Annotated in this window: 59 protein-coding genes (2 of these 59 cut by a window edge); 43 read left to right on the top strand and 16 right to left on the bottom strand. The window is 33.2% G+C overall.

Features of this window, described 5'->3' with window-relative positions; all coding sequences use genetic code 11:
• On the top strand, nt 1-34 hold the final stretch of the coding sequence (locus LAU42_RS05335; protein ID WP_224184644.1) for a hypothetical protein. It extends 380 nt beyond the left edge of the window; the window shows 34 of its 414 coding nt (coding positions 381-414); its start codon lies off the left edge, out of view; it ends in the stop codon at nt 32-34.
• A 9-nt stretch (nt 35-43) separates the two neighbouring features.
• Nucleotides 44-424 (top strand): VOC family protein, encoded by a 381-nt coding sequence (locus LAU42_RS05340; RefSeq protein ID WP_224184645.1) that lies wholly within the window; start codon nt 44-46, stop codon nt 422-424.
• A 303-nt stretch (nt 425-727) separates the two neighbouring features.
• On the opposite strand, the gene LAU42_RS05345 is transcribed toward LAU42_RS05340, so the two are convergent.
• The gene (locus tag LAU42_RS05345; RefSeq protein WP_224184646.1) at nt 728-1,468 is read right to left on the bottom strand and encodes a metal-binding protein ZinT; all 741 of its coding nucleotides are present in this window, start codon (nt 1,466-1,468) and stop codon (nt 728-730) included.
• Between the two features lie 449 nt (nt 1,469-1,917).
• Nucleotides 1,918-2,538, bottom strand: coding sequence for a transcriptional repressor LexA (gene lexA / locus LAU42_RS05350; protein ID WP_224184647.1), 621 nt, complete (start codon nt 2,536-2,538; stop codon nt 1,918-1,920).
• Nucleotides 2,539-2,685: 147 nt separating this feature from the next.
• Here lexA and LAU42_RS05355 point away from each other — a divergent pair, with 147 nt between their 5' ends.
• From LAU42_RS05355 to LAU42_RS05370, 4 genes are all read left to right on the top strand, one after another.
• A complete protein-coding gene (locus LAU42_RS05355; RefSeq protein WP_224184648.1) occupies nt 2,686-2,907 on the top strand; it encodes a hypothetical protein in 222 nt (73 codons plus the stop codon).
• 84 nt (nt 2,908-2,991) lie between these two features.
• Nucleotides 2,992-3,225: a DUF896 domain-containing protein gene (locus tag LAU42_RS05360; protein WP_224184745.1), complete on the top strand. Its 234-nt coding sequence runs from the start codon at nt 2,992-2,994 to the stop codon at nt 3,223-3,225.
• A 21-nt stretch (nt 3,226-3,246) separates the two neighbouring features.
• Nucleotides 3,247-5,226, top strand: a complete 1,980-nt coding sequence (gene tkt / locus LAU42_RS05365; RefSeq protein ID WP_224184649.1) for a transketolase — start codon at nt 3,247-3,249, stop codon at nt 5,224-5,226.
• Between the two features lie 128 nt (nt 5,227-5,354).
• The gene (locus LAU42_RS05370; RefSeq protein ID WP_224184650.1) at nt 5,355-5,585 is read left to right on the top strand and encodes a YneF family protein; all 231 of its coding nucleotides are present in this window, start codon (nt 5,355-5,357) and stop codon (nt 5,583-5,585) included.
• A gap of 69 nt (nt 5,586-5,654) precedes the next feature.
• On the opposite strand, the gene LAU42_RS05375 is transcribed toward LAU42_RS05370, so the two are convergent.
• Complete coding sequence (locus LAU42_RS05375; RefSeq protein ID WP_224184651.1) at nt 5,655-6,152, bottom strand: hypothetical protein; 498 nt, start codon at nt 6,150-6,152, stop codon at nt 5,655-5,657.
• Between the two features lie 147 nt (nt 6,153-6,299).
• Here LAU42_RS05375 and LAU42_RS05380 point away from each other — a divergent pair, with 147 nt between their 5' ends.
• A complete protein-coding gene (locus LAU42_RS05380; RefSeq protein WP_277602383.1) occupies nt 6,300-6,977 on the top strand; it encodes a cytochrome c biogenesis CcdA family protein in 678 nt (225 codons plus the stop codon).
• Between the two features lie 13 nt (nt 6,978-6,990).
• Nucleotides 6,991-7,461 (top strand): CcdC family protein, encoded by a 471-nt coding sequence (locus tag LAU42_RS05385; RefSeq protein ID WP_224184653.1) that lies wholly within the window; start codon nt 6,991-6,993, stop codon nt 7,459-7,461.
• 5 nt (nt 7,462-7,466) lie between these two features.
• Here LAU42_RS05385 and LAU42_RS05390 read toward each other — a convergent pair whose 3' ends face one another.
• Nucleotides 7,467-7,964 carry a DUF2621 domain-containing protein gene (locus LAU42_RS05390; protein WP_224184654.1) on the bottom strand — a complete coding sequence of 166 codons (498 nt, stop codon included), beginning with the start codon at nt 7,962-7,964 and terminating at the stop codon, nt 7,467-7,469.
• Between the two features lie 93 nt (nt 7,965-8,057).
• On the opposite strand from LAU42_RS05390, the gene LAU42_RS05395 reads away from it, so the two are divergent.
• From LAU42_RS05395 to LAU42_RS05415, 5 genes are all read left to right on the top strand, one after another.
• The gene (locus LAU42_RS05395; protein WP_224184655.1) at nt 8,058-8,258 is read left to right on the top strand and encodes a DUF1659 domain-containing protein; all 201 of its coding nucleotides are present in this window, start codon (nt 8,058-8,060) and stop codon (nt 8,256-8,258) included.
• A gap of 15 nt (nt 8,259-8,273) precedes the next feature.
• Nucleotides 8,274-8,492 (top strand): DUF2922 domain-containing protein, encoded by a 219-nt coding sequence (locus tag LAU42_RS05400; protein ID WP_224184656.1) that lies wholly within the window; start codon nt 8,274-8,276, stop codon nt 8,490-8,492.
• A gap of 75 nt (nt 8,493-8,567) precedes the next feature.
• Nucleotides 8,568-9,686, top strand: coding sequence for a metallophosphoesterase family protein (locus LAU42_RS05405; RefSeq protein ID WP_224184657.1), 1,119 nt, complete (start codon nt 8,568-8,570; stop codon nt 9,684-9,686).
• Nucleotides 9,670-12,702 carry an AAA family ATPase gene (locus LAU42_RS05410; protein ID WP_224184658.1) on the top strand — a complete coding sequence of 1,011 codons (3,033 nt, stop codon included), beginning with the start codon at nt 9,670-9,672 and terminating at the stop codon, nt 12,700-12,702. The genes LAU42_RS05405 and LAU42_RS05410 overlap by 17 nt, the downstream gene beginning before the upstream one ends.
• A gap of 94 nt (nt 12,703-12,796) precedes the next feature.
• Nucleotides 12,797-13,420: an SCO family protein gene (locus LAU42_RS05415; protein WP_224184659.1), complete on the top strand. Its 624-nt coding sequence runs from the start codon at nt 12,797-12,799 to the stop codon at nt 13,418-13,420.
• Nucleotides 13,421-13,451: 31 nt separating this feature from the next.
• On the opposite strand, the gene mscL is transcribed toward LAU42_RS05415, so the two are convergent.
• Nucleotides 13,452-13,820 (bottom strand): large conductance mechanosensitive channel protein MscL, encoded by a 369-nt coding sequence (mscL, locus tag LAU42_RS05420; protein WP_224184660.1) that lies wholly within the window; start codon nt 13,818-13,820, stop codon nt 13,452-13,454.
• Between the two features lie 192 nt (nt 13,821-14,012).
• Here mscL and LAU42_RS05425 point away from each other — a divergent pair, with 192 nt between their 5' ends.
• The 3 genes from LAU42_RS05425 (at nt 14,013) to LAU42_RS05435 (ending at nt 18,968) form a co-directional block, all read left to right on the top strand.
• Nucleotides 14,013-15,566 (top strand): glycine betaine uptake BCCT transporter, encoded by a 1,554-nt coding sequence (locus tag LAU42_RS05425; RefSeq protein ID WP_224184661.1) that lies wholly within the window; start codon nt 14,013-14,015, stop codon nt 15,564-15,566.
• Nucleotides 15,567-15,741: 175 nt separating this feature from the next.
• Entirely contained in the window at nt 15,742-18,450 is a 2,709-nt protein-coding gene (gene acnA, locus LAU42_RS05430) for an aconitate hydratase AcnA (RefSeq protein ID WP_224184662.1), read from the top strand.
• A 98-nt stretch (nt 18,451-18,548) separates the two neighbouring features.
• Nucleotides 18,549-18,968: an acyl-CoA thioesterase gene (locus tag LAU42_RS05435; protein WP_224184663.1), complete on the top strand. Its 420-nt coding sequence runs from the start codon at nt 18,549-18,551 to the stop codon at nt 18,966-18,968.
• 53 nt (nt 18,969-19,021) lie between these two features.
• Here the strand turns inward: LAU42_RS05435 and plsY are convergent, their stop codons facing one another.
• Nucleotides 19,022-19,609: a glycerol-3-phosphate 1-O-acyltransferase PlsY gene (gene plsY / locus LAU42_RS05440; RefSeq protein WP_224184746.1), complete on the bottom strand. Its 588-nt coding sequence runs from the start codon at nt 19,607-19,609 to the stop codon at nt 19,022-19,024.
• 201 nt (nt 19,610-19,810) lie between these two features.
• On the opposite strand from plsY, the gene parE reads away from it, so the two are divergent.
• From parE to alsT, 3 genes are all read left to right on the top strand, one after another.
• The gene (gene parE / locus LAU42_RS05445) at nt 19,811-21,847 is read left to right on the top strand and encodes a DNA topoisomerase IV subunit B (protein WP_224184747.1); all 2,037 of its coding nucleotides are present in this window, start codon (nt 19,811-19,813) and stop codon (nt 21,845-21,847) included.
• Nucleotides 21,840-24,251: a DNA topoisomerase IV subunit A gene (parC, locus tag LAU42_RS05450; protein WP_224184664.1), complete on the top strand. Its 2,412-nt coding sequence runs from the start codon at nt 21,840-21,842 to the stop codon at nt 24,249-24,251. The genes parE and parC overlap by 8 nt, the downstream gene beginning before the upstream one ends.
• A 128-nt stretch (nt 24,252-24,379) precedes the next feature.
• On the top strand, nt 24,380-25,801 hold the full coding sequence (gene alsT, locus LAU42_RS05455; RefSeq protein WP_224184748.1) for a glutamine transporter AlsT: 1,422 nt from the start codon (nt 24,380-24,382) through the stop codon (nt 25,799-25,801).
• Here alsT and LAU42_RS05460 read toward each other — a convergent pair.
• A complete protein-coding gene (locus tag LAU42_RS05460) occupies nt 25,751-26,761 on the bottom strand; it encodes a DUF1002 domain-containing protein (protein ID WP_224184665.1) in 1,011 nt (336 codons plus the stop codon). The genes alsT and LAU42_RS05460 overlap by 51 nt on opposite strands.
• Nucleotides 26,762-26,848: 87 nt before the next feature.
• On the opposite strand from LAU42_RS05460, the gene glcT reads away from it, so the two are divergent.
• From glcT to mprF, 4 genes are all read left to right on the top strand, one after another.
• Nucleotides 26,849-27,700, top strand: coding sequence for a glucose PTS transporter transcription antiterminator GlcT (glcT, locus tag LAU42_RS05465; RefSeq protein WP_224184666.1), 852 nt, complete (start codon nt 26,849-26,851; stop codon nt 27,698-27,700).
• Between the two features lie 114 nt (nt 27,701-27,814).
• Complete coding sequence (gene ptsG / locus LAU42_RS05470; protein ID WP_224184667.1) at nt 27,815-29,851, top strand: glucose-specific PTS transporter subunit IIBC; 2,037 nt, start codon at nt 27,815-27,817, stop codon at nt 29,849-29,851.
• A 160-nt stretch (nt 29,852-30,011) separates the two neighbouring features.
• Nucleotides 30,012-31,148, top strand: coding sequence for an AI-2E family transporter (locus LAU42_RS05475; protein WP_224184668.1), 1,137 nt, complete (start codon nt 30,012-30,014; stop codon nt 31,146-31,148).
• A gap of 105 nt (nt 31,149-31,253) precedes the next feature.
• Complete coding sequence (gene mprF / locus LAU42_RS05480; RefSeq protein ID WP_224184669.1) at nt 31,254-33,788, top strand: bifunctional lysylphosphatidylglycerol flippase/synthetase MprF; 2,535 nt, start codon at nt 31,254-31,256, stop codon at nt 33,786-33,788.
• On the opposite strand, the gene msrA is transcribed toward mprF, so the two are convergent.
• Nucleotides 33,785-34,285 carry a peptide-methionine (S)-S-oxide reductase MsrA gene (gene msrA, locus LAU42_RS05485; protein WP_224184670.1) on the bottom strand — a complete coding sequence of 167 codons (501 nt, stop codon included), beginning with the start codon at nt 34,283-34,285 and terminating at the stop codon, nt 33,785-33,787. The two genes, mprF and msrA, sit on opposite strands and share 4 nt — an antisense overlap.
• Before the next feature lie 122 nt (nt 34,286-34,407).
• Between msrA and LAU42_RS05490 the strand changes: the two genes are divergently transcribed.
• Entirely contained in the window at nt 34,408-35,349 is a 942-nt protein-coding gene (locus LAU42_RS05490) for an LCP family protein (protein ID WP_224184671.1), read from the top strand.
• 28 nt (nt 35,350-35,377) lie between these two features.
• Here the strand turns inward: LAU42_RS05490 and LAU42_RS05495 are convergent, their stop codons facing one another.
• Together LAU42_RS05495 and LAU42_RS05500 are read right to left on the bottom strand one after the other, a co-directional pair.
• On the bottom strand, nt 35,378-35,563 hold the full coding sequence (locus LAU42_RS05495; RefSeq protein ID WP_224184672.1) for a 2-hydroxymuconate tautomerase: 186 nt from the start codon (nt 35,561-35,563) through the stop codon (nt 35,378-35,380).
• Between the two features lie 24 nt (nt 35,564-35,587).
• A complete protein-coding gene (locus tag LAU42_RS05500; RefSeq protein ID WP_224184673.1) occupies nt 35,588-36,592 on the bottom strand; it encodes a cation diffusion facilitator family transporter in 1,005 nt (334 codons plus the stop codon).
• 135 nt (nt 36,593-36,727) lie between these two features.
• Here LAU42_RS05500 and LAU42_RS05505 point away from each other — a divergent pair, with 135 nt between their 5' ends.
• The 5 genes from LAU42_RS05505 to LAU42_RS05525 all read left to right on the top strand — a co-directional run bounded on the left by LAU42_RS05505 (nt 36,728) and on the right by LAU42_RS05525 (nt 38,935).
• Complete coding sequence (locus tag LAU42_RS05505; RefSeq protein WP_224184674.1) at nt 36,728-37,198, top strand: GNAT family N-acetyltransferase; 471 nt, start codon at nt 36,728-36,730, stop codon at nt 37,196-37,198.
• A gap of 88 nt (nt 37,199-37,286) precedes the next feature.
• Nucleotides 37,287-37,673 (top strand): sporulation protein, encoded by a 387-nt coding sequence (locus tag LAU42_RS05510; RefSeq protein ID WP_224184675.1) that lies wholly within the window; start codon nt 37,287-37,289, stop codon nt 37,671-37,673.
• Nucleotides 37,674-37,873: 200 nt separating this feature from the next.
• Entirely contained in the window at nt 37,874-38,332 is a 459-nt protein-coding gene (locus LAU42_RS05515; RefSeq protein WP_224184676.1) for an NUDIX hydrolase, read from the top strand.
• A 91-nt stretch (nt 38,333-38,423) separates the two neighbouring features.
• Nucleotides 38,424-38,675, top strand: a complete 252-nt coding sequence (locus tag LAU42_RS05520; protein WP_086042489.1) for a type II toxin-antitoxin system Phd/YefM family antitoxin — start codon at nt 38,424-38,426, stop codon at nt 38,673-38,675.
• Nucleotides 38,675-38,935: a Txe/YoeB family addiction module toxin gene (locus LAU42_RS05525; RefSeq protein ID WP_133418826.1), complete on the top strand. Its 261-nt coding sequence runs from the start codon at nt 38,675-38,677 to the stop codon at nt 38,933-38,935. Before LAU42_RS05520 ends, LAU42_RS05525 begins: the two co-directional genes overlap by 1 nt.
• Here LAU42_RS05525 and LAU42_RS05530 read toward each other — a convergent pair whose 3' ends face one another.
• Entirely contained in the window at nt 38,936-39,424 is a 489-nt protein-coding gene (locus LAU42_RS05530; protein WP_224184677.1) for a GNAT family N-acetyltransferase, read from the bottom strand.
• Nucleotides 39,425-39,467: 43 nt separating this feature from the next.
• Between LAU42_RS05530 and LAU42_RS05535 the strand changes: the two genes are divergently transcribed.
• From LAU42_RS05535 to LAU42_RS05550, 4 genes are all read left to right on the top strand, one after another.
• Entirely contained in the window at nt 39,468-40,208 is a 741-nt protein-coding gene (locus LAU42_RS05535) for a hypothetical protein (protein ID WP_224184678.1), read from the top strand.
• 9 nt (nt 40,209-40,217) lie between these two features.
• The gene (locus tag LAU42_RS05540; protein WP_224184679.1) at nt 40,218-41,108 is read left to right on the top strand and encodes an aminoglycoside phosphotransferase family protein; all 891 of its coding nucleotides are present in this window, start codon (nt 40,218-40,220) and stop codon (nt 41,106-41,108) included.
• A gap of 123 nt (nt 41,109-41,231) precedes the next feature.
• Nucleotides 41,232-41,717: an NUDIX hydrolase gene (locus tag LAU42_RS05545; protein WP_224184680.1), complete on the top strand. Its 486-nt coding sequence runs from the start codon at nt 41,232-41,234 to the stop codon at nt 41,715-41,717.
• A 5-nt stretch (nt 41,718-41,722) separates the two neighbouring features.
• Nucleotides 41,723-42,484, top strand: a complete 762-nt coding sequence (locus LAU42_RS05550; RefSeq protein ID WP_224184681.1) for a hypothetical protein — start codon at nt 41,723-41,725, stop codon at nt 42,482-42,484.
• Between the two features lie 22 nt (nt 42,485-42,506).
• Here the strand turns inward: LAU42_RS05550 and LAU42_RS05555 are convergent, their stop codons facing one another.
• Both LAU42_RS05555 and LAU42_RS05560 read right to left on the bottom strand, forming a co-directional pair.
• Nucleotides 42,507-42,779, bottom strand: coding sequence for a Txe/YoeB family addiction module toxin (locus LAU42_RS05555; protein WP_224184682.1), 273 nt, complete (start codon nt 42,777-42,779; stop codon nt 42,507-42,509).
• The gene (locus LAU42_RS05560; RefSeq protein WP_224184683.1) at nt 42,772-43,029 is read right to left on the bottom strand and encodes a type II toxin-antitoxin system Phd/YefM family antitoxin; all 258 of its coding nucleotides are present in this window, start codon (nt 43,027-43,029) and stop codon (nt 42,772-42,774) included. Before LAU42_RS05560 ends, LAU42_RS05555 begins: the two co-directional genes overlap by 8 nt.
• 271 nt (nt 43,030-43,300) lie before the next feature.
• Here LAU42_RS05560 and LAU42_RS05565 point away from each other — a divergent pair, with 271 nt between their 5' ends.
• The 6 genes from LAU42_RS05565 (at nt 43,301) to LAU42_RS05590 (ending at nt 49,388) form a co-directional block, all read left to right on the top strand.
• Nucleotides 43,301-43,831, top strand: a complete 531-nt coding sequence (locus LAU42_RS05565; protein WP_224184684.1) for a GrpB family protein — start codon at nt 43,301-43,303, stop codon at nt 43,829-43,831.
• 496 nt (nt 43,832-44,327) lie between these two features.
• Entirely contained in the window at nt 44,328-45,590 is a 1,263-nt protein-coding gene (locus tag LAU42_RS05570) for a Y-family DNA polymerase (RefSeq protein ID WP_224184685.1), read from the top strand.
• 33 nt (nt 45,591-45,623) lie between these two features.
• Nucleotides 45,624-45,728, top strand: coding sequence for a DUF4298 domain-containing protein (locus LAU42_RS05575; protein ID WP_224184686.1), 105 nt, complete (start codon nt 45,624-45,626; stop codon nt 45,726-45,728).
• A 206-nt stretch (nt 45,729-45,934) separates the two neighbouring features.
• The gene (abc-f, locus tag LAU42_RS05580) at nt 45,935-47,455 is read left to right on the top strand and encodes a ribosomal protection-like ABC-F family protein (protein WP_224184687.1); all 1,521 of its coding nucleotides are present in this window, start codon (nt 45,935-45,937) and stop codon (nt 47,453-47,455) included.
• 166 nt (nt 47,456-47,621) lie between these two features.
• Nucleotides 47,622-48,662, top strand: a complete 1,041-nt coding sequence (locus tag LAU42_RS05585; protein ID WP_224184688.1) for a M42 family metallopeptidase — start codon at nt 47,622-47,624, stop codon at nt 48,660-48,662.
• A gap of 69 nt (nt 48,663-48,731) precedes the next feature.
• Nucleotides 48,732-49,388: a type 1 glutamine amidotransferase domain-containing protein gene (locus LAU42_RS05590; RefSeq protein WP_224184689.1), complete on the top strand. Its 657-nt coding sequence runs from the start codon at nt 48,732-48,734 to the stop codon at nt 49,386-49,388.
• A 388-nt stretch (nt 49,389-49,776) separates the two neighbouring features.
• On the opposite strand, the gene LAU42_RS05595 is transcribed toward LAU42_RS05590, so the two are convergent.
• Complete coding sequence (locus LAU42_RS05595) at nt 49,777-50,448, bottom strand: hypothetical protein (protein ID WP_224184690.1); 672 nt, start codon at nt 50,446-50,448, stop codon at nt 49,777-49,779.
• 203 nt (nt 50,449-50,651) lie between these two features.
• Between LAU42_RS05595 and LAU42_RS05600 the strand changes: the two genes are divergently transcribed.
• Both LAU42_RS05600 and LAU42_RS05605 read left to right on the top strand, forming a co-directional pair.
• A complete protein-coding gene (locus tag LAU42_RS05600) occupies nt 50,652-51,893 on the top strand; it encodes an aminoacyltransferase (protein ID WP_224184691.1) in 1,242 nt (413 codons plus the stop codon).
• Nucleotides 51,894-51,917: 24 nt separating this feature from the next.
• Entirely contained in the window at nt 51,918-53,192 is a 1,275-nt protein-coding gene (locus LAU42_RS05605; RefSeq protein ID WP_224184692.1) for an aminoacyltransferase, read from the top strand.
• A gap of 111 nt (nt 53,193-53,303) precedes the next feature.
• On the opposite strand, the gene LAU42_RS05610 is transcribed toward LAU42_RS05605, so the two are convergent.
• Both LAU42_RS05610 and LAU42_RS05615 read right to left on the bottom strand, forming a co-directional pair.
• Complete coding sequence (locus LAU42_RS05610) at nt 53,304-54,902, bottom strand: choice-of-anchor I family protein (RefSeq protein WP_224184693.1); 1,599 nt, start codon at nt 54,900-54,902, stop codon at nt 53,304-53,306.
• A gap of 116 nt (nt 54,903-55,018) precedes the next feature.
• A complete protein-coding gene (locus tag LAU42_RS05615; RefSeq protein ID WP_224184694.1) occupies nt 55,019-55,396 on the bottom strand; it encodes a hypothetical protein in 378 nt (125 codons plus the stop codon).
• A 152-nt stretch (nt 55,397-55,548) separates the two neighbouring features.
• On the opposite strand from LAU42_RS05615, the gene pepF reads away from it, so the two are divergent.
• Together pepF and LAU42_RS05625 are read left to right on the top strand one after the other, a co-directional pair.
• Nucleotides 55,549-57,351 (top strand): oligoendopeptidase F, encoded by a 1,803-nt coding sequence (pepF, locus tag LAU42_RS05620; protein WP_224184695.1) that lies wholly within the window; start codon nt 55,549-55,551, stop codon nt 57,349-57,351.
• 13 nt (nt 57,352-57,364) lie between these two features.
• Nucleotides 57,365-57,671, top strand: partial view of an SDR family oxidoreductase gene (locus tag LAU42_RS05625; protein ID WP_224184696.1) — the 5' portion only. The gene runs 395 nt beyond the window's last position; the window shows 307 of its 702 coding nt (coding positions 1-307); it begins with the start codon at nt 57,365-57,367; its stop codon lies off the right edge, out of view.

Here is a 57,671-nt window from a genome sequence, read left to right on the forward strand (position 1 = left end):
TAAATCAAGTGTTCCATTAATAAATATACATTAGGAGAGCGTTATGAGTAATTACTGGCTGAATTTACCTGTGCGTAATGTAGCACAAGCACTTAATTTTTACCGAGCAATCGGTTTTGAAATTATTGAAGAACGAAGTAACAATGAAACGATTGGAGCATTTAAAATCGGTGATCAGACAATTTGTGTCTTTCGAAATGATATACTTGAAGGTTTTATAGGCACTGAAGTAAAAAGTATTTCTGATAAGCCGGAAATGATCGTTTCATTTAATTTTTCTAATAATGAGTCAGTAGATGTATTAAATCATTCTGTGAAAACTGCAGGGGGAAGTGTACTTGCTGAACCATCGATGAAAAATGGTTATTATGGCATGATGTTCACTGACTTAGATGGACATTATTTTAATGTGATTGTGATGTGAAGATAGAAATGTATAAAAGAATCTTATTTGTAATTTTTGTCTTATGTCTTATTTTGCTTTATTTTATACCATCTATTAATGGGAGAGGGCAGATTAATCTTTATGTAAAACTACTGCTATATGCGTTAACATTGCTTGGTTTATATATGAGCATGCTAATAGGTCATGTGAAATCACGTAAAGTCTATACGAGTTTATTTGTAGTCTTGACTGCAGTAATACTATTAATGCATACATTTAATGTTTGGTTATAATTATATACGAACAACCCCGAATTCATATGAATTCGGGGTTGTTTTATTATTAATGCGCTAACATTTCTTCCTTAACTTCATTTGCACTTAAATCATCTGGATAATATGTTGGCCAGTTTTCAAGTTCTTTGAGTAGTTCTGCTCTGTCATCACCCATGTAAATGTGGAAGTGAAGTGCTCTTTCTGGTGCAATAATATGATCGCTGAACTGAATAAATTTAGGTGCTTTATCATCGCCTGATACACGCTTAAATATATAACGTACGCCACGATTTCCTTTTTCATATGTCAGAATCTCTTTACCATCGTATTCGTATTCACCTTTATGCTTTTCACCATTTTGTGTAAATGTTATTTCTTTTTCACCAATTTTAATATGTGATACATCTGTTTTATAACCAGTTGTATAATAAGATTTTACATCTTCAGCAGACTTTTTCTGATCTTCTGCTTTATGCTCAAAAACTTCATCAAGTGTACCATCTTTTAAAAATGGATAAACAGATTGCCAGCTACCTTCCCAATCTGTTAATTTTCTATCTTTAACTGCTGAATCATCGAAGTATCCTTCATAAACTTTTTTATCAGCATCACTCATGTGATGGCCATGGTCATGTTCATGCTTATGATCGTGTTTGTGGTCATGTTCATGTACGCTGTTTTCATCTTTTTTATGTTCGTGTTGCTCTGTTTGAGTTTTCTTTGCTTCATTTTTATCTTTGTCCTGGTTACAGCCTGAAAGTAGAACTGATAAAGTAATTGCTGAACCGATTATAAAAGGCTTTTTCATATTTTTAATCTCCAATCGTAATTATTACGATTTAAATAATACTTTAATTTATTTTATTCGTCAATGAAATATTTATGGTAATATGAATAAATGAGGTGGAGTAAACATGAAATTAACATTAGTTTTTAGTTATGTATTGATTTTATTCATTTTGAGATATGGTGTTGAACTTATAAATGACCAAGTAACGTTATTTTTACTTATAGCAGGGTTGGCAATTTTCGGATTTTCGAATAGAAAGAAATGAGAAATACAAGGTTTCAATGATTACTGTTATACATTATCGGGTATTGAGAGGTATAGAACAGTAAGGGGATAGTAAGATGAAAGAAACTAAGAAAAAAGATCATAAAGATATATTAGAGCAAGTAAAAATTATATTAGGTAAATGAAAAAGTCACCAGAATGTCTGGTGACTTTTTTGATTATTCATATTGACTCGTTACAATCTAAAACTCTCTAAAGAGGCCGACAACTTTTCCTAAAACAGTAACAGCATCTAAGTAAATTGGATCCATAGATGGGTTTTCAGGTTGTAGTCTGTATCTGTTATTTTCTTTAAAGAATCGCTTCACTGTAGCTTCATCATCTTCAGTCATGGCAACGATAATATCACCATTTTCGGCAATTGATTGACGTCTGACGATGACTTTATCACCATCTAATATACCAGCTTCTATCATACTTTCACCAACGACTTCTAAAATAAAAATATCGCTATTATGACTTGAAGTAAAATGGGCAGGGAGCGGGAAATATTCTTCTACATTTTCAATAGCGGTGATTGGAATACCAGCTGTTACTTTACCGATAACTGGTACGTGTATCGTCGCTTCAGAAAAATTTTCAGTAGCATCTGTTGAAACAATCTCAATTGCACGAGGCTTCGTAGGGTCACGTTTAATATATCCTTTTTCTTCAAGTCTGGATAAATGACCATGAACAGTTGAGCTCGACGCTAAACCAACTGCTTCACCAATTTCTCTAACGCTAGGGGGATAGCCTTTAGTTGATACAATATGTTTTAAATATTCATATATTTCTTCTTGTCTTTTTGTAAGTTCTCTCATTATATTAAACACTCCTTATATGTGGTGTTAATTGTATTATAGCATATACGTTCGTATGTAACAAACATTTGTTCGTGTTTTTGTTGACATAGAACAAGTGTTCTGTTAAAGTGTAAATACAAACAAATGTTCTAGGAGGAATTTAATATGACAATTAGAATTTCTAAGGAATTTATGCTATGTTTCGTATTATTTTTGATGATCTCAGTCTTTACTATATTATATATCGAACAATCAAAAGCAATTTATTATAACGATGCACCGGGATTTACAGAACAAATAGGGGAACAGGATCAAACGAAGCTACCCCATTCGGACGTGTATCACGATCCAGTATCAAATGGTGAAGTATTAGGTGTTGTAAATTAACTCTATTTTATATTGGATTACGAGTGAAGCCAGTTGGTTTCACTCGTTTTTTTTGGTATCTTTATAATGAAAGGAATGAATTCAATGTTAGATGAAAAAAAAATAAAACGTATCAATGAATTAGCAAATAAAAAGAAAACAGTAGGATTAACAGAAGAAGAAGGTAAAGAACAAACAAAGTTAAGAAAAGAATATTTACAGTCATTCCGTCATTCCTTCAAGAAGACAATTGAAAATACTACAGTAATTGACCCGGAAGGTAATGATGTAACACCTGAAAAATTAAAAAATATTCAGAAACAAAATAAATTAAAATAATCAATAGATAGGAGAATTTTTATGTTTAACGAAAAAGATCAATTAGCAGTAGATACTATTCGTGCTTTAAGTATTGACCAAATTGAAGCGGCGAATTCTGGGCATCCAGGTTTACCGATGGGTGCAGCACCAATGGCTTATACATTATGGACGCGCCATTTAAACTTTAATCCCGCTTCACACGATTTCTTTGACAGGGATAGATTTGTACTGTCTGCTGGACATGGATCTGCATTATTATATGCACTTTTACATGTATCAGGTGGACTGGAAATCGAAGAGTTAAAACAGTTCAGACAGTGGGATTCAAAAACGCCTGGACATCCTGAATATCGCCATACGAAAGGTGTAGAAATTACAACAGGTCCTCTTGGGCAAGGTTTTGCGATGAGTGTTGGTATGGCGATGGCTGAAAAACATCTTGCTGCAACGTACAATGATACACTCGTTGATCACTATACGTATGCACTCGTTTCAGATGGTGATCTGATGGAAGGTATCTCTCATGAAGCAGCGAGTTTAGCGGGGCACCTTAAATTAAATAAACTTATCGCACTATATGATTCAAACGATATTTCACTGGATGGTGAATTAAATAAATCGTTTTCGGAAGATATTAAAGGAAGATTTGAAAGTTACGGCTGGCAGCACATTCTCGTTAAAGACGGAAATGACCTGGAAGCAATTGATAAAGCAATTGTAAAAGCAAAAGAGAGTGACTTACCAACAATTATCGAAGTGAAAACGATTATCGGATATGGTTCACCAAACAAGCAAGGTACAAATGGAGTACATGGATCACCTTTAGGCGCTGATGAGCGTAAATTAGTGTTTGAAGCATATGCTTTAGATGCTGATAAAAAATTCCACGTCGATCCATCTGTGTATGAAATATTCCAGGAAACGATGTTAAAACGTGCAAATGAAAAAGAAAATAACTGGAACGAAGCGTTCAAACAGTTTGAAACAGACAATAAATCATTAGCGACGCAATTTAAAAATGATATTGCTGGTGAGTTACATACAAACTATGCTGAGCAGTTCCCTACTTATGAAGTTAATTCAAGCGCGGCTACACGTGCTACGAGTGGAGATATGATTCAGGCGATTGCAAAAACAGTACCGTCATTCTTCGGGGGATCTGCAGACCTTGCTTCTTCAAATAAATCAAACGTAAAAGGAACTGGTGACTTCTCAGCCGAGACACCAGAAGGTAAGAATATTTGGTTTGGTGTGAGAGAGTTTGCAATGGGAGCAGCATTAAATGGTATGGCAGCCCATGGTGGACTTAAAGTTTATGGTGCAACATTCTTTGTTTTCAGTGACTATTTAAAACCTGCAGTTCGTTTATCTGCACTTATGGGATTACCAGTAACTTATGTATTTACGCATGATTCAATCGCAGTTGGTGAAGATGGACCTACGCATGAGCCAATCGAACAACTTGCGGGATTAAGAGCGATACCGAATTTAAATGTTATTCGACCTGCTGATGGTAATGAAACACGTGTTGCATGGAAGATAGCATTAGAATCTAAAGAAACGCCAACTGCTTTAGTATTAACAAGACAAAATCTAGATGTTATTGATATTAATCAGGATAAATTAGAAGAAGGTGTCAGACGTGGTGGATATATCGCATATCAATCTGAAAAACCTGAAATTTTAATTATAGCAACAGGTTCTGAAGTTAACTTAGCTATTGAAGCAGCTAAAACTTTAGAACAGCAAGGAAAAGGAGTTCAAGTCGTATCAATGCCAAATACGAAGCAATTTGATGCACAGGATGAATCATATAAAACAACAGTACTGCCTCCTTCAATTACAAAAAGAATCGCGATAGAGATGGCAGCAACTGACAGTTGGTATAAATATGTTGGATTAGGTGGCAAAGTTATTGGTATTGATACATTTGGTGCGAGTGCGCCTGGAGAGCTTGTAATGGAGAAATATGGATTTACTTCTGAAAACGTTGTAAATGAAATCTTAAATATGAAATAATAATTAAATATCAATATTTACGGAGTGAGTATAATATCGACTTGCTCCGTATTATATTATTAAAAACTTATTGAAATATATGATGCTTTTTAGTAAAATTTTATAGGAATGAGAAAGTGGGTGAACAAATGACTACTGGAATTTGGATATTTATTGTAATACTTGCACTTATAGCAGGTGCAGCGGGTGGTTTCTTCTTAGCGAGAAAATATATGATGGATTACTTAAAGAAAAATCCACCTATTAATGAAGAGATGTTACGTATGATGATGATGCAAATGGGTCAAAAGCCATCTCAAAAGAAAATTAATCAAATGATGCAGATGATGAACCGTAATATGAATCAAAACCTTAAATAGAAATTACTGATGACTTTGTTCATATAGAATGAATACCGTGATGTTGAAGATATCAACATCACGGTATTTTTATTGTACTTGATCTGTTGTTGGAGCAGGTGCTTCTATAGTTGTTTCTGTAACACTCTCGTCTTGCACTTCCTGATTTATTGAAGGTTGTTCGATAGTGTTTTCACCTTCAGTAGGTAAAGGACTTTGTTGTATATTTGGGTCCTGAGCGTTTTGATCAGGCGCCTGTTCAATTATTTCCGGTTGTTGATTTTCTACTTGAGGTAAAGATTCAACTGGTACTTCGGTTGATGGAATTTCTGTCGTAGGTGCTTCAGTAGTTGGTGTTTCTGTTGAAGGTGTGTCAATTAACGATTTACCTCTTTCTTTAGCCGCCTTTATTTTCTTTTCGGCTTTATCGGATAGTTTCTTATCTGGCTTTACTTCATGCTTTTTAATGACATTACTCTGTTGTTCCTTCGATGTTGTTGCTTTAATTTCTGGTTCACTTTCTTTATTACATGCTGTTAATGTTAAAATACATAAAAATACAGTCGTAATCATCATTTTTTTATTCATTTTGTTGCCTCCTCACTATTACTACAAATATATCATAATATAGGATTTGTTGAATATAATAATATTAATAAGAATGTCACATATCTTTCAAAATCATTAAACAATTCAATCGTCACCTTTGATAGAATAGAAAGGAATGGAGGTTATATTGTGGGAGATATTACAATTGCAGTAGCATTTGGTGCGGGGTTACTTAGTTTTGTTTCTCCTTGTGTATTGCCGATTTATCCAGCGTTTTTATCGTATATTACTGGTGTTGGGTATAATGATTTACAAGATTCAAAACTAAACAAAAATGCTATGATACATACAGTTTTCTTTTTATTAGGTTTTTCAGTGGTTTATATTTCATTAGGTGTCGGTATAGGATTTATCTCAGATATTTTAATTTCATATGATAATACGATTCGAATGATTGGTGGTTTGTTATGTATTATATTTGGATTGATTACATTAGGTATATTCAACCCAAAGCTTCTAATGTCCAATCATAAGTTTGAATTTAAAAATAAGCCGGCCGGATTTTTTGGAACATTTTTAGTTGGGATTGCGTTTGCGGCTGGTTGGACACCATGTATGGGTCCGATTATTGGTGTTATATTTTCAATGGCTGCAGTAAATCATTCATTAGCATTAATCTATATGATTATGTATGTACTTGGTTTCTGTATTCCGTTTTTCTTACTGACATTCTTTATTACTAAAATTAATTTCCTTAAAAAGTATAGTCAGTTGTTAACTAAAGTTGGCGGGGTTATAATGATAATCATGGGATTATTATTATTCTTTAATAAATTATCTGTAATTAACCAGTACTTTAGTTAAAGGTGGAAATGGTATGTATTTTGTTTTATCTATGCTTGTCGCCCTTTTTATGGGTATTACTGTTATTATCGTAAGGATGAAAGCACAAAATTATCCAACAAATGCTAAAAAAATTATTTTGCCGCCATTTTTTATGGCAACAGGCGCTTTGATGTACATATTTCCTTATTTTAGATTAACACCTATGGAAATATTAGAAGCGGTTGTTGTAGGAATGTTTTTTTCATTATTTTTAATCTTCACTTCTAATTTTGAAGTGAAAAATAATCAAATATATATGAAACGTTCTAAACTATTTCCTTTAATTCTGATTTCATTATTAGTGATCAGAACAGTAATGAAATTCTTTTTAAGTAGTACGATTCATGCAGGTGAATTAGGGGGCATGTTCTTCCTGCTTGCTTTCAGTATGATTGTACCATGGAGAATTGCAATGTATATGAAATTCAAAAAAATTGAACATTCATTAAAAAAACAGTCGTAATAAAATTACGACTGTTTTTCTTTATTAACGATTTCAGAATGTTCGAATATTGAGAATTTCCTTTTTTCATCATCTGCATATTTAAAGTAATCTTCGTATGGTGCATAGTCAATATTCATCTGGTTCAATTTTTTCTTCATGAAAGGATGGTCACGTTTAGGCGTAGCGATAATATAACCCCTTAATATGTGATCTAGTGTTATTGTTTTTGCATTTTCATCAAGGGCAATTTTTGAAATTCTCCCTGCGATACGTTCTTTCGCAACTTGTCTGAAGAGTTCAGGAACCGGACTTACGAGTTCATTTAGTAAATGCTTTGCCTCATCGTTCCATAATGGGAGCGCTTTTTTAATATAATACTCCTGCCAATCCAACTCACTTTTTCCATCTTGTTTAGGCATTCTTTTCAGAAATTTACGGAACATAAAAAATCCACCAATAGTTAATAGGCCCATAAATAATACCGACCATAAAAAAATTAACGTAATAAACCAGTCGTTCACGTCATCACCTCATTACATATTATATAGAACTAAAAATGATGTGTCCATGTTATTCAGTTCATTCGATATATATTGTGCAAAGGAGGTGAGAACATGATAAAAGATATTATTTTAGAACTTACTTTTGTTCAATCTGTAACAGATGAAGGTAAATCTATTTTAAAGTCACGAAGATTTAATCAAGTGAAATTGCAAATTTCTGATGCTGAATCAAAAGCATTCGCACAATTGATTTCAAATTTAACAGGTGAAATGTATATTGCGATTAATAAAATTGAAAAGAAAGAAATTTAATAAGGGGGAATCATAATGAAAACTTTACAAATGAATTTTGGTACAGAATTCGGTAAAACATATGCACTTACAATTACAAATCCAAAAGAAAATATCACAAAAGAAGAAGTTATGCAGGCAATGGAAATGTTCATTAGTGCAGACTACTTAGCAACGAACTCAGGTGCATTAACGTCAATTAAATCGGCAAAGCTTATTGATCGCACAGAACAACTTTTGTTCGAAAATAAATAATTTATAAACTTATCATTATCAGCACATCTCAGCAATGGGATGTGTTTTTTTGTATAATATATTTGAGGTGAGCTTATGAGAATTATGCATTTGGGTGATTTGCATATTGGAAAGACGTTAAACCAGCAAAGTTTGTTAAATGAGCAATCACAATTGCTGGATGAATTAGTAAAGCAAGTTGAAGCATTATCAGTTGATATTATAGTAATTGCCGGAGATATATATGACAGATCTATTCCTTCAAAGGAAGCGATGGGTATATATGAAACATTTATTTATAATTTGAATCAAAAATTACAGAAACCAGTATTAATTATTAGCGGGAATCATGATAGTCCGGAACGACTTGGTCATGGTAAAGCGTGGATGAAGATGCTGAATCTTTATATTAGTACTTCGATTGAAGATGGATTTGATCCTGTATCAATTGATAATATTGATTTTTATCTTGTTCCATATATAGAACCTGCTACAGCACGTCTTTATTTTGAAGATGATACGATTAAGACGCATCATGATACATATAAAGCGATAATAAACAGAATCGAAGAACGTATTAACAATGCCAAACTTAATATTATGGTAAGCCATTTATTTGTTTCAGGTGGTAATACAACAGATTCTGAAAGGGAAATATCAGTAGGCACAATTGAGAATGTACATCTTGATCTATTTAAATCGTTTGACTATGTAATGTTGGGACACTTGCATACACCGGATGCGATTAAAGATGATAAAGTGTTTTATAGTGGTAGTATTATGAAATATTCATTTGATGAAGTGCATCAGAGAAAGGGATTTAGATTATTTGATACTGAGGATAAAAGCGTTCGATTTATCCCATTAAACCCTCCAAGAAATTTAGAGTATGCGGAAGGTACATATGACGATGCTGTTAATAAAAAACTTTGTGTCAGTCAAGATTCTTATTTAAAGTTTGAATTATCAAATATGGAGCATGTTTCAGAACCAATGTTCAAATTAAAGCAAATTTATCCTTATTTATTAGAATTGAAACATAAAACAGAAAAGCTGAATATTGAGTATCAGCAAAAAGAAGTTCAGCTACTTTCTCAAACTGAACTTGTTAAACAATTTTATTTTGATATGACAGATGAACCGCTCAATGATGTGCAACAAGAATTAATTGATTTGCTAATTAATGAAAGTAGGATGAATGATGAGACCGATTGAAATTGAAATAAACAATTTTGGACCATTTAAAAAAGAAATTATTGACTTCAGACAATTAAAACATCATGCTTTATTTTTAATTACTGGTAAGACTGGCGCTGGTAAAACTACTATATTCGATGCGATGATGTTTGCATTATATGGCACAGCGTCTACGCAATCCAGAAACTTTAAAGCGCTTAGAAATCAGCACGCGCAAGATCATGAAGAATCATACATACGGTTTTTATTTGCCATACAGAATAAACAGTATGAGGTAATCAGAAACTTACCACACGTAAAAGAAGGAAAAAAAACTCCGATACAGTCAAGATTAGAGTTTTATGAATGTAATGATAAAATCAAAGAAAAAATAAGTACACATAAAAAGTCAGAAACGAATGAATTAATAAAATCTATCGTTAAGTTAAATGCAGATCAGTTCAGACAAATTCTTATTTTACCACAAGGGGAATTCAAAAAGTTTCTCGTGTCTGATAGTGAAAGTAAAAATGATATATTGAGAACGCTATTTAATACGAAGTATTTAGAAGAAATGGTTAAGAAATTAAAAGAAAAAGTTGACGATAAAATTGAAATAAAAAAGCGATATGAACATTCAATTGAATTAATGATACGCCATCTTGATATTGAACTTCCGAACGAAATGATTGATTACGGTAAACAAATTGATACATTACTTCAATATTATGATGCCGAATTAATGTTACATAGAAATGATGTTGAACGATTAAAAGATTTAGAATCTAAACTCAATAAAAAATTAGAAGCACTACAAAGCGGTGAAAAATTAAATGAACAATATAATAAACTTGAGCAATATAGAGATTCGTATAATAAATTAAAAAAGCAGCAATCATCGATAGATTCGAAGAGAGCATTAATTGAACAGTTAACACAACTTGATGCTTACTATAAAATTAAAAAAGAAATTGAGGAACTAGAAATAAAGATTGCTGAAATCAATCAAACCATTCAAACAGAGAAGGATAATCTTCAGAAAAATAATGTGAAACGTCAGGAACTTGAAGCGGAATATGAAGAAAGATTATTACGCGATAATGAAATGGAGCAATTAAATCATTATTTAATTTCAAATAAAAGGTTTTTAAATGTGCAGTATAAATCAATCGCAGACGAAATTAAGCAATTGGAATTACGATTAACAACGCTTGATAAATATAAGAAAGAGAAAATACAACTTCAGAATCAGTATGAAATGATTAAGGGTGAAATTAAAGTAAATGAAAAATTATATTTGGAACAATTAGAAAACAATATAAAAATTAATGAAGTTATTTCTCAGGAACAGCAAAAATCTGAATTACTAAATGAATACAGACTTCAAAAATTAAAGATAATTGAACGTCAAAATCAGATGTCAGCATTACAAGAGAATTATCAAGTTATTCAAAAAGAGATCGATACTTTTAATTTTGGTAATGTAGAATTTGATATGCATTCAATAGATGTTATTAAAAGTCAATTGAAAGAAGGTCAAAACTGTCCTGTGTGCAATAATAAGGTACTTACAATCAATGATATTTCACATGACAAATACCACCAACTAGTGACTGAACAAAAATTAAATGAAAGTGAAATGAATAATTTAGCGAATAAGATTAAATGGGAAAATGAACAATGTGATAAATTTGAAGAAAAACTTGCATCAATAGAATTTTCATCAGTCAATCAAATGCAATTGAAAGAATTAGAAGAAATTATTCAAAAAACTGATAAAACAATTGAAGAAAATAAAAAAATAAAAGAAAAAAACGACCGAGATGTTAAAGTATTAAAAGTTATATATAATGAAAAGCAGACTGAAAGTGAGAAATTTGAGAAAAAAATAAAATCAATTTCATCTGACATTGAGAAATTAAACGTTGATCTCGCAATGTTACCTGTTATGAAAGCGAAATATGAATCGTTTATAAGTGAAACAACATTTGAAAGCTATGAGTCATTCGAGCAGTATTATATTCATAAAAAGAAAGAATACCAGAAATATATCGACGAAGTAAATCAATTAAAAATCTCGATTGATAATACGTCTAAAGCTATAACTAACAGCAATAAGACGATTGAACATCAATCGGATATGCTTATGATTAATCATAAACTATTAGAAGAAAGAAAGAGCACAAAACGAAATTATGATATACCTGATGATATTTCAGTTCAATATGAGAGTGAAAATATAGAGAGTATTCTTAATGAACTCAATCACATAGTAAAAACGTTTGAAAATGATTTTAAACAATTTGAAGTATTAAAAAATGAATATGAAACGGTGCTAGAAGGTAAAACACGTCCAGATATTATTAAATTACAGCAAGATTATGAACAGCAAAAAGAAGAAAAAAATGCAGTGTTTGAAAAAGTAAATGGAGATAAAAATAATTTACAAATCATGCTTAAGGCAATTAATCAATTAGAAAACGAATATAGTGAATATAACAACCATATGCGAGATATCGTTTCAGAAATGAAGTTGTATGAAGTTCTAAATGGTAAAAATGAGCTTAAGCTTTCTATCGAAAATTACGTGCTCATATATTATTTAGAACAAATATTAAAATTATCAAATGAACGTCTAAAAAAAATGTCACACCATCGATATGAACTCGTACGAAAAGTTGAAGCGGATGCAAGAAAGCGAAGTGGTCTGGAAATAGAAGTATATGATTTTCATGCGAATCGTGTTAGGGATATATCATCTTTATCAGGGGGAGAGACTTTTATTGCTTCGCTTTGTTTAGCACTTGGTTTAAGTGATTATGTTATGCAGCAGTCAGGTGGAATAAATTTAGAATCTGTATTTATTGATGAAGGGTTTGGAACGCTTGATCAGGAGACGTTGGATACTGCTGTAGATGCGCTTATTGAACTCCAGCAAAGTGGTAAGTTGATTGGTATTATCAGTCATGTACAATCTCTCAAAGAAACGATTCCAGCGATGCTGAAAGTTACTACTGATGGATTTGAGAGTAACACGTCCTTCGTTTTTAAGTAATTGTAACAACTATGTCAAAATTTAATATGTAGAGATACTTTTAAATAATATTAATTTTGTTATAGTTATTATTGAGTATGTAAAGGAGGATAATATGAAGAAGTTAAGTGCATTTTTAATTTTGACTGTAGTTATTATCTTGAGTGCATGTAGTAATTCAAGATTAGAACCTAAATCTTTATATGGTAATACAATAAGTGAGTTTTCAGGTACAGATGACAAAGGTAAAGAAATCTCAAATAAGGATCTGAAAGGTAAAGTATGGTTAGTTGATTTTATATTCACGAATTGCGAAACAGTCTGTCCGCCGATGACATATAATATGAGTACTGTTGTAGATCAATTAGAAAAAGATGGTATAAGTTCGAAAGATTATGGGGTTATCAGTTTTAGTGTAGATCCAAAACGTGATACGCCATCTAAAATTCATGAATATATAAACCAGCATAATCCACCAAAAAACGTGTGGAGAGCAGTAACAAACTATGATGAGAAATTTATTAGACAATTTGCTGAGGAAAATTTCAAGACGATTGTTGTTCCTCCAACAGAAGCAAATGATCAGGCAACGCACGGAACTTCTTTCTATCTCGTAGACCAAAATGGAATGATCATTAAAGATTATGCAGGCAAAGATACTGGAGATAAAAAGTTTCCGAAAGCTGAAATCGTTGAAGATGTTAAAACGATGATTAAAGAAGGTCCATATAAAAAATAAAATCACTGCTCATTTGAGCAGTGATTTTATTTTATTTAGAGCGTAATAAATCTCTGATTTCTGTTAATAACACAGTATTTTCTTCCACTGCTTCTTCAACTTCTTCAACTTCACTTTTACGCGTTAATTTGTTGATTAATTTGATGAAGATGAAAATTGCAACTGCAACGATTAAGAAATCGATAATTGATTGAATGAAGACACCATATTTGATTCCTTTGTAAGCCCAGTTTGAAGCAAAGTCCGTGTCTCCAAAAATAAGACCGATAATAGGCATAATAACATCTGCTACTAAAGATGATACAATTTTACCAAATGCAGCACCAATTACTACTGCTACAGCTAAATCTAATACATTTCCTTTAATCGCAAACTCTTTAAATTCTTTTAATAATGACATGTATAGTCACCTCCTAATAAACATAAGTTTACAATGTTACATTTTAAAAATCAATTTATTTTTAATAAATATTATGTAAATAGTATTTTCCTAAATTGAATTTTGTTAAATTTCAATCATTTGTGAAGTTATATATCGTTTGTTATACTTAAAACTGTTTTACTTATAATTTAATTTTGAAAGGAGAAATGTATGGTAAACGGAAAAAAACTTACTTCTGTATTTTACATTGCATTATTTTTTGTATTAATTACTGTTTTGTTTGGTGTAATATCGCCAGAAGGATTTGAAAGTGTTACTGGTAAAGTTAACGCATTTATTACTCAGTACTTTGGTTGGTACTATGTAATGATTACATCTATATTTGTCTTTGCTTGTCTATTTTTAATTTTAAGTCCAATTGGAAAATTAAAGCTAGGGAAGCCGACAGATAAGCCGGAGTTCAGTACAATGTCATGGTTTGCGATGTTATTTAGTGCTGGTATGGGTATTGGACTCGTCTTCTATGGTGCAGCAGAACCACTTAGCCACTTTATTAATTCACCGACAGGTAGTGGTGAAACAGATGGCGCAATGAAAGACGCTTTCAGATACACATTCTTTCACTGGGGTTTTCATGCATGGGCTACATACGGCATCGTAGCGTTAGGGCTTGCTTATGCACAATTCAGAAAAGGTGAAGCTGGGTTACTATCAAAAACTTTAAGACCGATACTCGGCGATAAAGTAGATGGATTTATCGGAACAATCATTGATGTACTTGCAGTATTTGCTACTGTTGTAGGGGTTGCAGTTTCATTAGGTATGGGTGCTCAGCAGATCAATGGTGGTTTACATTTCTTATTTGATGTACCAAATAATATATCAACAAAGATGATTATTATCGTTGTTGTAACAGTTTTATTCCTTGTAAGTGCATGGAGTGGATTATCTAAAGGGATACAAATATTAAGTAACGTGAATATTGGTCTCGCAACGTTATTATTATTTGCTGTTTTATTTATTGGACCGACAGTTTTAATTATGAACATGTTCTCGACTTCTATCGGGAATCTGCTTCAAAATTTCCTATCAATGAGTTTTGATGCGGCACCGTTAGATAAATCAAAACGTGAATGGATGAATGGCTGGACAATCTATTACTGGGGTTGGTGGATGAGCTGGAGTCCATTCGTTGGAATATTTATCGCACGTGTTTCGAAAGGTCGTACGATTCGTGAGTTTCTGATTGGGGTTCTACTTGTACCGACATTGATCAGTATGCTCTGGTTTAGTGTGTTTGGCGTAAGTGGTATTGAAATCTTCAAGAAATTCCCGAGCATCGGCAAACTTGCAGTAGAAACACAGCTGTTTGCAATCTTTGAACATATGCCAATGGCGATGGGATTATCTTTAATCGCGTTGTTATTAATTTGTACGTTCTTTATTACTTCAGCTGACTCAGCTACGTTTGTACTCGGTATGCAAACGACAAACGGGTCGCTGGAACCTGCAAATTATATTAAAGTAATTTGGGGACTGGCACAAAGTATTATTGCAGCTGTATTATTATATGCAGGTGGACTTGGTGCATTGCAGAGTGCTGCAATCATTGCAGCTTTTCCATTCTCATTTGTATTAATTCTGATGCTTTATGCGTTATATAAAGATGGAAATGCTGAACGTATGAGAATAGGTTTAACATTAAAACCGGATAAGAAATTTCGTAAAACGAATTCATCTGATTTTGAAGTAGATAATCAATAACCAAATAAACTTTGTAACAGACATAAATTTATTATTAAATTTATGTCTGTTTTTATATATAAGTAAAACTTATAATTATATATAGCTTATTTGGAATGTGATAATATTTACTTCTATTTAATAATTGATTAAAATAATATTGTAAAGGCTTTAATAATCAATAGGGGGAACCAGTATGAATTCAAATTTAAAGCAAGCTGCTAAACAGACATTTGACCTGAATGGTAAAAGTTACACATTTTACAGTTTGAAATCACTAGAAGAACTTGGTTTAGGTGAAATTAAGAAGTTACCTTATTCGATTCGAGTATTATTAGAATCTGTATTAAGACAATATGATGGACGTGTAATTAATGAAGAGCATATTAAGCATTTAGTGAAATGGGGTAAAAAGAACGATCCGAATGCAGAAGTACCGTTTAAACCTTCGCGCGTTATTTTACAGGACTTCACTGGTGTTCCAGCTGTAGTTGATCTAGCATCGCTTCGTAAAGCAATGGATGATGTTGGTGGAGATGTTACTAAGATTAATCCAGAAGTACCGGTTGACTTAGTAATTGACCACTCAGTTCAAGTGGATGCTTTCGGTAATGAATCAGCATTGCAACGCAATATGGAGTTAGAATTTGCGCGCAATAAAGAACGTTATCAATTCTTAAACTGGGCAACTAAGGCATTTGATAACTATCGTGCAGTACCTCCTGCAACAGGTATTGTGCATCAAGTAAACTTAGAATATTTAGCTAACGTTGTGCATGTAAGAGAAGTTGAAGGTGAACAAGTTGCTTTCCCGGATACACTCGTAGGTACTGATTCACATACAACTATGATTAACGGTATCGGTGTACTCGGATGGGGTGTAGGTGGTATTGAAGCAGAAGCGGGCATGCTTGGACAACCATCATATTTCCCTGTCCCTGAAGTTATCGGTGTAAAATTAACTGGTGAATTACCTGAAGGTGCAACAGCGACAGACCTAGCATTGCGTGTAACTCAAGAGTTACGTAAAAAAGGTGTCGTAGGTAAATTTGTTGAGTTTTATGGACCGGGTGTAGTGAATTTACCATTAGCAGATAGAGCAACTATTGCGAATATGGCACCTGAATACGGTGCAACTTGTGGTTTCTTCCCAGTTGATGAAGAATCATTAAATTATATGCGTTTGACAGGGCGAGACGAAGCACATATTGAGCTTGTAAAAGAATATTTAGTGAAAAACGATATGTTCTTCACGACAGATAAAGAGGATCCTACTTATACGGATACGCTGAATTTAGATTTATCAACTGTAGAAGCGTCACTTTCTGGTCCGAAACGTCCTCAGGATTTAATCAAATTAAGCGACATGAAAAAAGAATTCGTTAAGTCCGTTACTGCTAAAGCAGGAAATCAAGGTCATGGATTAAATAAATCAGAGTTTGATAAAACTGCAACAGCAACGTTATCAGATGGAAAAACAGTTACAATGAAAACAGGAGATATTGCAATCGCAGCAATTACATCTTGTACGAATACTTCAAACCCTTATGTTATGTTAGGGGCTGGACTTGTTGCTAAAAAAGCAATTGAAAAAGGACTAAAAGTTCCTGCCTATGTTAAAACATCATTAGCTCCGGGATCAAAAGTCGTAACAGGCTACCTTGAAGATTCTGGCTTACAGAAATATTTAGGTGAGCTAGGCTTTAATACTGTAGGATACGGTTGTACGACTTGTATCGGTAACTCAGGACCTTTATTACCTGAAATCGAGGACATGATTTCTAAAGAAGATTTACTTGTAACATCTGTATTATCAGGAAACCGTAACTTTGAAGGTCGTATTCATCCATTAGTTAAAGCGAACTACTTAGCTTCACCACAACTTGTTGTAGCTTATGCCTTAGCAGGAACTGTTGATATCGATTTACAAAACGACCCTATTGGAAAAGGTCATGATGGTAAAGATGTATTCCTGAAAGATATTTGGCCATCAATTGAAGAAGTTAAAAATGAAGTACATTCTGTAGTAACACCTGAACTATTCCGCAAAGAATATGAGAATGTATTTAATTCAAATGAAATGTGGAATAAAATTGAATCTACTGATCGAGCATTATATGACTTCGATCCAAGTTCAACATATATTCAGAACCCGACATTCTTTGAAGGTCTTTCAAAAGAGCCTGGTGCTATTGAGCCTTTAAAAGACTTAAGTGTTATGGGGAAATTCGGTGATTCAGTAACGACTGACCATATTTCACCAGCTGGTGCTATCGGTAAAGATACGCCTGCAGGAAAGTATTTAAGAGAAAATGGTGTAGAAATACGTGACTTTAACTCGTATGGTTCACGTCGTGGTAATCACGAAGTAATGATGCGTGGAACATTTGCCAACATTCGTATTAAAAACCAAATTGCACCTGGAACTGAAGGTGGATTTACGACTTACTGGCCAACAGGTGAAGTAATGCCGATATTTGATGCTTGTATGAAATATCAGGCTGATGGTACTGGATTAGTTGTTCTTGCTGGTAATGATTACGGTATGGGATCTAGTCGTGACTGGGCTGCTAAAGGTACAAATTTATTAGGTGTTAAAACTGTTATCGCTGAGAGCTATGAACGTATTCACCGCTCTAACCTAGTGATGATGGGTGTATTACCATTACAATTCTTAAAAGGTGATTCAGCAGAAAAACTTGGATTAGATGGAAGTGAAAAGTTCTCTGTTGAAATTCATGAAGGCATTAAACCTCGTGATGAAGTAAAAGTTTCAGCTGTAAAAACTGATGGAACAACAGTTGAATTTAATGCATTGGCACGTTTCGATTCAGAAGTGGAAATTGATTACTATCGCCATGGTGGAATTCTTCAAATGGTACTTCGAGGAAAACTTGCTGAATAATATTATTTCTATAAACAGGGGTGATTTAAATATTCACTCCTGTTTTTCTCTGATATTTTTGATATTATTGTTTTGAGCTTACATAAAGGAGAATTAAGATGTATATTACTGAAAAGAAAATCGATGTTCGATATGCAGAAACTGATAAAATGGGTGTTGTTTACCATGCTAATTATTTAGTATGGTTTGAAGTTGGTCGTACAGACTTCATTAAAAAAGCAGGATTTAATTATCAATCTATGGAAGATGAAGGCCTAATTTCACCCGTTCTTGATGTTCAAGTCAAATATAAGCAATCTGTAACGTATCCTGAGTCAGTGATCGTAAAAACGTGGATTGACCAATATAGTAAGCTTAAAACCATATATGCTTATGAAGTAATTAAAGAAGATGGATCTATTGCTGCAACAGGTAAGACGACGCATGTGATTATTAAAAAGGGAAGTGAGAAGCCCGTAAGACTGGATAGATATTATCCAGATTGGCATGAAAAGTATTTGGAACTATCGGAGAAGTAATTTAATATAAAACCCGACTAACTGATATGGCCGGGTTTTATATTGCAATTATATTATTTTTTAAATGATATTTTTGGTTCTGTTCCATTTAAAATTCGTGCAATATTAGATTTATGGCGATAGACGATTAATACCATCAACGCAAATGATATTACTTTTAAGATGATATCATCAAAAAATAAAGTCGTTATAAAGTTAGCAATACTTGTAAAAATACTCGTTAATGACACCATTCTCGTAGTAAATAATAATGTAAAAAAGATAACTGCAATGATTGTGAATACAATAGGATTAACACCTAGAATAACTCCGGCACTTGTTGCTACAGCTTTACCGCCTTTAAATTTTAAATATATAGGGTAAACATGTCCTAATATTGCAGCGAGACCAAACCAAATACCGTGTACGTCTAAATTAAATAATAATGGGAATGTTGCTGGAAGTACGCCTTTTGCAACGTCAAATATGGTAACAAAAATACCTGCATTTTTCCCAAGCACTCTAAATGTATTGGTTGCACCTAAATTTCCACTACCAAATTTTCTAATGTCTTTTTTATACAAAAGCTGGCCAACGATTAAACCAGTAGGAATTGCACCAAGTAAGTACGAAAGAGCTAATAGTAAAGCAATCGTCATAATAAGTCTCCTTTGTGAGTAGGTACTAATAGTAATTATTAACTAAACTTATTATAACGTATAAAAAAATAGTTGTGTATAAAAATTTTAAAAATCCAATAATCATATTATGTAAACTTAAAATGAATAGATGTATATTTGGAAAGACTTGCATTTTTGCTTGATTCATTTAAAATAATTAATGTGTATAAAATTTTCGAACGTATGTTTGTAGGGGGTAAGCAATTGTCAGTAAATCAGTATAATGATGAATCCATTCAAGTGCTGGAAGGTCTTGAAGCAGTTAGAAAAAGACCCGGTATGTATATCGGTTCTACCGATTCAAGAGGGTTACATCACTTAGTATATGAAATATTAGATAATTCAATTGATGAAGCATTAAATGGACATGGAAATGAAATTAATGTCACATTAAATAAAGATCAATCTGTAACCGTGACAGATAATGGCCGTGGGATGCCAACAGGTCTGCACAAAACTGGTAAACCGACACCTGAAGTTATATTTACTGTATTACATGCAGGTGGTAAGTTCGGTCAAGGTGGCTATAAAACGACAGGTGGTTTACATGGTGTCGGGGCCTCAGTTGTTAATGCACTCAGTAGCTGGCTTGAAGTTGTCATTTATAATAACGGCAAAATATTTAAGCAACGTTTTGAAAATGGTGGTGTTCCAGTAACAACGCTTGAAGAGATAGGTACTTCAAAGAAAACAGGTACTAGTGTTACTTTTAAACCGGATCCATCTATATTTAAACAGACAACACATTTTAACTTTGAGACATTAAGTGAGCGATTACGTGAATCTGCATTTTTATTAAATCATTTAAAAATAACAATTACTGATAATCGTAGTGATGAAGGACGTTCAGAAACATACTTTTATGAAGATGGCCTTAAAGATTTCGTGAACTTTGTAAATGAAGGTAAGGAAGTATTACATGAAGTTGCGAAGTTTAGCGGTAAAGCTAACGACATTGAAGCAGAAGTAGCTTTCCAATTTAATGATCAATATTCTGAAACAATCCTTTCATTTGTAAACAATGTACGTACGAAAGACGGCGGTACACATGAAGTAGGGATGAAAACGGCGTTTACACGCGTTTTTAATGAGTATGCCCGAAAAATTGGTGAGTTGAAACAAAAGGATAAAAATTTAGATGGAAATGATATTCGTGAAGGAATGACAGCAATCATATCCGTAAAAATTCCTGAACATCTTCTTCAGTTTGAAGGTCAGACGAAGTCAAAATTAGGCACAAGTGAAGCTAGAAGCGCTGTAGATAGTATTTTAAGTGAACAATTGCCTTTCTATTTTGAAGAAAACGGCGCATTAAGTCAGAAGTTAGTAAAGAAAGCCGTTAAAGCAGCACAAGCAAGAGATGCTGCTCGTAAAGCGAGGGAAGAGGCGCGAAATGGTAAAAAGAATAAACGAAAAGAAACACTTTTATCCGGTAAGCTAACGCCTGCACAAAGTAAGGACACGAGTCGAAATGAACTATATCTCGTCGAAGGTGACTCAGCCGGTGGATCAGCGAAATTAGGGCGTGATCGTAAATTTCAGGCGATATTACCTTTACGCGGAAAAGTTATCAATACTGAAAAAGCAAAACTTGAAGATATTCTTAAAAATGAAGAAATAAGTACGATTATTCATACAATTGGAGTCGGTGTCGGAAATGACTTCGAATTAAAGGATAGTAATTACGATAAAATCATTATCATGACCGATGCTGATACTGACGGTGCGCATATTCAAGTGTTATTATTAACATTCTTCTTTAAATATATGAAACCTTTAATTGATGCCGGTAAAGTTTATATCGCATTACCGCCGCTATATAAAGTTTCAAAAGGTAAAGGGAAGCAGGAAGTTGTCGAATATGCATGGACCGATGATGAGTTAAAAGATGTTCAGAAAAAAGTCGGTAAAGGTTTCACGTTACAGCGCTATAAAGGTCTTGGTGAAATGAATGCGGACCAATTATGGGATACAACGATGAATCCGGAGACAAGAACATTAATTCGTGTTGAAATTGAAGATGAATTAAGAAGCGCCAGACGTGTTTCCACACTGATGGGAGACAAAGTAGAACCGAGACGTGACTGGATTGAACGTCATGTTGAATTTGGTATGCAGGAAGACGTTAGCATACTGGAAAATGATGAAGTAGAATTATTAACAGAAATAGAAGATATTGAAACAATTGAGAATGCTGAAGTAGGTGAAAGTAATGAATGAGCACATACAAAGTTTACCTCTTGAAGACGTCATTGGGGATCGTTTCGGACGATATACTAAATATATTATTCAGGATCGTGCTATACCTGATGTGCGTGATGGTTTAAAACCAGTACAACGCCGTATATTATATGCGATGTTTGCAGAAGGTAATACATTTGATAAAAATTTCCGAAAAAGTGCTAAAACCGTCGGTAATGTAATCGGTAATTATCATCCACATGGTGATTCATCTGTTTATGATGCGATGGTACGTATGAGCCAGGACTGGAAATTGCGTCATGTATTAGTTGAAATGCACGGGAATAACGGTAGTATCGATAACGATCCACCAGCTGCAATGCGTTATACAGAGGCAAAGTTATCTAAACTTGCCAATATTTTATTGCAGAACATTAATAAAGATACAGTAGATTTCGTTCAGAACTTTGATGATACTGCAATGGAACCGATGGTATTACCGGCGAATTATCCGAATTTACTTGTTAATGGTTCTACAGGTATTTCTGCGGGGTATGCAACAGATATTCCACCTCATAATCTTGACGAAGTGATAAATGCAACACTAAAAGTAATTGATAAGCCTGATGTGTCTGTTGATGAAATAATGAAAGTATTACCAGGACCTGATTTTCCGACGGGTGGCATTATTATGGGTAAGGCTGGGATTAAACAGGCGTATGAAACGGGTAAAGGAAAAATACAAGTTCGTGGAAAAGTTGAAATAGAAAAGCTACGCGGTGGTCGTGAAGAAATTATCGTTACTGAAATCCCGTTTGAAGTGAATAAAAGTAATCTCGTAAAACGTATTGATGAATTAAGAGCAGATAAAAAAGTAGACGGCATTATTGAAGTGCGTGATGAAACGGATCGTAATGGTTTAAGAATTGCGATCGAACTTAAAAAAGATGCCAATAGTGAAGGAATTTTAAACTTCCTGTATAAAAATACTGACTTGCAAGTTGCTTATAACTTCAACATGGTCGCAATCAGTGACAGACGACCTAAATTATTAGGTGTAACACAGATGCTGAACAGTTTTATCATGCATCAGAAAGAGGTCGTAACAAGACGTAGTCAATTCGATTATGATCAGGCAGAAAAACGTATGCATATCGTTGAAGGTTTAATTAAAGCATTGTCTATACTCGATGAAGTGATCGAGGTTATCAGAGCCTCAAAAAATAAAGCTGATGCAAAACAAAACTTGATTCAGAAGTTTGATTTTACAGAAGCACAGGCAGAAGCTATTGTAATGCTTCAGTTATATCGTTTAACGAATACTGATATCGTTGCGCTTGAATCTGAGCAGGAGGAATTAAAGGCAACGTTAAATGAATTATCACGTATTCTAAATGATGAAAATTATTTGAAACAAGTTATCAAAAAGGAATTAAAGGCGGTTCAAAAAGCGTTCAAAGAGGAACGTCGTAGTGAGATTGAAGCAAAAATCGCTGAAATTAAAATTTCTAAAGAAATTTTAGTGCCAAATGAAGATACAATTATGAGTATTACGCAGGAAGGTTATATTAAGCGTACTTCTCCAAGAAGTTTTGGTGCGAGTGGTATTGATGAAATTGGTATGAAAGATGAAGATATGTTGTTATCTTATCACGAAAGTAACCTTCAGCATGTTGCTATTGTATTTACAAATAAAGGGCGATATATTTATATTCCTGTCCATCAACTGCCGGATATAAGGTGGAAAGATTTAGGAACACACATTTCTCAAATTGTACCTTTAGATGCACAGGAGCAAGTGATTACCATGATTACTGTTGCGGATTTTAATAATGATACGAAACTAATGATTGCAACAAAACACGGTATGATAAAACTTTCGGCAATGAAAGATTTAGAAGTGACACGTTATTCAAAACCGTTAGTTTATATGAAATTAAAAAATGATGACATCGTACAGACAATACATCTTGTTACTGGAGACGAGCACATTCTTGTAATAACGAAGTTCGGAATGGCATTGCATTATAGTTTGTCTGAAGTTTCTGAAACAGGACTCAAAGCAGCTGGTGTTAAATCTATAAACTTAAAAGAAAATGATGAAGTAATAAACACTGAAATTATTTATCCGGATAGCACTTTACTTATCGCTACACAACGTGGTGCAATGAAAAAAATGGATATTAATTTATTTGAGGAAGGCAAACGTGCACAACGTGGACTTATGGTATTAAAAGAGTTAAAACTTAATCCACACTTTGTTATTGGTGCATATGTATTAACTGCGGATATGCAGTACGTTATTTACAATGAAAATAATAAAAAAGTTGGTTTCACAAAAGATATACGTAAAACCGATCGATATACAAACGGCAGCTTTATTGTTGATGACAAAGTGTTTGGAACAATACACGCATTACGTGTAAATTCAATCGAATCATAAATTTTTATAGACCCTCACATTTTCTGTGGTAAAATAGTTTTAGTTTTATTTTACTTTGAAAGTGGAGGGTTTATATTTTGGATATAACTAAAGTAAATTTTGATGCATTCATTCCGGAATGGTTCAAAATGATAGTTTCAAACGGAAACGATTTAATTTGGTCACAGTTTTTAATTGGATTATTATTACTTGCTGGTTTTTTCTTCAGTTTAAGTTCTAAATTTATCCAGTTACGATGGTTACCAGAAATGTTTAGAGTTATTGGTGAAAAGCCAGAAACTTTAGAAGATGGTCAAAAAGGGATTTCATCATTCCAGGCGTTTACGATTAGTGCAGCAAGTCGTGTCGGTACAGGTAATATTGCCGGGGTTGCCACTGCAATCGTGTTAGGGGGACCTGGTGCAGTATTCTGGATGTGGATTATTGCATTCTTCGGTGCCGCAAGTGCATTTTTTGAAGCAACATTAGCGCAAGTTTATAAAGTTAAAGATGAAAATGGAGGATTCCGTGGGGGTCCTGCTTACTATATGGAACGTGGATTAGGACAAAAGTGGTTAGGTGTTACATTTGCGATCTTAATAACTGTAACTTTTGCATTTGTATTTAATACTGTGCAATCAAACACGATTGCTGAAAGCTTTAAAACGCAATATAATACACCAGCATGGATTACTGGTGTTATTTTAGCGATAATTACTGCAATTGTAATATTCGGTGGAGTTCGCTGGATTGCGAATGTATCTTCTACGATTGTACCTGTTATGGCAATATTTTATATTTTAATTGTTTTATTTGTACTCGTAATGCATATCGGTGATGTTATTCCTATGATCATCAGTATTATTAAAAGTGCTTTCGGTATGGAGCAAGCTTTCGGTGGTGCATTAGGATTTACGATTATGCAGGGGATTAAACGAGGATTATTCTCGAATGAAGCAGGTATGGGTTCTGCGCCGAACGCTGCTGCAACTGCTGCTGTAAGTCACCCTGTAAAACAAGGGTTAATTCAGTCGTTAGGTGTATTTTTCGATACGATGATTGTTTGTACTGCAACTGCGATTATGATTTTATTGTATTCTGGATTAGAATTTGGTGAAAAAGCTCCTCAAGGTGTAGCGGTAACACAGGCAGCATTAAATGCACACGTAGGTAGTTTCGGTGGATTCTTCCTTACAGTAGCTGTATTCTTATTCGCTTATTCATCAGTTATTGGGAACTATTATTATGGTCAGTCTAATATCGAATATTTAACAACGAATAAAGTTGTGATGTTTATCTTCAGATTGTTTGTTGTTCTGATGGTGTTCTTCGGAGCAGTAGTTAAAGTTGAAACAGTTTGGGCAACAGCAGATTTATTTATGGGACTGATGGCAATTTTAAATATAACAGCAATTATTGGGTTAGCACATGTTGTATTTGAAGTTGCTAAAGATTATGGGGAACAACGCAAAAAAGGTTTAAATCCCGTGTTTAAAACAGAAAATATTAAAGCAGATTTATCAGAGGTTGATACGTGGGGAGATAATCCTTATCATTTGAAAGATAAATAATCCTACGATCCAATCGATAATTGACTGGAAGAAGTTTAATATTTTATCCCAGAAGCTTTCGTCTTTTAAAGTATCAGTAATATTGTTACCAAGTTCTTTCGCTTTGTCCGTTGCTTTTTTAAAACCATCTGAGTTTTTAATATCGTCAACATAGTTTTTTGCGCTATTAATTAATTGATCTTTATTTTCACCATTAAATATTCCATTGTTTTGTGCATTTTCAATAAAATTCACGATAATATTAATTTGATTTTCGTTAATAATATTTGTCAGACCATTGTTCTCGATTTTTTGAATGACTATATTTTTAATTTCAGTTGTATTTAAGTTTCCACCTTGTTTAGCAATTTCTGCTTTTGCTTCAGCAATCGCTTTATTTAGCTGTTCCTGAGAATAACCATTTACGCCTGAATTTTGCTCATTTATATTTGCAATTGAGTTTAATTCTTCCTGAGCAACTTGTGTTTTTGCTTGGTCGATAGGTTCACCTTGAGCTTCAAATGCCTTATAAACACCTGCAAGTGCACTTTCACCAGTAACATCTTCTGCCGCGGCAATTGTAACGTCAGCATCTGTTACACCAGCTGTAAGGAGTGCGTTTTTGTATGTATCTTCAGTGATTTTAGTGATTTTACCAGCAGATTGGTTTATATTTAAAGTAAGTCCACTACCTGATGACAGTTTTTTAATACGAATGCTTGATTTTAATACATCATTGCTCGATTGTAAATTTAAGTACTTCCCTAAGTCTTCAGCATATACAAAAGTTGTCTTATCCTGAGATGAACTACCTAATAGTGTGCTCGTTTTATCCTTTAATGTATTATTCTGTTCTAATGCTGCACCATATACGGTTACTGCTTCAGACCATGCTTCCTGTGTTACTGCCTGCGCACGATTCGTAATGAGACATGAAGCTAATAATAATGTAGTCAATAAAAATATAGAAATTCTCTTCATATTGATTCCTCCTGATATTTAACTTACTATCATTATATTATCATGAGTTATTAATATGTACATAGGTCTTTGGAATGAGGTGTTTTGATGAATTATGAAATTATAAAAGTATTAAATAATAATGTTGTGATTGCAACTTCAAATGATGAGGAAACAATTTTAATCGGTAAAGGTATTGGGTTCAGTAAGCGCAATGGAGATTTAATAAAAGATAAGGATCTAGAGAAAATTGAAAAAGTTTTTGAGCTTAAATCAACGTCAGAACAGGAACGTTATAAAACATTGTTATCAATTACAAATGAAGCTGTAATTCAGACAGTAATTGAAGTGATTGAATTTATCAATCTTAAAACTAAAGGAGATATAAACGATAATTTACTTTTATCACTGACAGATCATATTATATTCGCAGTAAAGCGGTTTAAAGATGGTATCATCGTTGCAAATCCATTTTTAAAAGAGACAGAAAGTTTATATAAACAGGAATTTCTTATCGCTGAACAAGTTGTAGCAATGCTAAATGAAAGATTACAAGTAAACTTTCCTAAATCTGAAGTGGGTTTTATTGCGCTTCATATTCACTCATCGGTCAATAATCATTCGTTACGTGATATGCGGTTAATGACAGAAATTGTACAGAACGCGATTCAGATTATCGAACAAGATTTAAAGATACGCGTTGACAGAGATTCAATTAATTATTCACGCTTTTTGAGACATATTACATTTGCAGTGCAGCGTGTGATGAGTAATGGGCGAATGCCGCAGCAAAAAAGTTTAGAATCGGTATTGAAAGCGCAATATCCTTTATGTTACAATACGTCTGTAAAGATCGTGAAGATGATGCAGACGTACTTAAACAAACCGGTTTATGATTCGGAATTAGTATATCTTACGATGCATATTCAAGCTTTTAATACTGAAGTCGATAACGTGTAACTGATAATGCAGGCATGAGTTATGACTGGTACTATGGGACCAGTATATACTCATGCCTTTTTTGTTTGATGCTGTCGTTCATTTTTACGAAAAAATATTTAGGAGGAATATATTATGTGGAAAACGTTTTTTGGTCAATTACAACGTATTGGTAAAGCATTAATGTTACCAGTAGCGATTTTACCAGCAGCTGGTTTACTGCTTGGTATAGGCGCTGCATTGCAAACTGATTCACTAGTTGATTTTTTCCCTTTCTTAGCAAATGATGTAATTGTGAAAGTTGCTTCTATGCTGCAGGCAGCTGGCGGAGTAATTTTTGATAACTTACCATTACTATTTGCTTTAGGGGTAGCAGTAGGTCTTGCTGGTGGAGATGGTGTTGCGGCAATTGCTGCATTTGTAGGTTATCTAGTGTTAAATGTCACTATGGGGCAAATCGGTGGTATTACAGCTGATAATGTTGGTAAAAGTCCTGGATTTGCAACTGTTTTAGGAATTCCAACGCTTCAAACTGGAGTTTTTGGTGGTATTATTATTGGTATTTTAGCATCTTGGGCCTATAACAAATTTTATAACATCTCTCTTCCACCATTTCTAGGATTTTTTGCTGGTAAGCGCTTTGTACCAATTGTAACGGCATTTAGCTCATTTATTCTTGGTATCTTGATGTACTTTATATGGCCAGCAATCCAAAGTGGTATGAATGGTTTATCATTATTTTTAATGGAAGAGAATAAGGCACTTGCTGTGTTTTTCTTTGGAATGATAAAACGTCTATTAATACCTTTTGGATTACATCACATTTTCCATGCACCGTTTTGGTTTGAATTTGGTAATTATACGAATGCAGCTGGTAAAATAGTTCATGGAGATTTAAATATTTTTATGGCACAGATACAAGATAAAGCTACACTAACTGCTGGAGCATTTATGCAAGGAGAGTACCCGGTAATGATGTTTGGCTTACCGGCAGCAGCATTAGCAATTTATCATACTGCTCGTCCTGAAAAGAAGAAATTTGTTGGCGGTTTAATGGCCTCAGCAGCATTGACTTCATTTTTAACAGGTATTACTGAGCCATTAGAATTCTCATTCTTATTTGTAGCACCAATTTTATTTTTCGTACATGCAGTTTTAGATGGTCTCTCATTCCTAATCTTATATCTTATGGATTTACATCTTGGATATACTTTCTCAGGTGGATTCATTGATTTCTTTACTTTTGGTATATTACAAGGTAGAACGGCTTGGTGGTTAGTTATACCAGTAGGATTAGTTTATGCAGCGATTTACTATTTCGTTTTCAGATTCTGTATTACAAAATTTAATTTAAAAACTCCTGGTCGTGAGGAAGAAGAAGTACAAGTTAAGGTGACATCAACGAATGAACTTCCATTCCATGTTCTAGATGCCATGGGTGGTAAAGAAAACATTAAACATCTAGATGCTTGTATTACACGTTTACGTGTTGAAGTTAATGATAAATCTAAAGTTGATGTAGCTGAGTTAAAGGCTTTAGGTGCTGCTGGTGTGCTTGAAGTGGGTAATAATATGCAGGCGATTTTTGGTCCGAAATCTGATCAGATTAAACACGATATGGCGCGTATTATTTCTGGAGAAATTACACGTCCTGAACAAACGACAGTTACTGACGAAGTTGAAACTGTCAAACCTGAAACTCAAGTAGAAAATGTGGTTGGCAATGCAAATCAAATTTTCGCACCAATTACTGGTGAGGTTGTAGACTTAGCTTCTGTTCCAGACCAAGTATTCAGTCAGAAGTTAATGGGTGATGGTGTTGCGATCATCCCTTCAGTTGGTGAAGTTGTTGCACCATTTGATGGCGTTGTAAAGATGGACTTCCCAACGAAACATGCAATCGGACTTGAAAATGAAAATGGATTAGAAGTATTAATTCACTTCGGTTTAGAAACGGTTGGTTTAAAAGGTGAAGGATTCGAAATGCTTGTTAAACCTGGTGATACGATTCATAAAGGTCAGCCTTTATTAAAAGTAGACTTAGATTATATTCGTGCACATGCTGAAAGTGATATTACACCAATCATTTTCACAAATTTAAACAATCAGATGATTCATGACGTTAAATTTGGTCAAGTGAATGCAGGGGACGCTTTATTAACAGTTAAATAATAATTATCATCAAGAGGTTTGAAGTAATGATACTTCAGGCCTCTTGATTTTATATTATATTTATGGTTAAATTTGTTTATTATATTGTATTTATAAAATAATTATATTATGTAAACTAAAAGCTTTTAATAAAAATTAACATTACATAAGGAGGAATTGTATGTCTGATCAAAATTTCTTTCAATTTTTTGGAGGAAAAAAATTATTATTTACATTAACAACGATTATCTTAATTGGAATTGCACTATTTGTTTTCAGCCTTGTTTCATTTATTTTCGAGCCTTTTTTCGTTATTTTTAATACAGTAATAGGTCCAATTATATTGGCATTTGTACTATATTACTTATTAAATCCAATAGTAAATTTAATGGAGCGCTATCGTATTAAACGATTATGGGGGATTATTATTTTAATCGGGTTAATCATTACAGTTTTCGGCTTATTAATTACGTGGTTAATTCCAATTATCGAATTTCAGATTACGAGTTTAGTTCAAAATGCACCAGGCTACTTAAACCATTTGCTAAGAGATTTCAATCAAATTTCAAATGACTCTAAGTTTGCACCTTATTTGCAGCATGTACAGGAATGGGTGAATACGAATTTAAGCGATTTACCAAAGAAAGTAGGGGAATATTTAGGTAATTTCTCTACGAAATTAAGATCGGTCGTTGATACGATTGCAAGTGTTGCAATTGTTATTATGACTTTTCCGTTTGTGCTTTTCTTTTTACTTAAAGACGGAAAGCAATTTAAAGATTATGTTTTAAAGTTGACACCACCAAAATTTCGTCATGATTTACATGAAATTCTTGATAAGATGAATGTTCAGGTAGGTTCTTATATTCAAGGCCAGATGATTGTTGCTTTTTGTATCGGTGTGCTTTTATTTATCGGTTATAATATTATCGGTCTGGAGTACGCACTTATTCTTGCATGTATTGCAGCTGTTACAAGCGTTGTACCATATCTTGGACCAATGATAGCGATTAGTCCGGCAATCATTCTTGCACTTGTTGATTCTCCGGTAATGTTATTAAAACTTGCAGTCGTCTGGATGGCTGTACAATTTTTAGAAGGTCACTTTATTTCACCGAATATAATGGGTAAAACAATGCAGATCCATCCGCTTACGATTATATTTGTGCTTCTTTGTGCCGGTAATCTGCTTGGATTAATCGGTGTTATTCTCGGTATTCCTCTCTATGCTATTTTAAAAGTGCTAACTCAGTACTTATTTAATAAATTAAAACAAAGATATAATTTATATATTGCTAAAGACGGTGAACGATATTAAATGATAGTTTTCTAAAACTATCATTTTTTACCAATTATGTTTGGTTTTTATACAATATTTATGTAGAATAGTTTTATATTAAATATTTTTATAAGTAGGGATAACATGAATAACGTATTAAAGAAATATAGTAATCTGCTAAAATTCCTATTCATGGCGATATTATTGAGTTTTGTTATTTATCGGTTAGTAGGGGAGTTAGCTTCAATTGATTTTAATGCAACGCTTGCTGCTTTTAAACGATTAGGTACTTTTGAACTTGCGCTCATTATATTATCAGGGTTATTTGCAGTTAGTGTGCTTTCACTATATGACTTCGTTCTAGTCAAAAGGCTGAACATGAATATCAGTCGTCTGAAACTCTTCAATATTAGTTTTATTTCTAATGCTTTAAATGCGGTACTTGGCTTCGGTGGTATGATTGGAGCGGGACTCCGCTTGATTATATATCGCAATCATACAGATGATGAGAAATCATTAATTAAAGTTATTTCTTTAATGCTTTTATCTATGATTTCTGGTATGAGTATTTTAAGTTTTGGCATCATATTAAATATTTTTCCGAATACGCACGCTTTCGATCATTTTAAATGGTACAATATCGGGCTCGTTTTAATTACTTTGTATTTACCTTTATTTATCGCTTATACAGTTATAAAACCTGTAAATCATGATAGATTATTAGGAATTGTTTTTACGCTCGTTTCAAGTGCAGAGTGGCTAGCAGCGAGTGGCGTATTTTATTTGATCTTTAAGTTTATTCATATTGATGTTCAGTATAGTGTGATCGTCAGTATATTTGTAGTTGCGGCTTTAGCAGGATTACTTTCACTTGTACCTGGTGGGTTTGGTGCTTTCGATCTGATGATTATACTTGGTTTTAAAAGTATTGGTATTGTTGAAGAGAAAGTATTGCTTGCTTTATTAATCTATCGTGTTGCGTATTACTTCGTTCCATTTCTTGTCGCATTAGTGTTATCAACTTTCGAGTTTAAGGGAGTGGCAAGGAAGCAATTCGAAGAACGTTTTGAAGACAATCGTTACTTTGCTCCAGCAATAGAAACGAGTTCTTTATTTTTAAGTATTTTAAAAGATTCAATTGTATATATTCCGGCAATTGCTCTAGGTTGCCTGTCCTTTATTACAGGTTTTATATTCCTCATGCTAAATGGCATACTGATTAACGATGCAATTTTTGATGTACAGCATAATCTATATACATTTTTAGCAGCTTTATATTCTGCTGCATGTTTGCTGTTAATGATTAATGCAAAAGGTGTAATGCATGATACACGTCGTGCACACATCATAAGTATTGTATCTTCATCAGTTCTTTTAATCATTCTTGCATTAACATATGGTAACTGGCTTGTGTATATATGGCTTTCTGTATTAATCGCATTATTAATAATCGGTAATTTAAACATTAAAATGATTAAACGACCGATTACATTATTACGTGGCGTCATGACATTAATATTTGCTGTTAGTTTGCTAAGTTTAAATAGCTGGATTCTTAAAATGCAGCTAAGTGACTTACTAACTCAGGAAAATATAGATTTTGATGGCAATCTCATGCGAAACTTCTTTATATTTTTGATTATTGCAGCGATAATTCTTACAGGGGTCATTACTTATTTCTTCAATAAGAAGTATTTAACTTGTCTTGAGATGCATCTTACAGAAGAAGAGAGAACACGTATTATCGAAACGTATGGCGGAAATTTTGTAAGTCACCTTAACTATACAGGCGATAAATCATTTTTTACTAATGATGAAAAAGATGCGTTTATTATGTTTAATACGCATTATGACACGATATTTGTGCTTGGAGATCCTGTTGGTAATCGAGATGCTTTCAGGGACTTATTGTTTAATTTTTATGAACAGGCGAACTATTTCGGTTATGAAATTATTTTCTATCAGGTTAAACCTGACTACTTACCGTTATATCATGATTTTGGAAATATATTTTTCAAGCTTGGTGAGGAAGCAGTTATTCCGCTATCGGATTTTTCGATCAGTGGGAAGAAAAAACGCGCATTCAGAGCGACTGTTAACAAATTTGAAACGAATGGATATTATTTTGAAGTTGTTAATCCACCGTTTGATGCAGCGTTTATTGACGAATTAAAGATGATTTCTGATGAATGGCTCGGCAGTCGCAATGAAATGCATTTTTCAGTCGGAAACTTTAACACAACATATTTAAATAAAGCGCCGATTGGCATTATTAGAAATGAAAATGAAATAATTGGATTCGTATCATTTATGCCTACACACTATAATAATTCTGTATCAGTTGACCTCATTCGATGGAAGCACAATGATTTACAGATGATGGATGGATTATATTTGAATACTATGTTATTTGCTAAAGAACAATATGATTATTTTAATATGGGTATGGCACCACTTTCAAATGTCGGAAGTCATAAATATGCATTTTACAGAGAGCGTTTTGCTGGAAAGATTTTTGAAACGATATCTCATCTTTATAGTTTTAAAGGGTTACGTAACTATAAGGAAAAATATAATCCCGAATGGCAGCCGAGATATTTGGTGTATAAGAAAGGGAATAGTTTATTAACTTCGTTGCTCCGTGTTAGCTATATCATTAATAAAAAGACAAGAAATTAATTCTTGTCTTTTATTTTTTGTCTTATTTGCTGTTCTGTTGCGTAACGTTCAGGGTCTTTTTTGTAGAAATCCTGATGATATTCTTCAGCTTTATAAAATGGTGTTGCATATCTTACTTCTGTTACGATAGGTTTATCAAAGTGACGTTGGATTTTCTCTAAATAATCCATTGCGAGGCTTTGCTGATCTTCATCTGTATAAAAAATTGCTGTTCTATACTGACTCCCTCTATCCTGATACTGTCCTCCGTTGTCGGTAGGATCTATAATTTTGAAAAATATTTCTAGTATCTTCTCAGTAGAAAACTGTGTTTCGTTATATGTGATTTCTACGACTTCTAAATGGTCTGTTTCACCAGTTTTTACTTGTTCATAAGTTGGGTTTTCCACGATTCCACCCATATACCCACTAATTACTGATTCAACACCCTCATATGTATCGAATGGTTTTACCATGCACCAGAAACAACCACCTGCTAAATATATTTTCTTTTTCATATTGATAAACCTCCTTTTAGCTATTTTACATAAATTTCTACAAAAATAAACAGATATCTACTTGCAATTCCGATAAATTTTTTATAAGTTTATTATATTGTAATATAGAAAGCAGGGTATGTATGAGCGAAAATACGGCGCCAATTCGGAAAAAGAAAAAACTTAAGTTGAAAAAATTACCATTCGTTATTTTAGGATTTATATTATTGATTTTTTTAGCAGTCATCTATATTAAATCCAGTTACTCAAGTGGTATTGAACTCGCTAAAAAACATGGTCAAAAACATGTTAACTATGAATTTAATGGCGTTTCAAACAAAGATGGTAAATCTAATATATTAATATTAGGTCAGGACCGTATGATAGATGGATCTGCACGTACTGATTCAATCATGGTAGCACAATATGATTTTCTGAATAAAAAGGTTAAAATCATTTCTGTTATGCGTGACATATATGCTGAAATACCAGGTTACAGAAATTATAAAATTAATACAGCATACACGTTAGGCGGACCGGAATTACTGAGAAAAACACTTGAGAAAAATTTAGGCATACCGATTGAACATTATGCTATTATTGATTTTAAAGGCTTTGAAGCGATGGTTGATGAAATTGCTCCGTCTGGTGTTCCGATTAATGTTGAAAAGGATATGTCAGAAAGAATTGGCGTGTCACTCAAAAAAGGTCAGCATAATTTAAACGGTAAAGAGTTACTAGGATATGCGAGATTCAGACATGATGAAGAAGGGGACTTCGGTCGAGTAAGACGTCAGCAGCAAGTTATTACTGCATTGAAAGAGGAAATGGTGAGCTTACCTGTACTTTTTAAGACACCTAAACTTGCAGGTATTGCAAGGGGTTATGTTAATACTGATTTAAAAGATAGTGAAATATTCAGAATGGGGACAAGTTTTGTAATTCGTGGTGATAAGAAACAAAACACATTAACGGTACCTATTGAGGGAAGTTATCAGCAGGCGAGCTATCCAGAAGCTGGTGCAGTATTAGATATCGATAAAGAAAAGAATAAAAAAGCAATACAGAAGTTCTTAAATGAATAAAAAAAGATGGGGATTAATCCCCATCTTTTTATTGTTCTGAAATAAGTTTTCCTGCTACTGCGTATCGATCCTTTTTTAACTCTTCAATAAATACATGTACTTTCTCTTTAGGCGCACCTGAGTTACGGCTTACAACTTCAGTTACTTCCTCGATAATTTTCTTTAATTGTTCTTCTGAACGTCCTTCAACTAATTTAACTGTTACGAATGGCATTGTCATTCTCCTTTTTATTTAATTTTATTCGTATATATTACGGTTAATCGATGATCCGTTACCACTTTTCCAGTCATCTAGACCATCGTCTTCCATAATTTCAATATTAACATCAGTCACATGAGGTTGCTGTAATAAATTATTAGTGATTTCCTTTTTGATTTCTGTTAACTGACGTAAATTGAATTCATGGTTTCGAACTTCAATTAACGCTTCTACGTGCTTATCTTCGCCTTCTTTCATTACGACAAGACGTTTAATGTCTGAAACTTCTGGATGCTCTAAAATGACTTTAGAAGCATGTACTTCCATTTCTTCATCCGCACGGCCGATTGCACCTGCTGCATTTTCCATAAATACTTTAAATACAACATAGAACATAGCCAAACCGATAATAATTGAAACGATACCTTCAATCTGGGTCCAGCCAGTAAAGCGCGCAATTACAATTGCAATCAATGCGATGACGCCACCACCAGTTGCAACTGTATCTTCCATAAACACAAGTTTTGTAGCAGGTTTCGCACGACCAATGTTTGCATAACTTGTTGTAAATGGGTGTATACCATTTGTCGGTTTATGAACTTCTTCTAGTACTTCCTGTCCTGCTTTATATAAAACAGTCCCTTCAAGTACCACACCTATTAATAATACACCAACTGCAATTAAAAACTGTTGCATCGTTTGTTCCTGATGTGTCGGATGCATTACGTGATGGAAACCTTCAAGTACTGTTTCGTATGCTAAAATTGCAACAATAATAACGGCAAATAAGCAGACGATATTTACAAGACGGCCATAACCGAACGGGAATTTCTCATTTGGTGCTTTCTTTGAAACCGCAGATCCAACCCATACAAAAAGCTGGTTTGCAGCATCACCGTAAGAGTGCATCATCTCTGCGAACATTGCAACGTTACCCGTAAAAATATAAGCAACGAGCTTTAATGTTCCGAGAACAAAGTTTACGATGGCAGCCATAAGAGAGGATTTGCTTCCTTTTTTAAGCAATGTAAATAATCCTGTCATAGAATTCTCCTAACATATTAAATTTTCTATTTACTTTACCTATTATATGTGAAAATAAACATAATAAAAAGGAAGATATTTTTTATGTTAAAATTTTATTTAATATTATCCACTAATTAACAATGAGGAGATAACATGAAAATTAGATTACGTGAAATTGATTTATGTAATGATTTAGAAAAATGTGCAGAGTGGTATCGTAGTGAACGAGTCCTTTTAGGATCAGAAGGAAAGCATATTACTGTATATGATGAGCAAACGGTTTTCCGTATGTATTCACATTTAAATCGTATCGGTAATGTTTATATAATAGAATGTTTCTTTGAAAACAAATGGCTTTCAATAGGGGATATTACATTATCACCTGTTATGATACCGATAGTTATTGGTGACGATAGGTTTATTGGTCAAGGTTTTGGTAAGAGAGCATTAAAATTGTTAATAGAAATCGCTCAATTTTATCAATATTCTTGTCTTACAGTTTCAAAAGTATTTTCTTATAACAAGGCTTCTCAAAGATTGTTTGAGTCATTAGGTTTTTTTATAAAAACGGAATATATCGATGAGCATGATGAATTATGTTATTCTTATGAATTAATTTTATAAGCACTATGTTCTAATATTAATATTCAATGATTTTTAATTTTATTTGAACTATGCGACAATAGTACTAACTAATTTCAGGAGGGTCATTATGTTTAAAGAACTATTAACATCTATTGGCATTGGAGATTCTAAAATTGATACGAAGCTGGAGAAAACGTCTTTTAGATTAGATGAAGATATTAAAGGTGTAGTTGATGTGCATGAACTGGATGGTCTGGAAATCGATCACATTGAATTGTCTTTAATTGAGCGTAAGAAAAATAATGATGAAATGAGTCAGTTTGAGTACTTAGACGAGAAGTTAGCAACTTTTACAATCGAAAACAGAGGGTCAGAAACAATTCCATTCACATTTCCTGCAATTCATAACGTAGAAGATATGGGTCATACATTCGTGATAATTACACATGTATTTGTCAGCAGCTCTGTTGATTATTATGATGAAGATGAAGTTTATTTTGAAAGTGTTCGTTAAATTTAGTAAATAAAAATTAATTCATATTATATCAAAAAATGAAAAACTTCGGTTAAAGAACCGGAGTTTTATTTTATATGATTTCTTGAATTTTCAATATTTCTTTCATTTATACCTTTGTTGTAAATATATTGAATTAATTATATGATATATTAATCAAAGATTCTTTAAATAAAATTATATTATTATAGGAGTAATTTATGGACATCACATTTACACACGATAATATACGTTTCAAATATAGAGCTTCAGCGCTAATTATAGAAAATGATCATATATTATTACAGAACTTCAATGATTACTGGACACCGCCAGGCGGCAAAGTTCAAATGCTGGAAGACTCTAAAACAGCCTTAAAAAGAGAGGTATTAGAAGAATTATGTACTGACATCGATGTAGTACAATGTGCTATTTTCATTGAACAAACATATCATTTACAAGAAACATCATTCCATGAACTTGGTGTTTATTATTTTTGTCATTCTAAATCATTATGGGATAGAGGGATGTCTATAGTCGGAAATGAAAATGGAGAGGATCTGGAGTATAGATGGTTCCCAATAAATGAAATCGATAAGATTAATATTCAACCGGCAATATTAAAAGAAAAACTGTTAGATGAGAATAAAGGTTTTGAACATATTATTAATCATGAATAAGAATAAGGAGGAATTTAGATATATTTATTTGGACAATCCCAACTCTAATGTTATAATGTACACGATAATGTACGTTATGGGAGGGTCATTTATGAATACTTATACACCAACAAGTGCTAGAAAAGATTTTTTCAACATCATCAAATCTGTTAATGAAGATAGTAAAGAAATATATATCGCACCAACTAAAATTGGAGAAAAAGGTGCTGTTTTAGTCGGTGAAGATGATTGGAATGCTATTCAGGAAACTTTATTCTTATTAGAAAAAGGTATTGCTTATCAAATTGAACAACGTAAAGACGAAGAAGAAATTGATTTTGACAGTACTTGGGATAATATATAATGTACAAAATTGTAATGAAATCTAGTGTTAAGAAAGATTTAAAGAAGATAAAAAACACGCACTTAGAAACGAATTTTCTAAAAATCATTAATCAGCTTAAAGAAAATCCATACAATAATAACCATTCTTTCGAAAAATTAATTCCCCCAATAAAGGGATTTTATTCGAGAAGGATAAATGTACAACATCGTGTTGTTTATACAGTAAATGACGAAGATAAAATTGTAACAATCTATTCAGCATATGGACATTATGAGTGATTAGCACACCAATTTACTAAGTATTATCTTATCCATCGCTCTTATACCATTTTCAATTATGACTTCTTTATATGCATTGATAAAGAAGTCTTTTTCTATTTCATGAAGTCTAAATCCACACTTTTGATATAATGCGAGTTGGTTTAGACTTGAATTGGCTGTTGCAATGATTAAATTGTTATATCCCGAATACTTCGCTATTTTTTCTGCTTCTTTTAGCATCAACTTTCCATAACCTTTTCCTTGATAAGCTTCACTAACTGCAATATTCATTATTTCAATGGTTGATTCACTAACTTCTTTTAATACGACAACACCAATAGGTTTACTTTGTTCTAATATATAGATTGAACTTTCACTAATATATTGATTAATCATTTCAATCGAAGGGTCTGCTAATAACAATAACGCTAAAATTTCATCGTTAATTTCATAAACTTGTTTTAACATCGAATCACCTTTTTGTAAGAATTTTCTGTATAATGACATTATATATTTTTTTCTTATGATAAATACAGAAAGGTGCATATTAATGAAACCAATCTATACTTTTGAACAAGCAGCTGATCTAAATAAGTATCATGATGATATTACATATTTCCATACGCAAATAAATGATTTCCAACAATATCTTGAAGATTATTTTCAGTTAAAGGATATACCACATGGTATATTCTGGACATCACGTTTTGTGATGGAGGAGGTACTTGAAAAACCAGTACCTGCTTTTACGAGAGATGAAGCGATTTATATGTGTGCTGATCGTGATTATTGGGCACGATATTTAACAGCGTTGCTACCAGAAGCTTTAAAAGATAAATATATGTCATTTTATGCCGCACACACTAAAGATGAGATGCTTGCAATATTAGGACATGAACTCGCACATCATATTGATCTATTTCTTGCTGAATTTGATGAAGAGCATCCAACGTGTGAAGATATGTGGTTTGAAGAAGGAATGGCGACGTATCTTCCAAGAAAGTTCTTTTTTGATGAACAGTTATTCGAAGACATCTATCATCTTGAAAAGTCACTTTACGAATATTATTTAAATGAATTCGGTGACTTACCTTTAGAACACTTTACATATGATATTTACTCGCACCCAAAGGAATATATTATGTTTCATTACAGGATGAGTTTTGTTAAAATCACTCAGTTTGTAAGGCATGTAGATGGAGATGTATCACGTTTATTTAAACTTTATCATGATTGGGATACGGAAGGAAGAAAGGTATCTTTATCACATTTTTTTGAAACACATATTTAGGAGGGTGCCATGCATATTGATGATTTAAATGATCATTTGCCAGGCTTTCATTTTGTGAAGTTAGAAAGCTTTAATAAAGGCTGGTCGGATGATCAAAAATATATTGTTACAAGTCAGTATGATAAGTACTTATTACGTCTTTCTTCTATGGATAGAATAGAGGATATTAAATTGCAAATTTATTTAGTTGAGCAGTGTATGGACTTAGGACTTCCTGTGCAACAATTAGTATCACACGGCGAGTATCATAATCATTATTATTTATTATACCAATGGATTGAAGGTCATGAAGCTAAAGAAATATTGCCGACATTAACTTTAGAAGAACAATATGAACTTGGTCTTGAAGCCGGGAGAATATTGAAAGCCATTCATGCTATACCTGGAGCAAATCAGTTTGAATGGCGTGACTTTTTCCTAAAGAAAATCGAACGTAAGAAATCGATGTATCTAAACTGTGAATATAAATACGATAACGATCAGTGTTTATTTAATGTAATAGATAAGTATGAAAATTGTATCATCGATAAACCTGTTGTCTTCCACCACGGCGATTATCATGTTGGGAATATGGTCATTGACGAAAAAGGTAAATTATGGATTATTGATTTTGATAGATGTAGTATCGGTGAATCATTTGAAGAATTCAATCGTATCAGCTGGTGTGTAAATACGAGTGAGGCATTTAGTAGAGGGCGCGTCGATGGATATTTTTATGGTAAAGTACCGATTGATTTTTGGGAAGTATTATCTGTTTATATCGCGACGAATATCTTATCTTCATTACCATGGGCAGTCCCATTTGGTGACAAAGAAATAGAAGTCATGAAACAAGAATTTGAAGTACAACGTAAGTATTATGAAGATTTTAATATTGTAATTCCTAAATGGTATAAATAATCTTTATTATTTCGATTATTATCGTTTTGAGTGGGCGAATTGTAGATTATTTCGACCACTTATTTCTCAATTTAAAATAATAAATATAATAAAATTGCGAATTAAAATATTGGAGGGATACACTTGGGTGAAATATGGGAACTTCTAGATATGAATAGACAAAATACGGGTATCCTCCATGAAAGAGGCGTTACAGTACCTGATGGATTGTACCATTTAGTAGTAGAAATCTGGGTACAAAAACCAAATGGTGATTTGCTACTTACACAACGTCATCCTGATAAACCACTTGGTTTGAAATGGGAGTGTAGTCGAGGATCTGCTGTTGCAGGAGAAGATGGTGTACTTGCTGCACATCGTGAGTTACTTGAAGAAGCAGGTATTTATGCATCTTTAGAAGACATTCAATTTAAAGGCTACACGATGCATTCGCATTATATTACTGAAACTTATCTTTACGAAGCACCAATGAATAACATCACAGTCACCCTTCAAGATGAAGAAGTCGTTGATGCTAAGTGGGTAGCACCGAATGAAATTGAACAAAATTTAGATGAATTAATACCAGAATTATGGGATAAATATTGCAAGTTTATTAAAGTGGGGTAGTTAACATGCGGAATTTGAAGTTCGAGTTTGATCTTTTCTTTATATCAGAAGCTTTCTTAAATGAACATCAGCATTATTTATTAAACACTTTAGTTGTTCCGAAAGAAGAGTTTAAGAAAAACAGTAGCTTATCGAATGTTGTTAATAATTCAACGTATCAAACATGGCATCTGACATATGAATTTGTTATTGTAGCTGAACCAGTGTGGTATGAAAGCATAGAAAATACATTTAAAGATGCATTGAAACAAGAAATGATTGATAATGGCATTCAGCTGATCCATGTTGATAGATTAATCACTTCAGCATATTGGGATACGCTTTCTCAAAAAGAACAAATAAGGTTTATCCAACAGTTCGATGATGAACCTAGCAAAACAGATATTACGCAGTTCAGTTCAATATCTCATCTTACTGCATTGCATAATAAATTCCCGGAAAACCATGGCGCAAATTGTTTGTCGGCAACACTGTATGCATTAACTAAAAATCCATTTATATTAGAACAGTGGGTGCATCAGGAAACCTTTATGCTCTTCCTTAATCGTCTTGGATACAAAGAAGTGGCATCTTCATTTAATAGTGGAGATGTTATCTGTTTCTATTATAACGATTTACTTACACATGCATGTTATGCGATTGATGACAAATATGTCTTTAACAAGCAAGGACAGACATTTTGGGAACCGTGGACGATAGAACGATTTGAGACGATTCAAAGTAAAAGAGATGAAGTTAATTATAAAATTTATAAAAAATTAAGGTAGAATAGTCTAATGAATAGCTATTCTACCTTTTATAATGAAAACGACATTGTAAAATACAAATTAAATCATCTTCTATCTTATATACGAGCCTATGTTCATGAGTGATCCTTCTGCTATAGCAACCTGTATAGTTTCCTAATAATTTTTCTGGCTTACCTATACCTTCATTTGCACCATCAATCATAATACTCTTTATTAGTTTATTTATTTTCTTTAATACAGTTTTATCGTTAGTTTGCCAGTACGTATAATCTTCAAAACCACTTGAATAAAATAGTATCTTTTTCTTAGGCATCTAAATCAATCTCAACTTGAAGTAAGTTATTTTTATTAATTGATTCATCAATCGCTTTTTGTAATCTTTCGGCATTCGCTGGTGTACTCTGTAAATAAAGTGTTTCAATCATACTATTATAGTCTTGTTCAGATAATATCACGGCATTATGCGTATTTGTTGTGATTGTGTAAGGTTCACAGTCTTCATTAACAATATCTATTATTTTTCTAAAATTTGATCTTGCATTAGAATAAGTTGTGACTTTCATTTTATCGCCTCCTTGTACAATATTATTGTACCACTTACGAGTTATTATGTATATAATTATTACATTTTACTCCTGGATATACTGATTTTAAAAACCCATCACTCAAATATTTGAGCGATGGGTTTGTGCTTTAAAATATATGTTTTTTATGAGGTTATACAAATATATTTGCAGATTCAAAATCCTTTCCTTTATTCATACGTATTATTATTCTCTATTTTCCGAAAATTCTATATAATAAATATATTACAATTGATAGGGGTTGGACGCAATGTCATTAGGGGTTAATCGTGGTCAGGTTGTATTAAGTGAATACCAAGAAACTTGGGTAGATGAATATAATCATGTTAAAAATGAAATTCTTAAAGTTGTGAAGTTAGACAAAAACGCCATTCATCACATTGGAAGTACTTCTATACCTGGTTTATCAGCTAAGCCTATTATTGATATATTAATAGGCGTTGAAGATTATATGTCACTTCCTGAATCTTTTTTTGAAGCATTAAAGACAATAGGTATTTATAGATTGCGTATTGAAAAAGATGATGAAATTGTGTTGGCGAAATTTGAGGATGATTCTTTTCAAAAACATACCCATTTTATTCATTTAGTAAATAAAGGACAGCAGAAATATATCGAATTATTAAAGTTTCGAGATTATTTACGTTCACATTCAGATGCTAGAATGGAATATCAACGTTTAAAAGAGAAACTATCTACACAATACGCAGATGACAGACCTAAATATACACAAGAAAAAGAAGCATTTATTAATTTAATTATTAATAAAGATAATGTATAAAGTTATAACTTTGAAATAGAACTAGCATATTATCGCTGTTTCGCATGATAGATATTTTCTTGATAAGTTTTTTGATGTTACTTATTGGATTGAAGATAAAAATGTAAACATGTATTTAGGAAATTATAGCTATGCGAAGCAGAAAAAAACTGAATAAACATAAACCTTTATTATTTTATTCTATGTTTGGCTTTACTTACTTTCATATTAATAGAGATACGTTATGATCAATATGTAGATTTTAATCAAGAAAGATGGAACAATGTATCAAAGAAAAAAGGAAATGCTTATTCAACTCCGTTAAGTCATGAATAATTTATATATTAAAAATAATCCTATCGATGTTAGTTTGACAATTGGTAATTCTGTTCAAAGTAGTCTATAAAGGCTACTTTTTTATTATTTTTAAACAGAACATACGTTCTATTTTTATTGAAAACGAACGTATGTTCTGTTATGATTAATTTAACATAAGATTATAAAGAGGGTGCTTAATATGTATGATTACAGTTTATGCGAGAGAAGAGATGTTCTCTGTATTGACCAGAAGAGTTTCTTTGCCAGTGTTTCCTGCATCATGAAAGGGCTTGATCCTATGACGACAAAGCTCGCTGTTGTAGCAGATACAAAGCGCCAGGGATCTGTTGTCCTTGCTGCGACGCCACCACTTAAAGACATCGGTATTAAGACCGGATCACGTCTATTCGAAATTCCGCATCATTCGGATATTTATATTATCAATCCCTCAATGAAGGAATATTTAAAGGTCGCAAGTCAAATCTCTGAAATCGCTCTGAAATACGTTGCACCAGAAGATTATCATCAATATAGCATTGATGAATTTTTTATGGATGTGACAAACAGTTATAAGTTGTTCGCCGATTCAAGCTATGACTTAGCGTTAAAGATAAAGAATGAGATTTATGATAAAACTCAAGTACGTTGTGCTGTAGGTATCGGTCCAAATGTGTTATTAAGCAAGATTGCACTTGATATGGAAGCTAAAAAGGCGCCTGACGGTGTGGCACAATGGCATTATGAAGATGTACCGGAGAAGATGTGGTCGATTGAGCCGTTAAGCAAGTTCTGGGGGATTAATCGTCGCACCGAGAAGAAGCTTAACCAGAAAGGTATATTCACCATTGGTCAGCTTGCCAATTATCCTCACCATTATTTAAAACGGGATTTCGGTGTCATTGGTGTGGATCTGCATCTACATGCGAATGGTATTGATTCCAGTATTATACGTGAGAAACATCGCATTTATAAACCTTCTGTCAATAAGAGTCAGATTTTAATGCGTGATTATCACTTCCATGAACTCCGTGCAGTTGTAATTGAGCATATAGAGGAGATTACATTTCGACTCCGTGCTGATAATCGTATCGCGAGAACAATTAGTTTTACGGTAGGGTATAGTGACGAGGGGAGTGTAAGCAAGAGTTATACGTTAGCTGAAGGTACAAATTTAACTTCAGACGTATTTAGAGTCGTCTGGGGATTTATGCAGCAGAAGTGTGATCAGAGAAGGATGTACCGTACTGTCAACATTGCACTTACAAACCTTATGAAAGAGGAAGATCGCCAGTTGTCATTATTTGTCGATGAGTTTGAACGCGCGAAGGAAGAGCGTCTAGAAAGAACGATTGATGAACTACGCACTCGCTTCGGGAAAAATAGCGTACTCCGTGCAATCTCCTACACAGAACAAGGAACAGCGCGTAAACGTAATGGATTGATTGCGGGCCATAAGGCATAATTGTAATTACACCTATCTAAAATAACGAGATAAATGGGTGTATTATCAGAAGACGGCGTATATAACTTGATTGCTGAACAGTATGCTTTAAACATTAGAATGTTAGAAGTTGCGACACGGCAGTTGAAACAGCATTAAGCAATTTATATTGAGCGTGTTAAAATTGAATATGTGTGGTATAATTACACTAATCTAAAAGGACGAGGTAAAAGGTCATGGTAATTCTATAAATCCAAATGATGATATTGAATACAATATAATAATTTGTGATGATAGGATTACTATGTCCTTTTTTATATCATCATTTGGACTTTCATATATTAAAAGATGAAAGGAAGAATGACATGATGCTACAATTTCATAATATTAATAAACAAGTTAAAGATACTACTTTATTCAAAATAGACCAATTAAAGATTAACCAAGGAGATAAGATTGGCTTAATCGGTAAAAATGGTTGTGGAAAATCAACTTTACTTAAAATGATTGCCCAAAAAGATACTTCATATTCAGGTGTAATAACTAATCCGTTTCAAACAAAATATGTTCCACAATTGAAAGAAATAACGAGCCAGTCAGGCGGGGAACAGACGAAAAGTTACTTACTTGATGCTTTTAACAGCAATAATGCTTTATTGTTACTTGATGAGCCATCCACTAATTTAGATATGAACAATATCAAGTGGCTCATCAATCAAATCAATCAATTTCAAGGAACAATGATAATCGTGAGTCATGACAGATCATTACTCAATCAAACAGTACAAAAAATATTAGAAATAGAAGAGAAAAAACTTAATATATATACCGGTAACTATGATGATTACGATGAACAAAAAAAGAAACAGTATGAGCAACAATTAAAAGAATATGAACAGTATCAAAAGAAAATTAATCAACTCCAGCAAGAATCAATTGAAAGAAATAAACATGCCTCAAACTTTAAAAAAAGAAAGAAGAATATTAGTATTTCCGACTATAAAGTCAACTCAAGAATGGGTGCTTATGACAGTCAGGAAAAAGCAATCGCTAAATCAAGTAAAGTTCTGCAAAAACGAATGGAACAAATAGAAAAAGTAGAAAAGCCTCTGAGTGACAAACAATTTAAGATTAAAGCAATAGGTAAATTAAAACATACAGGTGCTACGTTAATTCATTTAGATAATTTTTCCGTTAGCATTGAAAATCATCTATTATTTCAATCGGGCATCTTCAAGCTAGTTCAAGGGGATAAAATTGCAATAACAGGACCTAATGGGAGTGGTAAGACAACTTTTATTAGACGATTAATTGAAAAGAAAATTAATGGCTACTATAAACCAAATATAAAAATAGGTTATTTTGCACAAAATTTAACGACGTTAGACGAACAAAAAAGTATATTTGAGAATGTGCAAAGTACATCGATACAGGACGATATACTTATTAGAAACGTACTTGGTGCATTGGGATTTGATTATTCGAGATTGAATCAAACAGTTAAGTTTCTATCCGGTGGAGAACGTGTCAGACTACAAATCATAAAACTACTACTCGGTGATTATGATTTGTTAATCCTAGATGAACCGACAAATTTCCTTGATATAGCTACAATGCAGGCATTAGAGCAATTCTTAAAAGATTATCCTGGAAGTTTTCTGATTATATCTCATGATGCGCAATTTATAAATAATACGACAAAGTATAAATATGTCATAAAACAACAACAATTATTAGATGACACAAAACAAAAAGAATATCAAACGACTGATAGTAGTCACTTACAGCTATTAGAATATAAATTAGAACAAATGATACTTGATCCTGACATAAATATACAGGATGTTATCAAACTTAAAAAGAAAATAGAAAATCTTAAAAAGTAATCACAATTCATAAAACTAAAAGCTTTCAGTAGACTGATAATTCCTTAGAAAATTTAATTAACTTTCAGTTAACTGAAAGTTTTTGTATTTTTCTTATCAACCATTGTACTCCTCCTCATTATCAGATAATATTAAATTATCAGCAAATTTGAAAAGGAGAATGAAAATGTATCCAGATGTAAATAGCACGATGCAGGAGATTGAGCGTTTAGTAAGTATTCCAGGTCCGTCCGGGTTTGCTTTTAAGGCAATTGCTTATGTGACTGAAACTTTAGAGAGTGTTGGCTATAATGTAGAGCAGACGAATAAAGGCGGGGTATTAGTTACTGTTCCTGGTAAAGATGATACACGTCATAAATATTTAACGGCCCATGTTGATACGTTAGGTGCAATGGTTAAAGAAATTCTGCCGAGCGGTCGTCTTCGTCTGTCGATGGTCGGCGGTTTCAGATGGAATGCAGTAGAAGGGGAATATTGCGAGATTCATACTGCTGATAAAGTATATACAGGAACAATCTGTCTTCATGAAACAAGTGTACATGTATATCGTAACGCAGGTGATATTAAGCGTGATGATAATCATATGGAAGTACGTATTGACGAAGTTGTAAAATCTCAGGAAGACACTGAAAAATTAGGTATTAGCGTCGGTGACTTTATAACATTTAATCCACGTTGCGAAATTACAGCATCAGGCTTTATTAAATCGCGCCATCTGGACGATAAAGCAAGTGCGGCAATGTTAATACAGTTATTGCGTTATTTAAAGTCTGAAAACATTCAATTACCACATACGACGCATTTTTATTTCTCTAATAATGAGGAAATTGGTTACGGTGGCAATTCAAACATTCCGGATCAAGTTGTAGAATACATTGCTGTTGATATGGGTGCTTTAGGTGACGGTCAGTCATCAGATGAATATACCGTCTCAATTTGTGCTAAAGACAGTTCAGGTCCATACCATTATGAATTGAAGCAACATTTAGTAAAGCTTTGTAAAGACAACAACATCGACTACAAAGTGGACATTTATCCATACTACGGCAGTGATGCAAGTGCTGCAATGCATGCGGGTCATGATATTAAACATGGATTGTTCGGTGCAGGTATCGAATCAAGCCATGCAATGGAACGCACACATAAAGATTCGCTGCTGAATACAGAAAAACTGATTTATCATTATGTGATGAGCGCTGTATTATAGGTTAAATATTTTTATTCACTCCCTTTCTTCGATATAATAAGTGTATATCAAAGAAAGGGAGTGTTTATATTGACGAAAAAAGTATTAATGATTCTAACAAATCACGACACTTTAAACGACGGAACACCAACTGGTCTTTGGCTCGGTGAGGCTGCAGAGCCTTACAAAGTATTTGAACGTAACAATATCGAAGTTGACTTTGCATCTATTAAAGGTGGTGCAGTGCCGCTCGATCCAAACTCAACTCAAAATGATGAAACGAAGACGTTTCAGGATGTCGTACAGAAGCTGGGTGAGACATTGAAACTGAAAGACGTTGTATTCGAGAATTATGATGGTGTATTTATTCCGGGTGGACATGGCACGATGTATGATTTACCTGGAGATGCGGATGTACAAAATATATTAGCATTCTTTAAAGATGATAATCGCGTAATCGGCGCAGTATGCCATGGTCCAAGTGCCTTTGTAGGTGCGAAACTGAAAAGTGGTAGCTATTTAATTGACGGTGTTAAACTTACTGGATTTACGAATGAAGAAGAAACTCAGATGAAGCTTGATCAAAATGTACCCTTTGCGCTTCAAACAGAACTTGAACAAAATGGTGCGCGTTTCGTTAAAGGAAAAGCATTCGAATCAAACGTTGTATCAGACGGTAAATTTGTAACAGGACAAAATCCGCAATCAAGTACGGATGTCGCAGAAGCATTTGTGAAAGTATTATAAAATAAAGCCGTAGCAAACGCTACGGCTTTATTAAATGATGAATATAAGCTTAAATAAAATACCGTTTATCATGCCGATAAGTAAGCTCAGCATCGTCCCGAGCAATATATATTCACTCTTTTTATCGATTTTATCAGGATTATGATTGTGCTGATCATCTTTTAAGTCATTGAATCGTAAAATAGACTTACTCGCAATAACAAGTCCGATAGCAGTATATTCTCCGAGTATAAAAAATAATATAACAGCATTCTTTCAATATATCCGATGAGTAAACCGATATGATCAGACGTTTTCATAACATTCGTACTCATAATTGCCAGCACATATTTGATGAAAGGCCCTGAGAGGAGATAAAAAAGTATTCCGATAAGCATGATGATACTTTTTAATACCATGGTAGTCCTCCTTTAAGTGAAGCTTTAATATTCTTTTCTATACGAATATCGGTATCGAATGTCAGCAAATGTTTCTTTATAAGAGATAACTGTTTATACTGCGCTTTATTAAGATGTGATGAGATTGTAGATTCACTTTTATGATTGATTTGAGCTATTTCCTTTTGCGTTTCAGTATATAGCGATTGAACGAGTATTGACTGCTGCAACTTTGAATGTGCTTTAACAATTGAAGTAAAATAGGGAAATAGTACATCGTTATAAATATCGGTATTCATGTCGTAAATCGATAATTGAAAATCTGTTATATCTGAACGTTTAATCTGTTCTAAATTTGTACGTGCAAGTTTTGTTAACTTACTGTTCCAATGCTCGATATTCATATCAGGTAACGGCTCATCACCTGCTGCAATCCCAAACTTTACAGGCTGTGCTTTAAATGGCCATATTAATTTTATATAATAAGAGATAAGTAGCGTCGATGCAAGGTTATCACATACAAAGAATAATTCGTCGCCCATCCTGAAGTTCGTATATTTAAATTGTAGTGGCTCAGACCATCTTTCAACTTGTGCAGTGATATTTTCCATAGCATTTCGAATATTAGACTGATTATTCATTTGCGTACTGCTTGACACATCCATTATAAATAATGATAACATCTTAACCCTCCAATTCGATTATTTAGACGAATTTACAGAAATTCGATTATATAATCGAATTTTATCATGTATCATTTAAAAATACAAATCATGATAAGGGATGAAATACATATAAATAAGCGAAGAATAATATGTATTATATGATATTTATAGCTTGAATATGTTAATATGATGCATGAGATAATAATTGGAGGCAGTAAATAATGAAATTTGTAAATTTAACACGAGAAGCATTCGGAACTTTTACCGATAAGCATAAAAGTCATTTCACACAGATGGCTGTTAACTATGATTTAAAAGTATCTGAAGGAGTAGATACACATATAGTTGGAGTTGTAGATGACAATGATGAAGTAATCGCTGCTGGCTTGTTTACGGCGGTACCTGTGATGAAAGTATTTAAATATTTCTATTCGAATCGTGGTCCCGTGATGGACTTTCACAATAAGGAACTTGTAACTTTCTTCTTTAAAGAAATGATGCAGTACATGAAAAAACATAATGCGCTACATTTACGAATCGATCCTTATGTTCCGTATCAAAAACGTAATCATGATGGTGAAATACTGGAAACATATAAAACGGATGATATATTCGATACATTACAGGCGTTAGGATTTGTTCACGAAGGATTCACGACCGGATTTCATCCAATTAACCAGATACGCTGGCATTCAATTTTGGATTTACGTAGTAAAACTGCAGATCAGTTGATCAAAGATATGGATAGCTTACGTAAAAGAAATACAAAGAAAGTCATTAAAAACGGTATAAAGGTTCGTGACTTAACAGTAGATGAACTCCACATCTTCCGCTCATTTATGCAGGATACAAGCGATAAAAAAGATTTCGAAGATCGTGGGGATGATTATTATATTTCTCGATTAAATCAATACGGCGACCGTGTTAAAATGCCGGTAGCATATATTGACTTTACGACGTATATACCGGAACTAGAAGCTGAAGTTAAAACTTTAGAGCAAGCAATCGAAAAGTCGAAAGCTGAAATAGAAAAAAAACCGGATAACAAAAAAGCTGCAAATAAAGTCGCAGATAATGAACGACAAAAAGATGCCGCGCTCGAAAAATTAAATGAAGCGCAGTCATTACAATCAGAACATGGCGATACACTACCAGTTGCAGCTGCATTTTACTTTATTAATCCACATGAAGTTGTATATTATGCCGGTGGATCTTCTAATGAATTCAGACATTTCTCGGGAAGCTATGCAATACAGTGGCATATGATTAATTATGCCCTTGAACACGGCATTGATTACTATAACTTCTACGGCATTAGTGGCGACTTTAGTGAAAATGCACCAGATGCCGGCGTTATTAAATTTAAAAAAGGTTATAACGCAGATGTGATTGAATATATCGGCGACTTTACATTACCAGTTAACAAATTAGCATATAAGGCATACTCAATGCTTAAAGGATAAGCGAACGAAGTTGGAGGCAATCAAATGAAGTTTACAGAATTAACGGTTCAGGAATATGATGATTTCGTATGGCAAACTACACAGATGAGCCATTACTTTCAGATGAAAGAAAATATAAAAAATAGAGAACGTGACGGTTATCATGTCGTATTACTAGGCGTTAAAGAAGGGGACCGTGTAATCGCAGCAAGTTTGTTCTCAAAAATTCCTATGATTGGAGGATATCAGTACTATTCTAACCGAGGGCCAGTAATGGATTATAAAGACTCGAAATTAGTTGACTTCTATTTCAGAGAATTAGATCGTTATTTAAAGCGAAATCAAACTGTATTTGTCAAGGTTGACCCATACTGGATATACAAACTATACGACAAAGATGTGAACCCGAAAGATGGAACACAAAATGATGCAATCATCGACCAGCTTATCTCGCTTGGATACAAACATAAAGGTTTTACGAGAGGTTATACAGCAGATCAGCAAGTACGATGGATGAGCGTTATGTATCTAAATGGTGAAACACCACAATCTTTAATGAAACAATTCGATTCACAAAGAAAACGAAATGTTAAAAAAGCACAGAAATACGGTGTAAAAATAAGATTGTTACAAAAAGATGAACTGAACATCTTTTTAGATTTATATCGTGAAACTGAAGAACGTGCAGGTTTTATATCAAGACCTGATGCTTATATGGAAGGTTTTAATGAATGCTATGGAGATAAAGTATTATTACCACTAGCATATATCGATTTAGACGAATATATCGATAAATTAACAGAAGATTTAACATCTGCAGAAGCATCAAGAGATAAACTGATGGCAAATGATAATAAATCCGATAAACAATTAAAGAAAATTGAACAGTTTGATCGTGAAATTGAACACATGCAAAAAGAGTTGCTGGAAATAAGCGAATTGAGACAAACAGATGGAAAAATTCTCAATTTAGCATCAGGAATGTTTTTTGAAAATCATTTCGAAGTGAATTATTACTCAGGTGGTTCAAGTACGAAATATAATAAGTTTATGGGTCCATATGCAATGCATTGGTATATGATTAATTATTGTTTAGAACATGGATATGATCGTTATAATTTCTATGGTGTATCTGGAGATTTCACTGAAGATGGCGAAGATTATGGCGTATATCGTTTTAAACGAGGATTTAACGCACAAATTGAAGAACTTGTTGGAGACTTTACGAAACCAATTAATAAACCGAAATATTATATGTTTGAATTATTAACAAATGCACGAATTAAAGCATCACAAATAAAACATAAGCTTAAAAAATAATCGCTAAATAAAGCGATTATTTTTTAATAACTTAGTTTACATAATATATATTATCGGAAGTTGTATAGAGAACAAGAAGAAGCGTAATATACGCCTCTTCTTGTTTTTTTATTACTTTGCTGATAATTCATATACTGCAATTGTCCCAGACATTTCATGACTCGCAAGCAATAATGGTTTTTGTGTTGGTGACATTTCAGCTGGAATAAAAGTTAACCCTTCAGGAGAAATATCGCCATTATCGATTGAATTGAAATACGTTTCAAATACTGGATGATATGGATCTGTAACGTTGTAAACCATAATACCGCCTGTTCGTTCCAAACCGATAAAAGCATACGTTGATTTACCGATATCTCCAGTTACAACTGATTCGGGCTCAGGACCTTTGTCGTCGCTGCGGGAATCAAATTTCACATCTCCCATATTTTCCTGTTCTGAATTAAATGCGTCTTTATTTGCTGCAGCAGTAATTGTCTCAAAGTCTGCTTTAGAATCATAAATCATTGATAAATCGCTATTTAATATAGAGAATGAACGCCCTCCAAATGTCACTGGAACATCATATTTCCCGTTCTTATTAACAAAAGGATTTGAAGTCGAAGTTTTTAAACGACCTAAAGCCTTCTTATCATTAAATAGCGCCTGATCAGTACCATTTAAGTAAGAGCTATTATAATTAAATTGATCACTAATGTCGGCGATTCGCGCTTCTTCACTATAACCATCATAATCCTGAGTATCACCTTCATTTGCAGTAAGAATATAAGTTTTGCCCTTAATTTTCATTTGTGCAATACCGTCAGGCTGATACATACCAAATAATGGATAGTTTTTCATATTAACTGTATTATCTTTATCAGATACATCAATTGGAACTTTGCGGTAATCCTTAAGCCCCATACTCTGTACTTTAACAAATTTGTTACGTTTTAAGTCGAATTTAGCGATAGCATTACGTTCCTGAATGGATACATATGCAAATTTATTCTGATCATCAATCGTAATATATTCAGGTTCGAGATTTAAGAAACTTTCATCTTCATTTCTACCTAAAGATCGGATATCATGGCTAATTTGTTCACGATTAAACGGTATTGTTTTAACATTGTGCTGCTTAATAATACCATTACGCGAAACATTAATAGAAGAAACTGAACCTTCTGGATTCACAGTTAAATCATCGTTCGGCTCACCTTCATTCGCAACTAACAACTTCTTGCTATCATGTGAAAATGTTAACATATCAGGTAGACTACCGACTTTTACATAACTTAGTAATTTTCCTTCATGATTTAAAAACGCAACGGTTCCAGCATCTGTTTTGTCAGATGCTGGAATGCTGACAGCAATATAATGATATTTTTTATTTACAGCGACACTAGTAATATCAGAACCTTCAATACCAATATCTTTTAAGAAAATACGTTTCTTTAATGGAAATTCACCACGCGTTACATGCGTCATATCTAAAATATCAACGGCATTTAAAGCACCATTAATCGAATATGCCTGGTTATATTTAGAATCAAAACTTACAATTTCTGTTCCGCTTTCACCATATTCTGTATTAGAATGGTATCTCGCAAGTTGTTCGACTTTAATATTTGATTGATTTCCATAATGATTTACGCTCTGTGCCTGCGCATATGTTGTTGTAATAATCGCTGAAGCTGCAAATGCTGTAATAACTTTATGTAACTTATTCATAATATCCTCCGTTTAAACAATAGTCTTATATATTTTATCGGAGAAATGTAAAGTGAATATAAAATTTATGTAAAAAATAAAATTAAAAAAGCCGGAACACAGTTCCGGCGCCGTTACTATTTTTCATGACGTTTTACAGATTCCATCTCTGATTGATTCTGCATATTATCATATCGTTTTTGTTCATCTAATGCTTTTTGCTTCATGCGTTTTGCTTTTCTGCGATCACGTGTCATATACCAGAAAATGATACTTAAAATTAAAGCAATTACTGACAAAAATCCGGCATATCCTAATAACGGCTGATATTTAATATCATAAAAATTAGGCAGTATAAATGCTGATATTGCTAATAGTAAAAAGGTTACTACTGGCGCAAAAATAAATCGACCCATTAATAATCCGAATAAAATTGAAATAACAAGCATTCCGACAATCGTAATTAATAAAAAGTTTGGAATTTCATAAAAACTAATATCTCCTAATGTAAACATCCAATCACTCACTTATCTTTTATTTAATACTTTTAGTATTATACCCGATTTACTGCTGTATATACATAAAAATATTAATTAAACGAACTTTCTAAATTGTTAGAATAGTAGTACAATGAAAGTGTTGATTAAAAATGAAAGGAAGATGAATTATGGGACTACCATTAAGAAGTGAAGTTAACGTTTCAGAAACGTGGGATTTATCTCCCCTGTTTAAAGATAATACAGCATTTTATCAAGCGCTGGATAAAGCAGTAGAAGATGCACGTCAATTCAACAAGAAATTTAAAGGCCATTTAAATGACGTGAATGTGATTCACGAAGCGTTAAATAAATATGCCGATATTAACATCGCTTTAGATACTTTAGGAAATTATGCAAACTTACAGTTCAGCACAGATCAGACGAATGCAGATGCAGCAAAATTATACAGCAAGTTTTCATCTAGCTACGGTAAGATTGCAAGCGAGCTTACATTTTTAAATTCGGAACTTATAGCAAAAGAAGCATCAGAGCTTAAAAACTTGAAAGATATACTTCCATATAAACGATTCTTTGATAAATTAATTAAAGCAAAGCCATATGAATTACATCCAGAAGTTGAAAAAGCTTTAGCATCGTTTTCACCGGTGTTTAATGCGCCTTATAATTTATATGATACGACGAAAATGCAGGACATTGACTTTGGTACATTTGAGGCACACGGTAAAACAATACCGATGAGTTATGTTTCATTTGAAGGTGAACTAGAAGTTGATGGTGATACTGAAGTAAGACGTAATGCGTTTAAAGCATTCTCGGATACTTTAAGAAAGTATGCGCATACTACAGCTAAAACGTATGACACACAAGTTCAACAGGAAAAAATCGAATCTGAATTAAGGGGATATGAATCAGTCATTGATTTCTTACTGCATGATCAGGAAGTAACTCGTGAACTTTATAATCGTCAAATCGATTTAATTACTAAAGAACTTGCACCACATATGCGACGTTATGCGAAGTTACTACAAAAAACAAATAAATTAGAAAAAATGAAATTTGAAGATCTGAAAATTTCATTGGATGAATCATATGAGCCGGATATTACAGTTGAAGAATCACGCGATTATATTAACAAAGCGCTATCTGTTATGGGCGAAGAATATATGCAGTTAGTAAATGATTCTTATGATAAGCGTTATATTGACTTTGTTCAGAATAAAGGGAAATCAACAGGAGCATTTTGTGCAAGTCCGTATGAGACGAATCCATTTATTCTCATTTCCTGGACTTCTAAAATGACAGAAGTATTTGTGTTAGCACATGAATTAGGACATGCCGGTCACTTTAATTATGCGAATAAGCATCAAAATATATTTGATGCGAACTGTTCATTATATTTTGTAGAAGCACCAAGTACTATGAACGAAATGTTAATGGCTAACTACTTACTTAAAGTATCAGATGATCCAGAATTTAAACGTTGGGTAATTGCGTCAATCATTTCAAGAACTTATTACCATAACTTCGTAACGCATTTACTTGAAGCGGCGTATCAACGTGAAGTATACCTTCTTGTGGATAAAGGTGAATCACTAACTGCCCCACTCTTAAATGACATTAAACATAAAGTTATCTCGGATTTCTGGGGAGATGCTGTTGAAATAACAGATGGTGCTGAACTAACATGGATGCGTCAGCCACATTATTATATGGGATTATATCCATACACTTATTCAGCTGGATTAACGATTGCGACACTTATGTCTAAACGCATATTAGAAGAAGGACAACCTGCTGTAGATGCGTGGACTAAAGTATTAAAAGCGGGTGGCTCTAAAACTCCGGTTGAACTTGCACAAATGGTGGATATAGATTTAACGACAGATGCCCCACTTAAAGAAACAATCGCTTATATCGGAAGTCTTGTCGATGAACTTGAAAAACTAACAGAAGAAATTGAAAATCAGTAAAGGACCGACATTTATGTTCAATCAAAAAGTAGTTGTCATTACAGGTGATCAAAGCGGCATCGGTAAATGTATTAAAGAAAGTTTTGAAAATGATGGAGCAATTGTATGCGGCATCGATATACAGGAAGGAAGTTATTATCACGGTGACATCGCTGATGAAAAAGTACTGAAAGCATTTGTGTCTAAAGTCATTACACAATATAAAAAAGTAGATATTATCGTTAATAATGCATTACCAATTATGAAAGGGATTGATGATTGCACATATGAAGAATTTCAATATGCGCTTTCCGTCGGTATAACTGCACCATTCTATCTTG

Origin of the sequence: Macrococcus armenti, assembly GCF_020097135.1 — a bacterium.
Classification (GTDB): Bacteria; Bacillota; Bacilli; order Staphylococcales; family Staphylococcaceae; genus Macrococcoides; species Macrococcoides armenti.

Excerpts from the sequence above, each read along its gene's own strand:
- LAU42_RS05435 (WP_224184663.1), top strand. The coding sequence starts at position 18,549 with ATGTATATTACTGAAAAGAAAATCGATGTTCGATATGCAGAAACTGAT.
- LAU42_RS05520 (WP_086042489.1), top strand. The coding sequence starts at position 38,424 with ATGAATACTTATACACCAACAAGTGCTAGAAAAGATTTTTTCAACATC.
- tkt (WP_224184649.1), top strand. The coding sequence starts at position 3,247 with ATGTTTAACGAAAAAGATCAATTAGCAGTAGATACTATTCGTGCTTTA.
- LAU42_RS05555 (WP_224184682.1), bottom strand. The coding sequence starts at position 42,779 with ATGCCTAAGAAAAAGATACTATTTTATTCAAGTGGTTTTGAAGATTAT.
- LAU42_RS05360 (WP_224184745.1), top strand. The coding sequence starts at position 2,992 with ATGTTAGATGAAAAAAAAATAAAACGTATCAATGAATTAGCAAATAAA.
- acnA (WP_224184662.1), top strand. The coding sequence starts at position 15,742 with ATGAATTCAAATTTAAAGCAAGCTGCTAAACAGACATTTGACCTGAAT.
- LAU42_RS05490 (WP_224184671.1), top strand. The coding sequence starts at position 34,408 with ATGAGCGAAAATACGGCGCCAATTCGGAAAAAGAAAAAACTTAAGTTG.
- LAU42_RS05585 (WP_224184688.1), top strand. The coding sequence starts at position 47,622 with ATGTATCCAGATGTAAATAGCACGATGCAGGAGATTGAGCGTTTAGTA.
- pepF (WP_224184695.1), top strand. The coding sequence starts at position 55,549 with ATGGGACTACCATTAAGAAGTGAAGTTAACGTTTCAGAAACGTGGGAT.
- mscL (WP_224184660.1), bottom strand. The coding sequence starts at position 13,820 with ATGTCATTATTAAAAGAATTTAAAGAGTTTGCGATTAAAGGAAATGTA.
- LAU42_RS05560 (WP_224184683.1), bottom strand. The coding sequence starts at position 43,029 with ATGAAAGTCACAACTTATTCTAATGCAAGATCAAATTTTAGAAAAATA.
- LAU42_RS05525 (WP_133418826.1), top strand. The coding sequence starts at position 38,675 with ATGTACAAAATTGTAATGAAATCTAGTGTTAAGAAAGATTTAAAGAAG.
- LAU42_RS05375 (WP_224184651.1), bottom strand. The coding sequence starts at position 6,152 with ATGAATAAAAAAATGATGATTACGACTGTATTTTTATGTATTTTAACA.
- LAU42_RS05530 (WP_224184677.1), bottom strand. The coding sequence starts at position 39,424 with ATGTCATTATACAGAAAATTCTTACAAAAAGGTGATTCGATGTTAAAA.
- LAU42_RS05570 (WP_224184685.1), top strand. The coding sequence starts at position 44,328 with ATGTATGATTACAGTTTATGCGAGAGAAGAGATGTTCTCTGTATTGAC.
- LAU42_RS05495 (WP_224184672.1), bottom strand. The coding sequence starts at position 35,563 with ATGCCATTCGTAACAGTTAAATTAGTTGAAGGACGTTCAGAAGAACAA.
- LAU42_RS05405 (WP_224184657.1), top strand. The coding sequence starts at position 8,568 with ATGAGAATTATGCATTTGGGTGATTTGCATATTGGAAAGACGTTAAAC.
- LAU42_RS05550 (WP_224184681.1), top strand. The coding sequence starts at position 41,723 with ATGCGGAATTTGAAGTTCGAGTTTGATCTTTTCTTTATATCAGAAGCT.
- LAU42_RS05345 (WP_224184646.1), bottom strand. The coding sequence starts at position 1,468 with ATGAAAAAGCCTTTTATAATCGGTTCAGCAATTACTTTATCAGTTCTA.
- LAU42_RS05395 (WP_224184655.1), top strand. The coding sequence starts at position 8,058 with ATGATAAAAGATATTATTTTAGAACTTACTTTTGTTCAATCTGTAACA.
- glcT (WP_224184666.1), top strand. The coding sequence starts at position 26,849 with ATGAATTATGAAATTATAAAAGTATTAAATAATAATGTTGTGATTGCA.
- LAU42_RS05370 (WP_224184650.1), top strand. The coding sequence starts at position 5,355 with ATGACTACTGGAATTTGGATATTTATTGTAATACTTGCACTTATAGCA.
- LAU42_RS05460 (WP_224184665.1), bottom strand. The coding sequence starts at position 26,761 with ATGAAGAGAATTTCTATATTTTTATTGACTACATTATTATTAGCTTCA.
- LAU42_RS05615 (WP_224184694.1), bottom strand. The coding sequence starts at position 55,396 with ATGTTTACATTAGGAGATATTAGTTTTTATGAAATTCCAAACTTTTTA.
- parC (WP_224184664.1), top strand. The coding sequence starts at position 21,840 with ATGAATGAGCACATACAAAGTTTACCTCTTGAAGACGTCATTGGGGAT.
- LAU42_RS05505 (WP_224184674.1), top strand. The coding sequence starts at position 36,728 with ATGAAAATTAGATTACGTGAAATTGATTTATGTAATGATTTAGAAAAA.
- abc-f (WP_224184687.1), top strand. The coding sequence starts at position 45,935 with ATGATGCTACAATTTCATAATATTAATAAACAAGTTAAAGATACTACT.
- LAU42_RS05475 (WP_224184668.1), top strand. The coding sequence starts at position 30,012 with ATGTCTGATCAAAATTTCTTTCAATTTTTTGGAGGAAAAAAATTATTA.
- LAU42_RS05540 (WP_224184679.1), top strand. The coding sequence starts at position 40,218 with ATGCATATTGATGATTTAAATGATCATTTGCCAGGCTTTCATTTTGTG.
- LAU42_RS05565 (WP_224184684.1), top strand. The coding sequence starts at position 43,301 with ATGTCATTAGGGGTTAATCGTGGTCAGGTTGTATTAAGTGAATACCAA.
- LAU42_RS05515 (WP_224184676.1), top strand. The coding sequence starts at position 37,874 with ATGGACATCACATTTACACACGATAATATACGTTTCAAATATAGAGCT.
- LAU42_RS05575 (WP_224184686.1), top strand. The coding sequence starts at position 45,624 with ATGGGTGTATTATCAGAAGACGGCGTATATAACTTGATTGCTGAACAG.
- LAU42_RS05385 (WP_224184653.1), top strand. The coding sequence starts at position 6,991 with ATGTATTTTGTTTTATCTATGCTTGTCGCCCTTTTTATGGGTATTACT.
- ptsG (WP_224184667.1), top strand. The coding sequence starts at position 27,815 with ATGTGGAAAACGTTTTTTGGTCAATTACAACGTATTGGTAAAGCATTA.
- LAU42_RS05500 (WP_224184673.1), bottom strand. The coding sequence starts at position 36,592 with ATGACAGGATTATTTACATTGCTTAAAAAAGGAAGCAAATCCTCTCTT.
- LAU42_RS05340 (WP_224184645.1), top strand. The coding sequence starts at position 44 with ATGAGTAATTACTGGCTGAATTTACCTGTGCGTAATGTAGCACAAGCA.
- LAU42_RS05605 (WP_224184692.1), top strand. The coding sequence starts at position 51,918 with ATGAAGTTTACAGAATTAACGGTTCAGGAATATGATGATTTCGTATGG.
- LAU42_RS05610 (WP_224184693.1), bottom strand. The coding sequence starts at position 54,902 with ATGAATAAGTTACATAAAGTTATTACAGCATTTGCAGCTTCAGCGATT.
- mprF (WP_224184669.1), top strand. The coding sequence starts at position 31,254 with ATGAATAACGTATTAAAGAAATATAGTAATCTGCTAAAATTCCTATTC.
- msrA (WP_224184670.1), bottom strand. The coding sequence starts at position 34,285 with ATGAAAAAGAAAATATATTTAGCAGGTGGTTGTTTCTGGTGCATGGTA.
- LAU42_RS05410 (WP_224184658.1), top strand. The coding sequence starts at position 9,670 with ATGATGAGACCGATTGAAATTGAAATAAACAATTTTGGACCATTTAAA.
- LAU42_RS05595 (WP_224184690.1), bottom strand. The coding sequence starts at position 50,448 with ATGTTATCATTATTTATAATGGATGTGTCAAGCAGTACGCAAATGAAT.
- LAU42_RS05355 (WP_224184648.1), top strand. The coding sequence starts at position 2,686 with ATGACAATTAGAATTTCTAAGGAATTTATGCTATGTTTCGTATTATTT.
- LAU42_RS05415 (WP_224184659.1), top strand. The coding sequence starts at position 12,797 with ATGAAGAAGTTAAGTGCATTTTTAATTTTGACTGTAGTTATTATCTTG.
- LAU42_RS05510 (WP_224184675.1), top strand. The coding sequence starts at position 37,287 with ATGTTTAAAGAACTATTAACATCTATTGGCATTGGAGATTCTAAAATT.
- LAU42_RS05600 (WP_224184691.1), top strand. The coding sequence starts at position 50,652 with ATGAAATTTGTAAATTTAACACGAGAAGCATTCGGAACTTTTACCGAT.
- LAU42_RS05535 (WP_224184678.1), top strand. The coding sequence starts at position 39,468 with ATGAAACCAATCTATACTTTTGAACAAGCAGCTGATCTAAATAAGTAT.
- parE (WP_224184747.1), top strand. The coding sequence starts at position 19,811 with ATGTTTGTAGGGGGTAAGCAATTGTCAGTAAATCAGTATAATGATGAA.
- LAU42_RS05400 (WP_224184656.1), top strand. The coding sequence starts at position 8,274 with ATGAAAACTTTACAAATGAATTTTGGTACAGAATTCGGTAAAACATAT.
- alsT (WP_224184748.1), top strand. The coding sequence starts at position 24,380 with ATGATAGTTTCAAACGGAAACGATTTAATTTGGTCACAGTTTTTAATT.
- LAU42_RS05425 (WP_224184661.1), top strand. The coding sequence starts at position 14,013 with ATGGTAAACGGAAAAAAACTTACTTCTGTATTTTACATTGCATTATTT.
- lexA (WP_224184647.1), bottom strand. The coding sequence starts at position 2,538 with ATGAGAGAACTTACAAAAAGACAAGAAGAAATATATGAATATTTAAAA.